At 66.7% G+C, this 57,671-nt stretch carries 47 protein-coding genes (1 of these 47 running past the window's edge); 34 read left to right on the top strand and 13 right to left on the bottom strand.

The window, feature by feature from the left end; all coding sequences use genetic code 11:
• The 18 genes from AAFN89_RS12305 to AAFN89_RS12220 form a co-directional block, all read left to right on the top strand.
• On the top strand, positions 1-52 hold the 3' portion of the coding sequence (locus AAFN89_RS12305) for a type VI secretion system tube protein Hcp (protein ID WP_347539352.1). It extends 437 nt beyond the left edge of the window; only the last 52 of its 489 coding nucleotides appear in the window; the start codon falls outside the window, past its left edge; its stop codon occupies positions 50-52.
• Between the two features lie 110 nt (positions 53-162).
• Positions 163-1,014: a type VI secretion system accessory protein TagJ gene (locus AAFN89_RS12300; RefSeq protein WP_347539351.1), complete on the top strand. Its 852-nt coding sequence runs from the start codon at positions 163-165 to the stop codon at positions 1,012-1,014.
• Positions 1,007-1,522, top strand: coding sequence for a type VI secretion system baseplate subunit TssE (gene tssE, locus AAFN89_RS12295; RefSeq protein WP_347539350.1), 516 nt, complete (start codon positions 1,007-1,009; stop codon positions 1,520-1,522). The genes AAFN89_RS12300 and tssE overlap by 8 nt, the downstream gene beginning before the upstream one ends.
• The gene (gene tssF, locus AAFN89_RS12290) at positions 1,522-3,396 is read left to right on the top strand and encodes a type VI secretion system baseplate subunit TssF (RefSeq protein ID WP_347539349.1); all 1,875 of its coding nucleotides are present in this window, start codon (positions 1,522-1,524) and stop codon (positions 3,394-3,396) included. The genes tssE and tssF overlap by 1 nt, the downstream gene beginning before the upstream one ends.
• Entirely contained in the window at positions 3,360-4,454 is a 1,095-nt protein-coding gene (gene tssG / locus AAFN89_RS12285; RefSeq protein WP_347539348.1) for a type VI secretion system baseplate subunit TssG, read from the top strand. The genes tssF and tssG overlap by 37 nt, the downstream gene beginning before the upstream one ends.
• Before the next feature lie 19 nt (positions 4,455-4,473).
• Complete coding sequence (gene tssH, locus AAFN89_RS12280) at positions 4,474-7,239, top strand: type VI secretion system ATPase TssH (RefSeq protein WP_347539347.1); 2,766 nt, start codon at positions 4,474-4,476, stop codon at positions 7,237-7,239.
• 89 nt (positions 7,240-7,328) lie between these two features.
• Entirely contained in the window at positions 7,329-8,405 is a 1,077-nt protein-coding gene (locus AAFN89_RS12275; RefSeq protein WP_347539346.1) for a hypothetical protein, read from the top strand.
• 40 nt (positions 8,406-8,445) lie between these two features.
• The gene (locus tag AAFN89_RS12270; protein WP_347539345.1) at positions 8,446-9,525 is read left to right on the top strand and encodes a hypothetical protein; all 1,080 of its coding nucleotides are present in this window, start codon (positions 8,446-8,448) and stop codon (positions 9,523-9,525) included.
• 37 nt (positions 9,526-9,562) lie between these two features.
• Positions 9,563-11,599 (top strand): type VI secretion system tip protein TssI/VgrG, encoded by a 2,037-nt coding sequence (gene tssI / locus AAFN89_RS12265; protein WP_347539344.1) that lies wholly within the window; start codon positions 9,563-9,565, stop codon positions 11,597-11,599.
• A complete protein-coding gene (locus AAFN89_RS12260; protein ID WP_347539343.1) occupies positions 11,599-12,204 on the top strand; it encodes a hypothetical protein in 606 nt (201 codons plus the stop codon). Before tssI ends, AAFN89_RS12260 begins: the two co-directional genes overlap by 1 nt.
• A 16-nt stretch (positions 12,205-12,220) precedes the next feature.
• Positions 12,221-13,765 (top strand): type VI secretion system-associated FHA domain protein TagH, encoded by a 1,545-nt coding sequence (gene tagH / locus AAFN89_RS12255; protein ID WP_347539342.1) that lies wholly within the window; start codon positions 12,221-12,223, stop codon positions 13,763-13,765.
• Positions 13,766-13,891: 126 nt separating this feature from the next.
• A complete protein-coding gene (tssJ, locus tag AAFN89_RS12250) occupies positions 13,892-14,383 on the top strand; it encodes a type VI secretion system lipoprotein TssJ (protein WP_347539341.1) in 492 nt (163 codons plus the stop codon).
• 80 nt (positions 14,384-14,463) lie between these two features.
• Positions 14,464-15,798 carry a type VI secretion system baseplate subunit TssK gene (tssK, locus tag AAFN89_RS12245; protein WP_347539340.1) on the top strand — a complete coding sequence of 445 codons (1,335 nt, stop codon included), beginning with the start codon at positions 14,464-14,466 and terminating at the stop codon, positions 15,796-15,798.
• A gap of 6 nt (positions 15,799-15,804) precedes the next feature.
• Entirely contained in the window at positions 15,805-17,133 is a 1,329-nt protein-coding gene (gene icmH, locus AAFN89_RS12240; protein WP_347539339.1) for a type IVB secretion system protein IcmH/DotU, read from the top strand.
• Between the two features lie 43 nt (positions 17,134-17,176).
• Complete coding sequence (tssM, locus tag AAFN89_RS12235) at positions 17,177-20,767, top strand: type VI secretion system membrane subunit TssM (RefSeq protein WP_347539338.1); 3,591 nt, start codon at positions 17,177-17,179, stop codon at positions 20,765-20,767.
• The gene (gene tagF, locus AAFN89_RS12230) at positions 20,764-21,495 is read left to right on the top strand and encodes a type VI secretion system-associated protein TagF (RefSeq protein ID WP_347539337.1); all 732 of its coding nucleotides are present in this window, start codon (positions 20,764-20,766) and stop codon (positions 21,493-21,495) included. Before tssM ends, tagF begins: the two co-directional genes overlap by 4 nt.
• Positions 21,492-22,253 (top strand): protein phosphatase 2C domain-containing protein, encoded by a 762-nt coding sequence (locus AAFN89_RS12225; RefSeq protein ID WP_347539336.1) that lies wholly within the window; start codon positions 21,492-21,494, stop codon positions 22,251-22,253. Before tagF ends, AAFN89_RS12225 begins: the two co-directional genes overlap by 4 nt.
• Before the next feature lie 11 nt (positions 22,254-22,264).
• Complete coding sequence (locus AAFN89_RS12220) at positions 22,265-22,555, top strand: PAAR domain-containing protein (RefSeq protein ID WP_347539335.1); 291 nt, start codon at positions 22,265-22,267, stop codon at positions 22,553-22,555.
• A 104-nt stretch (positions 22,556-22,659) separates the two neighbouring features.
• Here AAFN89_RS12220 and AAFN89_RS12215 read toward each other — a convergent pair whose 3' ends face one another.
• The 6 genes from AAFN89_RS12215 to AAFN89_RS12190 all read right to left on the bottom strand — a co-directional run bounded on the left by AAFN89_RS12215 (position 22,660) and on the right by AAFN89_RS12190 (position 31,882).
• On the bottom strand, positions 22,660-23,982 hold the full coding sequence (locus AAFN89_RS12215; protein ID WP_347539334.1) for a hypothetical protein: 1,323 nt from the start codon (positions 23,980-23,982) through the stop codon (positions 22,660-22,662).
• A gap of 22 nt (positions 23,983-24,004) precedes the next feature.
• Positions 24,005-25,723, bottom strand: coding sequence for a ShlB/FhaC/HecB family hemolysin secretion/activation protein (locus tag AAFN89_RS12210; RefSeq protein WP_347539333.1), 1,719 nt, complete (start codon positions 25,721-25,723; stop codon positions 24,005-24,007).
• A complete protein-coding gene (locus tag AAFN89_RS12205; protein ID WP_347539332.1) occupies positions 25,720-28,392 on the bottom strand; it encodes a filamentous hemagglutinin N-terminal domain-containing protein in 2,673 nt (890 codons plus the stop codon). The genes AAFN89_RS12210 and AAFN89_RS12205 overlap by 4 nt, the downstream gene beginning before the upstream one ends.
• Before the next feature lie 157 nt (positions 28,393-28,549).
• On the bottom strand, positions 28,550-29,404 hold the full coding sequence (locus AAFN89_RS12200; RefSeq protein ID WP_347539331.1) for an ABC transporter permease: 855 nt from the start codon (positions 29,402-29,404) through the stop codon (positions 28,550-28,552).
• Complete coding sequence (locus AAFN89_RS12195; RefSeq protein ID WP_347539330.1) at positions 29,401-30,354, bottom strand: ABC transporter permease; 954 nt, start codon at positions 30,352-30,354, stop codon at positions 29,401-29,403. The genes AAFN89_RS12200 and AAFN89_RS12195 overlap by 4 nt, the downstream gene beginning before the upstream one ends.
• A gap of 16 nt (positions 30,355-30,370) precedes the next feature.
• Entirely contained in the window at positions 30,371-31,882 is a 1,512-nt protein-coding gene (locus AAFN89_RS12190; RefSeq protein ID WP_347539329.1) for an ABC transporter substrate-binding protein, read from the bottom strand.
• A 266-nt stretch (positions 31,883-32,148) separates the two neighbouring features.
• Here AAFN89_RS12190 and AAFN89_RS12185 point away from each other — a divergent pair, with 266 nt between their 5' ends.
• The 11 genes from AAFN89_RS12185 (at position 32,149) to AAFN89_RS12135 (ending at position 44,352) form a co-directional block, all read left to right on the top strand.
• The gene (locus AAFN89_RS12185) at positions 32,149-33,243 is read left to right on the top strand and encodes an anhydro-N-acetylmuramic acid kinase (protein ID WP_347539328.1); all 1,095 of its coding nucleotides are present in this window, start codon (positions 32,149-32,151) and stop codon (positions 33,241-33,243) included.
• Complete coding sequence (locus AAFN89_RS12180) at positions 33,240-34,268, top strand: ABC transporter ATP-binding protein (protein WP_347539327.1); 1,029 nt, start codon at positions 33,240-33,242, stop codon at positions 34,266-34,268. Before AAFN89_RS12185 ends, AAFN89_RS12180 begins: the two co-directional genes overlap by 4 nt.
• Positions 34,265-35,236: a dipeptide ABC transporter ATP-binding protein gene (locus tag AAFN89_RS12175; protein WP_347539326.1), complete on the top strand. Its 972-nt coding sequence runs from the start codon at positions 34,265-34,267 to the stop codon at positions 35,234-35,236. Before AAFN89_RS12180 ends, AAFN89_RS12175 begins: the two co-directional genes overlap by 4 nt.
• Positions 35,206-36,117, top strand: coding sequence for a DMT family transporter (locus AAFN89_RS12170; protein ID WP_347539445.1), 912 nt, complete (start codon positions 35,206-35,208; stop codon positions 36,115-36,117). Before AAFN89_RS12175 ends, AAFN89_RS12170 begins: the two co-directional genes overlap by 31 nt.
• 109 nt (positions 36,118-36,226) lie before the next feature.
• Complete coding sequence (locus AAFN89_RS12165) at positions 36,227-36,898, top strand: GntR family transcriptional regulator (RefSeq protein WP_347539325.1); 672 nt, start codon at positions 36,227-36,229, stop codon at positions 36,896-36,898.
• Positions 36,895-37,911, top strand: coding sequence for an ABC transporter ATP-binding protein (locus AAFN89_RS12160; protein ID WP_347539324.1), 1,017 nt, complete (start codon positions 36,895-36,897; stop codon positions 37,909-37,911). The genes AAFN89_RS12165 and AAFN89_RS12160 overlap by 4 nt, the downstream gene beginning before the upstream one ends.
• A complete protein-coding gene (locus tag AAFN89_RS12155; protein ID WP_347539323.1) occupies positions 37,908-39,083 on the top strand; it encodes an oligopeptide/dipeptide ABC transporter ATP-binding protein in 1,176 nt (391 codons plus the stop codon). Before AAFN89_RS12160 ends, AAFN89_RS12155 begins: the two co-directional genes overlap by 4 nt.
• Positions 39,084-39,112: 29 nt before the next feature.
• Entirely contained in the window at positions 39,113-40,594 is a 1,482-nt protein-coding gene (locus AAFN89_RS12150; RefSeq protein ID WP_347539444.1) for an ABC transporter substrate-binding protein, read from the top strand.
• Between the two features lie 132 nt (positions 40,595-40,726).
• Positions 40,727-41,668: an ABC transporter permease gene (locus tag AAFN89_RS12145; protein WP_347539322.1), complete on the top strand. Its 942-nt coding sequence runs from the start codon at positions 40,727-40,729 to the stop codon at positions 41,666-41,668.
• Positions 41,669-41,678: 10 nt separating this feature from the next.
• Positions 41,679-42,542 (top strand): ABC transporter permease, encoded by an 864-nt coding sequence (locus AAFN89_RS12140; protein ID WP_347539321.1) that lies wholly within the window; start codon positions 41,679-41,681, stop codon positions 42,540-42,542.
• 16 nt (positions 42,543-42,558) lie between these two features.
• Positions 42,559-44,352 (top strand): gamma-glutamyltransferase family protein, encoded by a 1,794-nt coding sequence (locus AAFN89_RS12135; RefSeq protein WP_347539320.1) that lies wholly within the window; start codon positions 42,559-42,561, stop codon positions 44,350-44,352.
• A 13-nt stretch (positions 44,353-44,365) separates the two neighbouring features.
• Here the strand turns inward: AAFN89_RS12135 and AAFN89_RS12130 are convergent, their stop codons facing one another.
• The 5 genes from AAFN89_RS12130 to AAFN89_RS12110 all read right to left on the bottom strand — a co-directional run bounded on the left by AAFN89_RS12130 (position 44,366) and on the right by AAFN89_RS12110 (position 48,981).
• A complete protein-coding gene (locus AAFN89_RS12130) occupies positions 44,366-44,749 on the bottom strand; it encodes a cupin domain-containing protein (protein WP_347539319.1) in 384 nt (127 codons plus the stop codon).
• An 82-nt stretch (positions 44,750-44,831) separates the two neighbouring features.
• Positions 44,832-45,998: a Gfo/Idh/MocA family oxidoreductase gene (locus AAFN89_RS12125; protein WP_347539318.1), complete on the bottom strand. Its 1,167-nt coding sequence runs from the start codon at positions 45,996-45,998 to the stop codon at positions 44,832-44,834.
• A 6-nt stretch (positions 45,999-46,004) separates the two neighbouring features.
• Positions 46,005-46,829: an ATP-binding cassette domain-containing protein gene (locus AAFN89_RS12120; RefSeq protein WP_347539317.1), complete on the bottom strand. Its 825-nt coding sequence runs from the start codon at positions 46,827-46,829 to the stop codon at positions 46,005-46,007.
• Positions 46,826-47,944 (bottom strand): ABC transporter permease, encoded by a 1,119-nt coding sequence (locus tag AAFN89_RS12115; RefSeq protein WP_347539316.1) that lies wholly within the window; start codon positions 47,942-47,944, stop codon positions 46,826-46,828. The genes AAFN89_RS12120 and AAFN89_RS12115 overlap by 4 nt, the downstream gene beginning before the upstream one ends.
• A gap of 80 nt (positions 47,945-48,024) precedes the next feature.
• Entirely contained in the window at positions 48,025-48,981 is a 957-nt protein-coding gene (locus AAFN89_RS12110; protein WP_347539315.1) for a sugar ABC transporter substrate-binding protein, read from the bottom strand.
• Positions 48,982-49,197: 216 nt separating this feature from the next.
• Between AAFN89_RS12110 and AAFN89_RS12105 the strand changes: the two genes are divergently transcribed.
• Positions 49,198-50,049, top strand: coding sequence for a MurR/RpiR family transcriptional regulator (locus AAFN89_RS12105; protein ID WP_347539314.1), 852 nt, complete (start codon positions 49,198-49,200; stop codon positions 50,047-50,049).
• Here AAFN89_RS12105 and iolG read toward each other — a convergent pair.
• Positions 50,046-51,032, bottom strand: coding sequence for an inositol 2-dehydrogenase (gene iolG, locus AAFN89_RS12100; protein WP_347539313.1), 987 nt, complete (start codon positions 51,030-51,032; stop codon positions 50,046-50,048). The two genes, AAFN89_RS12105 and iolG, sit on opposite strands and share 4 nt — an antisense overlap.
• 137 nt (positions 51,033-51,169) lie before the next feature.
• On the opposite strand from iolG, the gene iolC reads away from it, so the two are divergent.
• The 4 genes from iolC to iolB are packed head-to-tail and all read left to right on the top strand — an operon-like array spanning position 51,170 to position 56,692.
• Positions 51,170-53,095, top strand: a complete 1,926-nt coding sequence (gene iolC, locus AAFN89_RS12095) for a 5-dehydro-2-deoxygluconokinase (protein ID WP_347539312.1) — start codon at positions 51,170-51,172, stop codon at positions 53,093-53,095.
• On the top strand, positions 53,092-54,951 hold the full coding sequence (gene iolD / locus AAFN89_RS12090; RefSeq protein ID WP_347539311.1) for a 3D-(3,5/4)-trihydroxycyclohexane-1,2-dione acylhydrolase (decyclizing): 1,860 nt from the start codon (positions 53,092-53,094) through the stop codon (positions 54,949-54,951). Before iolC ends, iolD begins: the two co-directional genes overlap by 4 nt.
• Before the next feature lie 6 nt (positions 54,952-54,957).
• Positions 54,958-55,842, top strand: coding sequence for a myo-inosose-2 dehydratase (gene iolE / locus AAFN89_RS12085; protein WP_347539310.1), 885 nt, complete (start codon positions 54,958-54,960; stop codon positions 55,840-55,842).
• 31 nt (positions 55,843-55,873) lie between these two features.
• Positions 55,874-56,692 carry a 5-deoxy-glucuronate isomerase gene (gene iolB, locus AAFN89_RS12080; RefSeq protein ID WP_347539309.1) on the top strand — a complete coding sequence of 273 codons (819 nt, stop codon included), beginning with the start codon at positions 55,874-55,876 and terminating at the stop codon, positions 56,690-56,692.
• Between the two features lie 9 nt (positions 56,693-56,701).
• Here iolB and AAFN89_RS12075 read toward each other — a convergent pair whose 3' ends face one another.
• Complete coding sequence (locus AAFN89_RS12075) at positions 56,702-57,055, bottom strand: DUF1428 family protein (protein ID WP_347539308.1); 354 nt, start codon at positions 57,053-57,055, stop codon at positions 56,702-56,704.
• Positions 57,056-57,671: the final 616 nt, after the last annotated feature.

The raw sequence follows: 57,671 nt of genomic DNA, 5'->3' as shown, positions 1-57,671 counted from the left end.
CGGCGACAAGAAGGAATACAAGTGGGATATCGCGGGCAACGCTAAACTCTGAGCTAGTTGCCTTCCGGGATGGCGGGGAGTGGACGACGACGGGACATTGGCCCGCCGTCGCCGATCCCCGCCCCCACCTTTTTCGACATTATGTGAATGCGGGGGACTGGGATGCTGGCCGAGCAGAGCCTCAAGGAAAACGACCTCGCCGGATCGCTGGCGCATCTGCAGACGCAGATCCGTAAGGATCCTTCGAACGCTTCCCACCGGGTCTTCCTGTTCCAGCTTCTGTCCGTCCTGGGGCAGTGGGATCGTGCGCTGACGCAGCTCAAGGTCCTGGCCGACATGGACGCCGAGACACTGCCGATGGTCCAGACCTACCGGGAGGCCATCCGCTGCGAGATGCTGCGGGCGGAGATCTTCGCCGGCAAGCGGTCCCCAATCATCTTCGGCAAGCCCGAACAATGGCTGGCGCTGATGGTGGAAGCCATGGGTGTCTCCGACCCCGCGCGCGGGGCGGATTTGAGGGCGGAGGCCCTCGAAGCTGCGCCGACCACCTCGGGTACGCTCAACGATCGCCGTTTCGAATGGATCGCCGACGCGGACGGCCGCCTGGGCCCGATCGTCGAAGCGGTCGTCAACGGCCGCTATTACTGGATTCCCGTCCACCGGCTGCGCGAGATCCAGATCGAGGAGCCGGCCGATCTGCGCGACATGGTGTGGACGCCCGTCCAGTTCACCTTCGCCAATGGCGGCCAGACCGTCGGCCTGATCCCGACGCGCTACGCCGGATCGGAGGCGAGCGAGGATTCGGCCATCCAGCTTGCGCGCAAGACCGAATGGATCGAGACCGCGCCCGACTGTTTCGTCGGCCAGGGCCAGCGGCTGCTGACCACCGATGCCGAGGAGGTTGCCCTGCTGGAGGCGCGGACCATCGTGCTGGAGAGCGAGGACGACGAGTCCGACGCGCCGTCGGAGGAGCCGCCGCCGCTGGACGCCGATATCTCCCTGCGCCATGGCTGACCTGACCCCACAGGAGCGATTGCAGCCTTCCCTGCTGGACCGGCTGGCGGATGACGAGCCCGGCGTGACGCAGGAATCCCGCGACCGGCGCGTGCTGTCCGTGCAGCGGCTGCGGGAGGTCGTGCTTCGGGACCTGACCTGGCTGCTGAACGCCGTCAACCTGACGGCGGTGAACGACCTGGAGGATTATCCGGAGGTCGAGCGTTCCGTGCTGAATTACGGCCTGCCCGACATGGCGGGGCACACCGTCTCCGGCGTCGACCTGATCGAGCTGGAGCAGCTTCTCCGGCGGGCGATCATCGAGTTCGAGCCGCGCATCCTGCGCGACACGCTGTCGGTCAAGCTGCTGTTCAACGAATCCGAGATGAACCACAACGCCATGACGTTCGAAATCCAGGGCGACCTGTGGGCGCAGCCGGTGCCGCTGCACATGTATCTGCGCACCGAGCTGGATCTGGAGATCGGCACCGTCAAGGTGTCTGAATTCGCCGCCGGGCGGAACGGCTGATGGACCCGCGAATCCTCCGCCACTACAACCGCGAGCTCCAGTTCATCCGGGAGATGGGAGGGGAATTTGCCGAAGAATATCCGAAGATCGCCGGAAGGCTGAGCCTCAGCGGCTTCGAATGCGCCGACCCCTATGTGGAGCGGCTGCTGGAGGGCTTCGCCTTCCTGGCCGCCCGCGTCCAGTTGAAGCTGGAATCCTCCTTCCCGCAATTCACCCAGCACCTGCTGGAGCTGGTCTATCCGCACTACCTTGCGCCGACGCCTTCCATGGCGGTGGTGCAAATGAACCCGGAGCCAACCGAAGGCGCGCTGGCCGAGGGGTTTCCCGTGGCCCGCGACACGATCCTGCGCAGTCTTCTGGGCAAGGACGACACGACGGCCTGCGAATACCGCACGGCGCACGACGTCACCCTGTGGCCGATCGAGCTGACGAAGGCAGAGTATCTTTCCTCCGTCGGCGCGGTGACGGCGATCGACGTGCCGGTCGGCAAGAAGGTCCGCGCGGCCATCCGCCTCAGGCTGCGCACCACGCTGGGCGTGAATTTCAGCAAGCTTCCGATATCGGCCCTGCCGATCTACCTGCTGGGCGGCGGCGACCTGCCCACGCGGCTTTATGAACAGATCCTGGGCAACAATGCCGGAATCATCGTCCGGCCGACCAGCCGCCCGATCCCGTGGCAGGAGCGTCTGGAGCCGCGCACCGTCCGGCGGCTGGGGTTCGAGACGAACCAGGCGCTGCTGCCGGCGACGCCGCAATCCTTCCAGGGCTACCGGCTGCTGCACGAATATTTCAGCTTCCCGGAGCGATTCCTGTTCGTCGAGTTGACGGAGCTCGACCGCGCGCTGCGCCGGTGCGAGGAGCAGGAGGTGGAGATCATCATCCTGCTGAACCGCAGCGATTCGACGCTGGACAACAGCTTCGACGCCGGCAGCTTCGCGCTGCATTGCACGCCGGCGATCAACCTGTTCCCGAAACGCGCGGATCGCATCCATCTGGACAACCGGTCATGGGAGCAGCATGTCGTCCCCGACCGCACCCGGCCGTTCGATTTCGAGGTCCACAGCGTCGGCGAGATCAAGGGCTATGGCGACAGCAACGATTCAGAGGTCGACTTCCTGCCCTTCTACGCGACCAGCGACGTCAACCGCTATGCCGAGCAAAGGGCCTACTTCACGGTCAGCCGCCAGCCGAGGCTGCTGTCCAGCCGGCAGCGCAAGCGGGGTCCGCGGTCCAGCTATGTCGGCAACGAGGTCTATGTCAGCCTGGTCGATCAGGCGGAGGCGCCCTACCGCGGAAACCTGAAGCAGCTCGGCGTGATGACGCTCTGCACCAACCGCGACCTGCCGTTGACCATGCCGGTGGGCAAGGGCAACACGGACTTCACGCTGGAAGCCGGCGCGCCCGTCGTCTCCGTCCGCTGCGTCGCCGGGCCGACCAAGCCGCGCCCGTCGAACGCCGGCGGTGAGACGGCATGGCGGCTGGTCAACCATCTGTCGCTCAACTATCTGTCGCTGGTTGATCGCGACCCGCAGGAAGGGGCGGCGGCGCTGCGCGAGCTTCTCAGGCTCTACAGCCATAACGAAGCCGCCCTGCACAAGCAGATCGACGGCATCAAGTCGATCCGGAGTACTCCCGTCGTCCGCCGCGTGTCCGACGAGGACAGGATGGCGTTCGGCCGCGGTCTCCAGATCGGCGTCACCTGCGATGAGGGGGCGTTCGAGGGGACGGGCGTCTTCCTGCTGGGCGCGGTCCTGGACGATTTCTTCGCGCGCTATGTTTCCATCAATTCATTCACGGAAACCGTGGTCAGCGCGGTCGACCGTGGGGAGGTCATGCGATGGCCGGTGAGAATCGGGCGCCGTCACCTCCTGTAGAGGAGGCGCCCGTCAGCACGCCTTCTTCCGATAATGACGCCATCGCCACGCTGGCGGCGGAGCCCTATGCGCATGATTTCTTTCAGGCGCTGAGGCGGATCGAGGGCATTCATCCCGAAAAGCCGCGGATGGGCGAATCCGTGCGGGCGGCCGACGATCCGGTGAGGCTGACGCACAACCCGTCCCTGCTGTTTCCGCCGGCCGCCGTCGCGAGGTTCGAACCGGCCGGAGGCAAATGGCGGCTGGTCCAGAACATCCTGGGCCTTCTGGGCCCGAACGGCGCGCTGCCCCTGCACCTGACGGAATACGCGGAATCCCGACGGCTGCACCACCGGGATGGCACCTTCGTCCGGTTCCTGGACATTTTCCATCACCGGATGCTGGCGCTGTTCTATCGCTCCTGGGCGGCGTCCCAGCCGACGGTCAGCTTCGACCGGCCGGAAAGCGACCGCTTCGCCTTCTATCTGGGCTCCCTCTTCGGCATCGGGCCGGAGCCGTTCCGCGATCGCGACGCGATGCCGGACTTGGCGAAGCTGTTCTTCGCCGGCCGCTTCGTGGCGCAGGCGCGCAACGCCGAGGGGCTGGAGGCGGTGCTGCGCGCCTTCTTCCGGGTGCCGGTCCGCATCAAGGAATTCGTCGGCGAATGGATGGCGCTTCCGGCGGAAAGCCACTTCCATCTGGGGGAATCTCCCGACATCGGCGTGCTGGGCCACAGCGCGACGATCGGCGCGCGGGTCTGGGGCGCACACCAGAAGTTCCGGCTGGTGCTGGGGCCGATGAGCTTCGATGACTATCAGCGCCTGCTGCCCGGCGGCGAGAGCCTGCAGCGGATGATCGCGATCGTCAGGAACTATGTCGGCGACGCGCTGACCTGGGACGTCAACATGATCCTCAGCAAGAAGGATGTCCGGCCCTGCCAGCTTGGCACGGGGACCCGACTTGGCTGGGATAGCTGGATGATCGACGGCGAGGCCGATTCCGATCGGCACGATTTGACTCTCAAGCCCATGGCCTATGCGAACCGGCCCGCCGCGGCCGGCGCCATGGCGACACCATAAGATAAACGAGGAGGCGGCGATGGCCGAAATCAGTCGGGGCGCACTATTCGGGAAGTTGAACACCGTCGGCTACAAGTCGATTGAAAGTGCTTTTACTTTTTGTAAACTTCGAGGAAATCGGAGCGTTGAACTGGTGCACTGGCTGCATCAGATTCTCCAACTTCAGGATTCCGACCTCCACCAACTAATCCGACATTTCGCGCTGGACCCATCCCGGCTAGCTAAAGATTTAACTGAGACACTGGAACGGCTGCCGAGAGGATCAACGTCCCCCGTCGATCTTTCGGACGATGTAATGAATGCTGTAGAGCGCGGCTGGGTCTACGGTACGCTAATGTTTGGGGAAAGCCAAGTACGTACCGGCTATCTAATTGTTGGCATAGTTAAAACTAAGCTATTACTGAATAGCTTGTTGAGCATATCGTCTGAATTTAAGAAAATTCCCTCAGATGACTTAGACAAGAATCTGGCCAACATTATTGCGAAATCGCCTGAGGAGGCGATGAGTGCCCACGACGGCTTCACCGTTGGCGGCGGCGCAGCGCCAGGCGAAACTAGCGGTGCCGCCGCGCCGGCCGCCATGGGCAAGGGCGAGGCGCTGAAGCAGTTCACCATCGACCTCACCGAACAGGCGCGGAAGGGTGAGATCGACCCCATCGTCGGGCGCGATGAGGAGATTCGCCAGATCGTCGATATCCTGATGCGGCGGCGGCAGAACAACCCGATCCTCACCGGCGAGGCCGGCGTCGGCAAGACCGCCGTGGTCGAAGGCTTCGCCCTGCGCATCGCGGCCGGAGACGTGCCGCCGCAGCTCAAGGAAGTCAGCCTGCGGACGCTGGATGTCGGCCTGCTCCAGGCCGGCGCCAGCATGAAGGGCGAGTTCGAGAACCGGCTGCGCCAGGTGATCGAGGAGGTCCGCTCCTCGCCCAAGCCGATCATCCTGTTCATCGACGAGGCGCACACGCTGATCGGCGCCGGCGGGGCGGCCGGCACCGGCGACGCCGCCAATCTGCTGAAGCCGGCCCTGGCGCGCGGCACGCTGCGCACCATCGCGGCCACGACCTGGGCCGAATACAAGAAATATTTCGAGAAGGACCCGGCGCTGACCCGGCGCTTCCAGACTATCCAGGTCGACGAGCCGTCGGAGGAGAAGGCGATCCTGATGATGCGGGGCGTCGCCTCCACCATGGAGCAGCACCACCGGGTGCAGCTTCTGGACGAGGCGATCGAGGCGGCGGTCCGCCTGTCCCATCGCTACATCCCGGCGCGGCAGTTGCCGGACAAATCAGTCAGCCTGATCGACACCGCCTGCGCACGCGTCGCGATCAGCCAGCACGCCGTTCCGCCGGAGGTCGATGATTGCCGCAAGCGCATCGACGCGCTGGAGACGGAGCTTCGGATCATCGGCAAGGAGAAGGCCGTCGGCATCGACACCACCGCGCGGGAAACCGATGTCGAGGCGAGGCTTGCAACCGAGCGCGAGCGCCTGACCGGGCTGGAAGCCCGCTGGCAGGAAGAAAAGCAGCTTGTCGACCGCGTGCTGGATATCCGCGCCAAATTGCGCGGCGGCAAGGAGAAGGTCGATACCGCGGAGCTTGAAGCGGCGTCCGCCGAAGCCCCCGTTGCGGCGGAAGGCGACGCCCAGCCCGCCGAACCGGCGGCGGAGGCCAATCCCGCCGAAGCGGCGGCGGAGGATCGCGACGCGCTGCTGGCGGAGTTGCGGGTGTTGCAGGCCGAGCTGGCGACGATGCAGGGAGAGACCCCGCTGATCCTGCCCAGCGTCGACGCCCAGGCCGTGGCGTCGGTGGTCGGGGACTGGACCGGCATCCCCGTCGGCCGGATGGTGAAGAACGAGATCGAGACCGTGCTGAAGCTGGCGGATTCGCTGAACAAGCGGGTGATCGGCCAGAGCCACGGGCTGGAGATGATCGCGCGTCGCATCCAGACATCCCGCGCCGCCCTGGACAACCCGAACAAGCCGATCGGCGTGTTCATGCTCTGCGGCCCGTCCGGCGTCGGCAAGACGGAGACGGCGCTGGCCCTGGCCGAGGCGCTTTACGGCGGCGAGCAGAACGTCATCACCATCAATATGAGCGAGTTCCAGGAGGCGCATACCGTCTCCACGCTCAAGGGCGCGCCTCCGGGCTATGTCGGCTATGGCGAGGGCGGTGTGCTGACCGAGGCGGTGCGGCGCAAGCCCTACTCCGTCGTCCTGCTGGACGAGGTGGAGAAGGCCCATCCCGACGTCCACGAGATCTTCTTCCAGGTCTTCGACAAGGGCGTGATGGAGGATGGCGAGGGTCGCATGATCGACTTCAAGAACACGCTGATCCTGCTGACCTCCAATGTCGGCAGCGACCTGATCATGAACATGTGCAAGGACCCCGACCTCATGCCGGAGCCGGAGGGGATCGCCAAGGCGCTGCGCGAGCCGCTGCTGAAGGTGTTCCCGGCGGCGCTGCTGGGCCGGATCGTGACGATCCCCTACTACCCGCTGTCCGACGAGATGATCGCCAGCATCATCCAGCTTCAGCTGGGCCGCATCCAGAAGCGGATCGCCGGCAACCACAAGATTCCGTTCACCTACGACGACAGCGTCGTGAAGCTGGTCGGGGACCGCTGCACGGAACTGGAGAGCGGCGGGCGCATGATCGACGCGATCCTGACCAACACCATGCTGCCCGCCATCAGCCAGGAGTTCCTCTCCCGGATGATGGAGGGCAAGCCGGTGGAGAAGGTGGAGGTGAGCGCCAAGGACGGCGAGTTCGTCTACGCGTTCGACTGAGCGGGCGTTCGACTGATCCGCGAGACGTAACCGACGCCGGGGAGGCCGGCGCCGGTGGGGGCTTTTAGAGGGGCAAGGGGGCAAGAATAATGACGATAGTGATCGGCGGGCATCGGGGCCCGGTCATCGGCAGCCCGACCAAATTCACCCACAGCGCGCATCTTCAGGCGCGAGACCTCGACGCGCTGGCGGCGATCCAGAAGCAGCGCGAAGAAAACCTGAAGATGATGTTCACCGGCACGACCATCGTCTTCAAGCCGCTGGAAGCGGCCAAGCAGGCTCGCGCCACGGCGAAGAAGCTGAAGAAGGTCGTTTCGACGGTCAAGAAGGGTCCCAAGGAAGCAAAGCCGAATATCGTCGAGGCATCGAAGACCGCCTATCTGGCCGCGAGTGAAGTCCCAGCCACACTGACGACCGACAAAGCCGCGGTCGTGGAATTCCTCAAAGCCTCATTGAACGTCAGCAGCCTGGCGGAGGTCGCCGAGGCCCTTCCCGAACTGGGCATCGTCGAGATCGCGGCCGACATCACGCCGCTCGTGGGCCAGGTCGTCAGCGGTTACAAGACCATCAGGGAACTGACGAAGACGGCGCAATCGATCCACGCCCACTACAAGACCGGGCAGCGGATCAAGGACCTTCTGCCCGGCGATCCCTTCGCCGCCGGCATAGCGCTGCGGACGATGATCCGGCGAGACATCGGCGATCATGCCAGCAAGGCCGCGATCCAGGGCACGAAGTTCGGATTGTCGACCGCGTCCCTCGCCGGCGATGGCGGCATGGCGGCCAGCGTGGCGATGACGCTGGTCAGCCTGACGCAGAAGCTGGTGATGATCGGTATGGAGTTGACGGACATGCGCGCCGGCAACCGCCGGCTGGCCAATCCGGAGACGCTGGATCTCACCATCTTCGACGATTGCCCGTTGCTGGGCTGCTACCTGATCGTCTGTTCGAACACGAGCGACATCGTCAACCTGATCACCCTTCAGATCGGCGCGCCCGGCTGGATGGGCGATGTGGAGCGGATGGTGAAGACCAGCATCTCACCGATGATCAGCGACGCGACCAGCGTCATCAAACATTCGCACCTGGAACTCCAGGGCCTGAAGCAGAACAAGATCGTTCAGAAACCGGGAATGCTTGGAAAACTTGTGAAGAAACTGCACTGACGGTTGGAAGTCCGATCGTCCTATCCAGGAGTGCCGGGCCATGATGTCCGCCAGCAAGTTCAAATCGAAGAGCAATATCTTCCTTCATCGTCGGCATAATCCGATCATCAAGGACATCGACAAGCTGCTGAAGGAGTACGGCAAGTCGAAATCCGAGAACCGGAAGATGAAGTGCCTCGTGTACATCTATATGATGTGCAAGGAGTACTTTCATACGAAGCCACAGGGCAGGCGGGGCGACGCCGTCCAGGAGTTGATGGACCAGGTCAAGCTGGCCCTCGATTCACCGGACTTCAAACAGGGGATCGTGGCCAAGGCCGGTGGCCGGCACTATTCGAACGGCAACAAGCAAGACCTGATGTCCCATACCAACAAAACGTCGACCAGCCTGTCGTCCGGGTACACCTACGAAGGACTTCTTCCGCAGAAGAACTTCATCGACAAGATGCATCTGAGCCTGGACAGCCTGTTGGGGCAGGACAAGTATTTCGGCGTCTCAGCGATGAATAACTATCTTCAGCAGGATTTTATGGTCAATCAGGGAAAGGGGATGGACGAGGCTGAGACAGGGACGATGAAAATCCTGAAGACAGCCCCCTTCTCTCAGGTGTTGGACCACCTCCACGACATGTGGCATTCGCCGCTGTCGCTGGGAACCGGCAAGTTCAACTATCTTAATATGGAAAAGCGGCTGGACTACCTGATCACATTTAAGAACGGCCAGCTTTATTACTACAAATCCGACACACCCGCGGATTCAGGCATCGTTCGCGGCGAATTGGGAAGGTTCCCCTACGCGATCGACACCAGTGAGCGGCTCTACGTCCTCAATGAAGGGGACATCGGCATCAAGTACAACCATTCCTCCATACTGTCGGGCGCGCCGGTCATCTGCGCGGGGGAGATCGCCATCGAGCAGGGGCGGCTGAAGTTCATCGACAACAATAGCGGTCACTACAAGCCGGGGACCGACAACCTTTATGACGCGGTGATGATCCTGCACTACAATGGGGTAAACACGCGAACCTTCCAGGTGAAGGACGAGAAGACGGGTACCGACTACGTCACGGGAGCCGCCTTCATCGGGAACGCGCGCGGCGGCGGACGCCTGTTGCAGTAGCGGCGGCGGGAACAAGGGGCACCGAGAGGCCAAGGCCATGGCATTATCGCAAGCAAACCGTCTGGTGGAGGTGACCACCCCCGCACTGGGCAAGGACGTCCTGCTGTTCCAGCGGATGCAAGCCCGTGAGGGCTTGAGCGAGCTTTTCGAATATCGCGTCGAGATGGTCTGCGACAGCGCGACGGTGAAGCTGGAGGATCTGCTGGGCCAGTCGATGACCGTCGCGTTCGATCTGGCCGACGGCGGCGGGAAGCGCAATCTGAACGGAATCGTCAGCGAATTCCGCTACCTGGGCGGCGACGGGAAGCTGGCGCGCTACGAAGCGACGATCAGACCCTGGCTGTGGTTCATGACGCGGTGGGCCGACTGCCGCATCTTCCAGAACCAGACGACGATCCAGATTATCCAGAAGGTGCTGAAGGATCGCGGCTTCACCGACATCAAGCTGGCGATCACCGGCAAGCCCACGACCTGGGAGTATTGCGTCCAGTATAGGGAGACGGATTTCAATTTCGTCAGCCGGCTGCTGGAGAATGACGGCTTCTATTATTTCTTCGAGCATACCGCCAGCAAGCACACGCTGGTGATCGCCGACGGCCCGTCGGCCCACAAGCCGGCATCGGGATACGAGACCATCCCCTATTACCCGCCGGACAAGGACGCGATGCGGGACAAGGAGTATATCGACCGCTGGGGCGACAGGCAGTCGGTGATTACGGGCGCCTATGCGTTGAAGGATTACGCGTTCGAGGCACCCAAGCGGGACCTGCTGGCCAAGGCGGAGAAGCCGCCGAAGCAGAAGCCGGCCAAACCGGAAATCTATGATTATCCAGGTGGCTATTATCAAGCCAATGACGGCTCTGACCTGACAGGAATCCGGCTTCAGGAAGTCCAGGCGCGGCGCCAGGTCACCGACGGCCACACGAACGCGCGCGGGGTGGGCGTCGGCGGCACTTTCACGCTGAAGGGCTTCCCCCGCGACGACCAGAACGCGGAATATCTGGTCGTTGGCGCCGATTTCGTCGTCACGTCGGACGACTACCGTTCAGCCGGCGGCGAAGGCACGATCGGGGAAGCGCCTCTCTATACGTCGGAGATCAGCTGCATACCGGCGAAGACAGTCTACCGGCCCGCCCGCGCGACACCGAAACCCACGATCAACGGACCGCAGACGGCCACAGTCGTCGGCCCCAAGGGTGAGGAGATCTGGACCGACAAGCATGGCCGGATCAAGGTTCAGTTCCCGTGGGACCGGGAAGGCAAGTCGGACGAGAACAGCTCCTGCTGGATGCGCGTGGCCCAGATCTGGGCCGGCGCAACCTGGGGCGGGATGGCGATCCCGCGGATCGGCCATGAGGTCATGGTCGAATTCCTGGAGGGCGATCCAGACAGGCCCATCGTCACCGGCCGGGTCTATAATGGCGACAACATGCCGGTATACGCGCTGCCGGCCAACAAGACCCAGTCGGGCCTCAAGAGCCGGTCGACGCCGAAGGGGACGAGCGCCAACTTCAACGAACTGCGGTTCGAGGACAAGAAGGATGCCGAGGAAGTCTTCTTCCATGCCGAGAAGGATTTCAATCGCGTCGTCAAGAACAACGACACCCTGAAAGTCGGCTTCGAAAAGAAGGACAAGGGCGACCAGACGGTCGACATCTACAACAGCCGCACGACGACGCTTGACCAGGGCGACGATACGCTGACCGTGAAGACGGGGTCGCGCATCGCCACGATCAAGACGGACGAGACCCTCACCGTCCAGACCGGCAACCAGACGACGAAGGTGGACACCGGCAATCAGACGACCACGATATCGAAAGGAAATCAGACAACCAACGTCACGGCCGGCTCCAGCACGCTCAAGGCAGGCCAGTCCGTCACCATTGAGGCGAATACGTCGATTACCTTGAAGGTCGGAGGCTCCAGCATCGAACTCACCCAGTCGGGCATCAACATCAAGGCGCCGATGGTGACGGTCGAGGGACAGTCGATGACGACCGTCAAGGGAGCGACCACCCAGGTCAACGGTTCCGGCATGCTGGTCCTCAAGGGCGGCGTCGTGAGTATCAACTGATGGCGGAAACGAACAACATCGCGCCCCTCACCCGGATCGCCGCGCCGCGCGCCGCCGATTTGTGCGAGACGCTGGATCTGTCCGAGGAAGGTCGCGCCCAGCTTACCGACGATATGCCGCCGGCGCTGTTCGTTGAGCGGCTGATCGCCGGCCAGCACTATGTCGACGCCATCATCTTCCTGTCCCATGCGCTGCCGAAGCGGCAGGCCACCTGGTGGGCCTGCCTCGCCGCCCGGCGCGACGGGCCGATGAGCAACCCCGCCCGCGTGACGCTGGAGGCCGCCGAACAATGGGTGATGAAGCCGAGCGACGAGAATGGCCGGAAGGCGATGGAGGCGGCGCTCGATTCCGGCGTCGACACGCCCGCCGGCATGGCCGCGATCGCCGCCTTCTGTTCGGGCGGCAGCCTCACGCCGGAGGGCTTCGCAACGGTGGCGCCAGACGCCAAGGCGACGGGACAGACCGTCTTCGGCGCCATCCTCAACAGCGCCTTCAGCGATCGTTCGCCGGACGCGTCGGTGCGGGCGCTGAAGGAGCTTCTGGCCCAGGGGCTGGATCTGGCGCGCGGCGGCAGCGGAAAGCTGGCGACGGAGTCCGCGGAATGATGGTGCGACCGTATAGATGAAACTTATCCTGACCATAGAGAGCCCCACGGGGCTGCCGGCAACGACGCCGCAATCCAGGACGGTCGAATCCGGGCAGATCACGATCGGCCGCGGCGCCGACAATGACTGGGTGCTGCCCGATCCGGACCGGCACCTGTCCAAGAACCATTGCGCGGTCGCCCTCTCCGCCTCTGGGGCGACCGTCACCGACACCTCCACCAACGGCGTGTTCGTAAACGATGCCGGCGCGCCCCTGGGACGGGGCGGGCAGGTATCGTTGCGCGACGGCGACAACATCGCGCTGGGCGAATACCGGATCGGGGTGAAGCTTTCGGAAGTCCAGGCGGGCGAACGGACGGCGCTGTTCGACAATGACCCCTTCGCCGCCGTCCTGGCGGAAGACTGGCGTCCCGACGCGCCGACCCCGGCGCGGAAGGAACCGCTGGCCCCCGACCTGCCCGATCTGGATAATTTCGCGCCGCCGCCCATGCAGCGCGCGCCCGAACCGCCGCCTTTCGACGACGACCTTCTGTCCGACCCCGGCCAGCCGGATCCGCTGGCCGATATCGGGCGGGGCAGCGGATCGGACTTCCCGTTTCTGGACGATCCCGGGTCCTCCCCCGGCGGGGGATCGAGCGACGACATTCTGGGCGGACCGCCTCTGGGTGGGCCGGCGGGCGGTCCGCTTCCGGATGATGGCTGGTCGTCTGCCCCCTCCGATTCCGACCATGTGCCTTCCGAACAGGGATTCTTCCGGCCGCCGAATGTGGAGCCGCCCGCCATCCCGGACGATTGGGACATAGACGAGCTTCTGGGGCCGGATCCGATCGAACCGTCGGCGGCCCAGCCCCAACCGGTCCCGCAGCCGGTTCCACAGCCTGCTCCGCCGCCGCAGCAGCCGGCCGCCGCGCCGCCACCCGCTCCCGCGGCAGCTCCGGCCCCGCCGGCGGGGCCGGCTTCGGGCGCCGGAGTGGACGGGGGCGCGGCACTGCTGGCCGCCTTCTTCCGGGGCGCGGGCATAGAGCCGCCGCAGCTTTCCGGCGAGGAAGCCTCCAAGCTGATGGAGGAGGTCGGCCAATCCTATCGGGAGATGGTCGCTGGCCTGCGCGAAATCCTCATGGCGCGGTCGTCGATCAAGAACGAGCTTCGCGTCGAGCGCACGGTGATCCGGGCGGCGGAGAACAATCCGCTGAAATTCTCCGTCAACGAGGAGGAGGCGCTGGTCTCCTTCCTGGTCAAGCGGCATCCCGGTTTCCTGCCGCCCCTGGACGCGACGCGGCAGGGCTTCGCGGACGTGAAGGCGCATGAGATGGCGGTGATGGCCGGCGTGCAGGCGGCGATCCTGGCGATGCTCAAACAGTTCGACCCCAAGGCGCTGACCGAGAAGCTGGAGAAGACATCCTTCCTCAGCGGGATGCTGCCGGGGTCGCGCAAGTCCCGCTATTGGGAAGCTTACGAGAAGCACTATCGCCAGATCGCGACCGAGGCGATGGACGACTTCCAGGGCCTGTTCGGCCGCGAGTTCGCCAAGGCGTATGAGCAGCAGACACGAAAGTTGTGACCGCCGACGGCGGAAAAGATGAAATTTCCATGCGTTGCTGGCATCATTCCAGCCAAGGCAGGGAAGGTTGTTAAGGGTCCGGGGATAAGGTTATCGCCGGAACAGGCAGTCAGGGGGATTTGGGAAATGGTGCTTGTCCGCAACGCGATCATGATGCTCGCCGCGCTGGGTGTGTTGGCGGCTTGTCAGAGCACGCCGCCGCCCCCGCCGCCGACCATCGTGCAATTGACGGTGGAAGCGGCGGCGGATGTCAATCCGGACGCCGGAGGCCGGGCTTCGCCGGTGCTGGTGCGGGTCTATGAACTGACCTCCCCCGCCGGATTCGCCGGGGCCGACTTCTTTCAGCTTTTCGAGCAGGACCAGGCCGTTCTGGGCGCGGACCTTGTCGCCCGCGACGACCTGACGCTGGAGCCGGGGGAAACACAGTCGCTGACCAAGGAAATCGACCCCCGGACGCAGTTCCTGGGCGTCATGGCCGCCTATCGCGACATAGACGGGTCGGTCTGGCGCGCCACCGTGGCGGTGCCGCCGAACCAGACCACGGCGGTCACGGCGACGATCGGCGCCACCGCCGTCAGCGTGAGCGCGATGCCGGTCGCGCCGCCTGCCGGTTCCTGACGCCGCCGCGCCGCCGGCCGGAATCGCGATGTAGCGCGGGCCGGCCGGGTTAACAGAACGCACCAACAAGCAGGGTCTTCATGTCCTGGGATAACAAGGTCGTCTGGTCGGAGGGGATGTTCCTGCGACCACAGCATTTCCAGCAGTTCGACCGCTATGTCGAAAGGCTGGTCCGCGGCCGCGTGGCCGGGACGAGGCCGCACGCCTGGGGGCTGACGGAGCTGAAGATCAACCGGGAACTGCTGTCGATCGGCAAGTTCGCGGTCGCGTCCTGCCGCGGGGTGCTGGAGGACGGGACGCCGTTCAATATCCCGGAGGATGCGGAGCATCCCGACGCGATCGACATTCCGGAAGATTGCCGCAACGCCATCGTCTACCTGACGCTACCGGTCCGCCATCCGGGCGGCGTGGAAGCCGACCATCAGGACAATGAGGAGAGCATCGCCCGCTACAGCATCCAGGAATACGAGACCGGCGACAGCACGGCCGGGTCGGAGGCGCTGGCCACGCTCACCGTCGGCAAGCTGCGGCTGAAATTCCTGCGCGAGGATGAGGAGCGGGCGGGTTTCGTCTGCCTGGGGCTGGCGCGCATCGTGGAGGTCAGGACCGACAAGCAGGTCGTGCTGGACGACCGCTACATCCCGCCCAGCCTGGTTTCCGCCGCCTCGCCGGCGCTGACCGGCTTCCTGGCGGAGCTGCGCGGCCTGATCAACCATCGCGGACAAGCCCTGGCCGGCCGCGTCTCTGAATCCGGCACCAAGGGCGCGGCGGAGATCGCGGACTTCCTGTTGCTCCAGGCGGTCAACCGCTACCAGCCGCTGATCGCGCATCTTGCGACCTCGGACGAGGTGCATCCGGAGACCTTCTATTCGCTGGCCGTCCAGGTGGCGGGCGAACTGGCGACCTTCGCGTCTAAGACGAAGCGGCCGCCGGAGTTTCCGCCCTACCAGCATGACGATCTGCAGAAGACTTTCACCCCGGTGATGAACGAGCTGCGTCAGCTTCTGAGCGCGGTGCTGGAGCAGTCGGCGATCCCGATCCCGCTGCAGCTTCGCAAGTACGGCATTAGCGTCGCGCCGATCATGGACCGGTCGCTGATCTCCACCGCTTCCTTCGTGCTGGCGGTGCGCGCGGACATCCCGACGGAGACGATCCGCCGCAACTTCCCCAACCACGTCAAGATCGGGCCGGTGGAGCAGATCAGGGAGCTGGTGAACGTCGCGCTGCCGGGCATCGCGGTCCGGCCGCTGCCGGTGGCGCCGCGCCAGATCCCCTACCATGCCGGCGTGACCTATTTCGAGCTGGACAAGACCAGCTCCTACTGGAAGCAGCTTGAGACTTCCGGCGGGTTCGCGATCCATGTCGCGGGCGACTTCCAGAAGGTCGAGATGGAATTCTGGGCGATCAAGGGATAGCCGTCGATGAGCCCGACCAACGATTCCGAACGCACCATCATCCGTCCGAATCCGGGCGGACGCCGGCCGGAGCCCACGCAGGGGCCGGCCCCGACGCGCCCGACGGACGCCCCGGCCCCGATCTCCCAGACCGTGGATGTGCCGAAGACCGGCATCAACCCGTTGGTGGCGGCGGCGACGCCGCTGCTGTCGCTGGCCGACCGGCTGCGCGGGTCGACGGCGCAGAACGACGTGGAAGGGCTGCACGCCCGCGTCGCGCGAGAGGTCCGGGAGTTCGAGAAGCAGGCACTGGCGGCTGGCTGTTCGCAGGACGCCGTGCGCGCCGGACGTTACGCGATCTGCGCGACCATCGACGATGTGGTGCTGAACACCCCCTGGGGCAGCCGCAGCGTCTGGGCGGCCAAGAGCATGGTAGGCACCTTCCACAACGAGACGTCGGGCGGTGAGAGGTTCTTCGACATCCTCGCCCACATGAACAAGAATCCCGGCACCAACGCCGACACATTGGAGCTGATGTATCTCTGCCTGTCGCTGGGGTTCGAGGGCCGCCTGCGGATCATGCAGCGCGGCGCGTCGGAGCATACCCGCGTCCGCGAGGGCATCTTCCGGTCGATCCGCAACCAGCGCGGCGACATTGAGCGCGACCTGTCGCCCCGCTGGCGCGGGCTCGAGGCGGCGCACCGGCCGCTGTCGACCTTCATCCCGCTCTGGATGATCGCCGCCGTCGCCGCCCTGCTGATGACCGGGATGTTCATGAGCTTCAGCTATGCGCTGAACCTGTCGTCCGACCGGATCTACGGGCAGTTGGGCGTCCTGGCGCAATCCGGCCCCGTCATCATCGAACGGGTGGTCGAGGCCCCGCCCCCGCCGCCCCCGCCGCCGGTCGCGCCGGAGCAGTATGAGCGGATCACCACCTTCCTGGCGCCGGAGATCGCGGAAGGGCTGGTCGAGGTCTTCCAGGACCAGAACACGATCACCGTGCGCATCCTGAACGAGGGCATGTTCCCGTCGGGCAGCAGCGACGTGGCGGAAACCTACATCCCGACGCTGCAACGCGTCGCCGCGGCCATCGAGGACGAGCCGGGGGCCGTGCTGATCGCCGGACACAGCGACAATGTCCCGATCCACACCGTCCGTTTCCCGTCCAACTGGCACCTGTCGCTCGCCAGGGCGGAGTCGGTCGCCGGAGTTGTGCAGGCGGGGCTTTCCGACCCAACGCGCGTGACGGTCGAGGGGCGGGCGGATTCCGAGCCGGTGGCGCCGAACGACACGGCCGAAGGCCGGGCGCAGAACCGGCGCATCGAACTCGTGCTGACCAAGTCCGTGGCGGGCTGACCGATGGCCAACCGACTCCTGCCGATTGAAGGGCGCTGACCCCGTGAGCAAGATCCTCTCCGTTCTCAAGTCGCGCTGGTTCATCACACTGATCGGCGCGATCATCCTGTCGCTGCTGGTCTGGTTCCTGGGCCCGCTGATCGCGGTCGCCGATTTCCGGCCGTTCGAAACAGTCGTCGCGCGCGCCGTCACCATCGCCGCCATCCTGGTGATCTGGGCTTTCGCCTGCCTGATCGGCGCGCTGCGCCGCAAGAAGGCGAACGACGCCATCGCCGAGGGCATCGCCGCCGCGCCGGCCAACGACGCCGTGGCCGCGGAATCGGCCGAAGAGGTCTCCGTCCTGAAGGAGCGGCTCCAGGAAGCGGTCGGGCTGCTGAAGCAGGCCAAGCTGGGCGGCGCGAAGGGCGGCAAGACGCTCTATCAGCTTCCCTGGTACATCCTGATCGGCCCCCCCGGCTCCGGCAAGACGACGGCGCTGGTCAATTCGGGCCTGAGCTTTCCGCTGGCCGACAAGCTGGGCCGGGATTCTATCCGCGGCGTTGGCGGCACCCGGAACTGCGACTGGTGGTTCACCGACGATGCGGTGCTGCTGGACACGGCCGGCCGCTACACCACCCAGGACAGCCATCGGGAAGTCGACAGCGCGGCCTGGACGGGCTTCCTCGGCCTGCTGAAGAAGTTCCGCCCCCGCCAGCCGATCAACGGCGCGCTGATCGCCATCAGCCTGTCCGACCTGGCGGTCCAGACGGAGACCGAACGTCAGACCCATGCACGGGAGATCCGCAAGCGCATCCGGGAACTGCATGATGAGCTGGGGGTACGCTTCCCGACCTACGTGCTGTTCACCAAGGCCGATCTGATCGCCGGATTCGTGGAGTTCTTCGACGATCTGGGCCGGGAGGAGCGCGAGCAGGTCTGGGGCATGACCCTGCCGCTGGACGACGGAACCTCTCCCGACGGCGCGGTGGCGGCGTTCGGAGTGGAGTTCGACGCGCTGATCGAACGGCTGAACGACCGGCTGGTCGAACGGGTGCATCAGGAACCCGACGTGCAGCGCCGCAGCCTGATCTTCGGCTTCCCGGCGCAGGTGGCGTCACTTAAGGAGGCCGCCCAATCTTTCCTGACCGAGATCTTCCAGCCCAGCCGGTTCGAGGAGCGGCCGCTGCTGCGCGGCATCTATCTCACCAGCGGCACCCAGGAAGGCACGCCGATCGACCGGCTGATGGGCGCAATGGCCTCCACCTTCGGCGTGCAGCGGCAGAAGCTGTCCTCCTTCAGCGGGACGGGGCGCAGCTATTTCCTGACCCGGCTGCTGAAGGATGTGATCTTCGCGGAGGCGAGCCTGGTCAGCGCCAACCGCAAGGCGGAAAGGCGCAACCGGCTGATCCATCGCGGGGCGATGGCGGCGGCGATCCTCGCGGTCGTCGGCATGGGCGCGGCCTGGACGATGAGCTACCTCAACAACCGCAATCTGATCGAGGAGGTGAACGCCTCGGTCGCGCTCTATAACGAGCAGCTTGGCGACCTGGATGTCAGCCGGGTCGCGGATTCCGACCTGACCCGCGTGCTGCCGGCGCTGAACACGCTCAGGAACGTGCCGCACGGCTACGCCGATCAGGAACAGCCTGTGCCGATCTCCCTGGAGCTGGGACTGTTCCAGGGTGACAAGCTGGGATCGCAGGCCGTCTTCGCCTACAAGCGCGGCCTCAACTCCCTGCTCTTGCCCCGGCTGCTCTACCGGCTGGAGGACCAGATCAGGGCGAACATCGACAGGCCGGAATATATCTACGAGGCGCTGAAGGTCTATCTGATGCTGGGCAACCAGGGGCCGCTCGACCCCGTGCTGGTGAACCAGTGGCTGGCGCTGGACTGGGCGACGGTCTATCCCGGCGACGCCAACGCCGCCATGCGCCAGCAGCTTTCGGATCATCTGGGCGCGCTTCTGGAAACCAGCCTGTCGACCATCCCGCTGGACGGGCCGATGATCGAGCGGGCGCAGCAGACCTTGCAGACCCTGCCGCTGGCCGAACGCGCCTATGCGCTGGTCCTGCAGAGCCCGGCGGCGCGGGACCTTCCGGAATGGCGCGCGAGCGAGAATGGCGGCCCGGCCATCGGCCGCGTCTTCACCCGTGTGTCCGGACGGCCGCTATCCGACGGCATCCCCGGCATATACACCTATAACGGCTTCCACGGCGTCTTCCTGCCGGCGCTGGGCGGCGTGGCGCGGGACGTGGCGGCGGAAAGCTGGGTGCTGGGGCCGGAATCCGACATCGCGGACATGTCGGACGAGGATGTGGAGCAGTTGAGCGACGATGTGATGTCGCTCTACCTCAACGACTATGCGACCCGGTGGGACTCCCTGCTGGCGGACATCGTGGTCCAGCCGCCGGCCAGCCTGACCAACGCGGTGGAGACGCTGAACACCCTTTCCGGCCCGACCTCCCCCTTGAGAGAGCTTCTGACCGCGATCGTGCGGGAGACGAAGCTGTCGGTTCCGCCGGCGGCCGATCCCAGCCTCACCGAAGCGGCCTCGGATGTCGTCGACACCGCCGCGACGCTGGGCAGCAGCACGGCCAGTCGGCTGGCCTCGGTGGTCGGCAGCGGGGAGGCGGCCGCCGGCGCACCCCCGGCCGAGGACCCGCCCGGTCAGTTCATCGACGACCGCTTCCGCCCGCTGCACGATTTCGTCGGCGGGCTGGACGGCGCGCCGTCGCCGATGGAGAACGTCATCCAGACGCTGAACCAGCTTTACAGCCAACTTAACCGCATGGCCGGCGCAGCCAACCAGGGCGAGGTCGCGATCTCCGAGGCGCTGGGCGGCAGCGGTGCAGCCCAGCAGCTCCAGAGCGACGCCACGCGGCTGCCGGAGCCGGTGGCCGGATGGATGTCCAGCGTCGCGACCTCCAGTTCCTCCATCACGGTGGGCGGAGCGCGGGAACGGCTGAACGGCATCTGGACGGCGGAAGTGCTGCCCTTCTGCCAGCGCGCGGTCAGCAACCGCTATCCGATCCATGCCGGCGGCAGCGCCGACGTGACGCTGGACGATTTCAGCCGGCTGTTCGCGCCCGGCGGCATGATCGACAGCTTCTTCACCACCCATCTGGCCCCCTTCGTCGACACCGCCACGCGGCCCTGGCAATGGCGGCGGGTCGACAATGTCGACCTCGGCATCTCGCCGGGCGTGCTGGTCCAGTTCCAGCGGGCGGCGGCGATCCGGGACGCCTTCTTCGTGGGCGGGGCCGCGCCGTCCGTCCGGTTCGAGATGATACCGGTTTCGCTGGACGCCGACGCCACGCAGGTTCTGGTGGAGATCGACGGGCAGGCCATCACCTACAGCCACGGCCCGCCGCGCGGCCTTCAGATGTCATGGCCGGGTCAGGGCGCGAGCCAGGCTCGCGTGTCCTTCTCCCCGACCATTCCGGGCGGCGTCTCCAGCGTCTCCCATATCGGGCCCTGGGCGTTCTTCCGCCTGCTGGACCAGTCGCAGGTATCTGGCGGTGGCCTGTCCGACCGGTTCACCGTCACCTTCAATGTCGGCGGCCGGACGGCGACCTTCGAGCTTAGGGCCAACAGCGTGATGAACCCCTTCACGCTCCCCGAACTGCGGCAGTTCCGCTGCCCCGGATCGCTGTGAGCCGGGCCACTTCCCCCATCGCCGGCGCGACCGGCCTTTACGGGAAGCTGCCCGCGCGGGGCGACTTCATCACGCGATCGCTCGCCCGGCCCTTCACGGACGGGTGGGACGCATGGCTGCAACCGGCAATCAATTGCAGCCGGGAGCAGTTGGGCGAAGGCTGGGTAGATATCTACCTGACCAGCCCGCTATGGCATTTCGTGCTTCCCGGCGGGCTGTGCGGCCCGACGGCCATGGCCGGGGTGCTGATGCCCAGCGTCGACCGCGTCGGGCGGTATTTCCCGCTGACCATCGCTGCGCCATTGAACGACGGCGCGGCCGCCGCCCGCCTGCCGTCAGCGATGTCGGCATGGTTCGATTGGGCGGAGACACTGGCGCTGGCCTGCCTGGAGGATGATTTCGATTTCGACGGGCTGGAGGAAACCCTGGCCGAAGCGCCGGCCGCCGACGCGGTCTGTCCGGGCGGCATCTCATTCTCGCCCATGGGGCTGCGGACGCCGCTTGCCGGCGACGCGCCGGAGATCGGCGTCCAGACGATCGCGGACGGGCTTCTGGCGCAGGCCTTCGGCCGATGCAGCCTTTGGTGGACGAAGGGGTCGGAACTGGTGACGCCGACCATGATCGCGACGCCGGGCCTGCCCAGGACGGCCGGCTTCGCGGCGCTTCTCGACGGCGACTGGGACCGCTGGGGCTGGTCCGCCGAACCGGCGAGGGAGTTAAGTTTGTGACGGTTCTCGATCATCGTTTCCGGTTCGTCTCCGCGGCGGCCACCCATGTCGGCAAGGTCCGGAAGCTGAACGAGGATTCGTTCCTGGACCGGGCCGATCTGGGGCTCTGGGTGGTGGCGGATGGCATGGGCGGGCACAGCGCCGGCGACTTCGCCAGCCAGACCATTGTGGGAATGCTGGATTCGATCCCCTTCCCGCTCGACGCGACGGGGTTCGAGGGCGATGTGGTCTCGCTGCTGAACGCCGCTCACCGCCGGCTGCGCGAGGAATCGGCGCGGCGGGAGTTGCGCCAGCCGATCGGAAGCACGGTGGTGGCGCTGCTGGCCCATAATGGCGATTTCCGCTGCCTGTGGGCCGGCGACAGCCGCCTCTACCGCCTGCGCGACAAGACGCTGAGCCAGGTGAGCCGCGATCACAGCCATGTGCAGGAGATGGTCGACAATGGGGTGCTGAGCGTCGAGGAAGCGGCGGCGCACCCGTCGGCCAACGTCATCACGCGCGCGGTCGGCGCCTATGACGAATTGATCCTGGACCGAACGGGCGATCGGCTGGAGCCGGACGACATCTTCCTTCTGTGCAGCGACGGGCTGAACCGCATGGTGTCCGACGCGGAGATCGAAAGCATCCTGGCACACGAATATATCGACGAAGCCGTGCCGATCATGATCGATCTGGCCGTGGAGCGCGGCGCGTCGGACAATGTGACGGTCGTGGGCGTCCAGTGCGAGCGGATGTCCGACGACGTGATCGCGATCTAGGGAGACCGGCCATGGCCGCCTGTGCCGCCCGGATGGGCGACCTTCATACCTGCCCGATGGTGGATGGCGTGAAGCCGCATGTCGGCGGACCGATCTCGATTGGATGCCCGACCGTCCTGATAATGAAGATGCCCGCCGCCCGGATGGGTGACATGTGTGTCTGTGTCGGTCCACCAGACACGATCGTGAAGGGATCGGCCACGGTCCTGATCGGGAAGAAGCCGGCTGCCCGCATGGCCGACCAGACCGCCCATGGCGGTATCATCGTGATGGGTGCGCCGACGGTGATGATCGGCGGCTGAGCGGCGCTCCGCTTCATCCCCGCTCCTTCGCCGGCCGCCGATGAAGTGGCAACCGCCTATGGATTCCGGATCAAGTCCGGAATGATGAGAAAAGGGGAAAGGCGTCAGCCCGCCGGCGCGGATTGGTCGAAGAGAGCCATGCCGTGATCGCCTTCGCGGAAAAACCGGCGCAACTCCTCCAGCCTTTCCTCGGTCATGCCGACATCGGCGGCGCGGAAGATGCGCGGATCCGGCGTGTGGATCAGGAAGGCCTGAGCTTCGTTGATCATCAGGTCTTCGTCGGCTGGATCGTAGCCCAGCATCTCCAGGAATCCGGCGATGGCGGTCCGCTCCGCCTCGCTTAGCTGATCCCGCCAGAAGGCGGCGCAATAATCGCGATAGCCGGGATTGGTGAAATATTCGCCATGGCTCAGCTCATGCTGGAAGATCGACCGGCGAAGCGCTTCGTCGATGCCTTCCCAATGGGCCGTCGCCGGATCGTCGGGCTGTTCCTGGGACAGCGAGATGACCGCCGCCGGTGCGACGGAGACGAAGCGGCCATCCTCGTTCTCGATCATCGCCAGCGCGACCAGCGTGTCGCGTAGCCACGCCTCATCCTCGTTCAGCGCCACCCCGTCCCGCCCGGCCAGCGAGAAGAAATCGGCCAGATCGGCGGCGCGGTAGTCATGGCCGTAATAGAAGGTCTCGACGCTGCTGTCCGACGAGGCGATGAATCGCGCCAGTTCCTCGTCGGTCAGCACGCGGTCCCTTGGCGCGCCCTCCTTCTCGACCAGGGCGGCGATGCGGTTCATCATCCGCCCCTGGTCCGTGAGGGTCGGGAAATCCAGGACCACGATGTCCGGGTTGGGCGCATAACGCAGGACCCGCCGATCCCCCTCCCCGGCCACGATCTCCTCATAGGAAACTTCCGGGACAGCGAGCGTGGCGTGCGGCCGGTTGAGGAACCAGAGAGCGCCCGCGCCGCCCGCCGCCACGATGGCGATCAGGAGAGCCAGAAGAACCGCGGTTCGCCCGGCCGTTCGGCGCGGCGCGGCCGGAACGGCCGCTTTCGGCGCGGCGTCGTCGCGCCCTGCCGGGTCGAGGCGGATCGCCAGCCCGCCAAACCCCACCACATCGCCGGGGCGGACTTCCGCCGAAGTGACGGTCCGGCCGTTCACCATCAGCGTCGCGCCGGCCGCGGCCGACACCCGCCACCGGTCCATGGACGGCACGAAGCGCGCCTCCCCATCCCCCTCGCCTTCTATCCTGATATCGGCGCGGCGGTCGAAGCCGACCGTGTGGATGCGGCCTTCGCGAAGCACCGGAGCGTCATCCGGTCCCCTCCCCTGAAGGCGCGCGCCGTCCAGCCCGACCAGGCGCAGGGCCGGCAGGGACAGGACCCGCCGGCGCGCATCGTCCGGGGCGGAGGAAGAATGATGACGATCCATTGCCCCGCCCGTCCCGGCCGCGTCAGAAGGTGCCGGTCAGGGTGAAGAAATAGCGCATCTCGTCATCCTGGTTCGCCGGCGCGCGGGTCAGTGGGCGGGCGGCCTCCAGGTCCAGATAGAAATAGTCGCTGAGTTGCGTACGGACGCCGAACCCGGCTGAAGCGAGCGACTGCCGGTCCTGCCCGTCCTCGCTTTCGTCCCAGACCGCACCGACATCGTAGAAGGCATAGAACTGGTAGGCTTCGATGAAGGGCGGCCGCCAGCCGGCCGGCGTAAATTGCAGTTCCACCGTCGCGCCCACGCCATGATCGCCGGTCAGTTCCGACGGATCATATCCGCGCCCGAACTGGACGCCGCCGAGGGTGAACTCCTCATCCGCCAGCAGGGGGTCGAGCGCGTATTGCGCCGAAACAGCGCCGAACAGGCTGATATCGTCGGTCAGCGACTGGAGGCGCGAGGCATCGAGTTGCACGCTGGTGAAGGTCGGATCGCCGTCAGCGCGGGAAAGGAGGTCGTCCCCATCCTCGCTGGCGCCGAAGAAGGAGAGGCCGCGCCGAAGCTCCAACTCAAGGGTGGAGAAGCCGCCAAACATATCCTGGTGCGTCGCGGAGACTCCGCCCCACAGCACCCGCAGCCTGTCCTCGCTGAAGGGCAGGCCGAACACGTCGACATCGACGTTCGCGGCGTCGAAGCCGGTCGCGATGTTGAGGTTGGTGCGGCGGGTGCGGATCAGTGGGTAATCGGCGGAGAAGCCGACGCGGGCGGCGCGGCTTTCGACCTCCAGCGGCTCCAGGCTGGCGCCGGGTTCGGCCGGGGCGACGTTGGCGAAGGCCGTCATGGTCAGCCCCTCATCGCCGAAGCGGCCTTCAACCAGCGCCTCCCCGAACAGGCTTTCATCGCTGATGCCGGTGGAGAAGACCGTCACCTGCGTGCGGTCGCCATATTCGGTGAAGGAGTTGAGGCCCACCCGGCCGATCGTCTGGACCGGACCGGCGAAATGCGAGCCGCGATTGTCGATCCGCGCCAGCCCGTCCACCACCTGCCGTTCCAGCGACACGATCAGCCGCGCCGCGCCGGGATCGCCTTCCGCCGGCTGGAGCACGCCCAGCGCCGTCACCCCCGGCACGTCATTGGCCAGCAGCAGGTAGCGTTCCATGTCCTGGAGGCGGATCGGCCGGAAATCCGTGATCTGGTTGAGGTAGCGTTCGACCAGCGTCCGGGCGGGGCCGATCTCTCCCTGGATGATGACCTCGTTGATGAAGCCCTCCACCACCGCGATGCGGAAGACACCGTCGTCGACCGTCTGGGCCGGGACGATGGCGCGGGTGAGGACATAGCCGTCCTCCCGGTAGAGGTTCTCGATATCCCGGGCGACGCCGTAAAGCTCCGCCAGGGTGATCGTCCGGCCGATCAGATCCTCATAGAAGGGGGCGAAGCGTTCCGGGTCGTAGACGGTCGCGCCCTCCACCACGATGTCCGTGACCTCGAACGACACGTTGACCGCCCCGGGCGGCAAGGGGGAGACCGGCGGCTCCTCCGGCATCACGGCGGGCGGGGGCGGGGATTCCAGCGCGGAAGGCGGCCCCACGCGATCCTCCAGCGGCCGGGGCTCGGCGGTCGAGGGCAGTTGGGGGCGCGTCTGAGCGAGTGCCGGCCCCGCCACCGACAGCACCATCATTCCGGCAAGAACCAACGCCACGCACGCCGGAACCCAGCCCCTTCCCCTGATCCTGACGGTCACCAGACTTCCTCATTGCCGGAATTGGAGAACAGTTCCTGATCATCGGAGGCGATGCGCGACGGCGCGATGATCAGTGGCTGGAAGGACAGCGTGAATTGCTGGATCGGCGGCGTCAAATTGTCATCCGTCAGGGTTTCGGGAAGGTTGCTGGCGGTGGTGGGATCTTCGGGAAAGTCGCTTGGAGGCTCGGGGCAGGATGTACCGATGGTGCAGTTATTGATCTTGTAGTCGTCAGGCGTGGAAAAGGAGCTGAAAAGCGGGTCCGGCCGCTTCGCGACCAGGGCCGCGCCGACGCTGTCCACCCCGGCAACGATGCCGTAGACATTCGCTGATTCCCCGTCGACGTACAAAGCGCCCACATCGAAGGCCTGACTCTGGTTGGAGCCGGTGGTAACGCTGCCGCCACTCAAGCTGGCCGTCATGATGACGCCGCCAGTCGCCCGGAACAGCCCGGCGACCGTGATGTCGTCGGAGGTGTTCAGGACGCTGGAAGCGAAGGAAGAGATATTGTCCGGCGTCAGCGTGGAGGGATCGAACGGGAAGCCGTCTCCACTGAGGCCGCTCCACCCAACCACCGCGCCGGCGAGCGGCGAGGACCCGCCGACCGGGCCGTTGAACGCGACCGTGCCGACCGTGTCCACGAACAGATTGTAGGGGCCGTCGATGCTGCCGTTGAAGGTCACGTCGTAGGTTTCGACGATATCGGTGACGCCGTTATAGATGTAGTTGTCGCCGCCCATGACATGGTCGACGGCGAAGACGATGTCGCCGAAGACGTCAAGATCGAATGCGGCGACCGACACGCCGGTGACGCCATTGACCGTCCCGATGGTTAGGTCCTGGTCATTGGCGAAGGAGAAATCATGACCCGGCGAGGACGTGGCGAGCGTGCCGACATTGTGGGCGCCTGGGAGGCTTATCGGTCCCGTTGAGTCCATCCCCAGGCGGGCGGCGGTGAGGGTGGTGCCGTCGAAATCTATTCCTCCGCTTCCCGCCTGCATGAACAGGGTGGCGCTCCCGACATCGATATCGCCGAAATAGAACCCACCCAAGATGCCGCCACTGGGATTGGAGAGGCCGGCACGGAGCGAGACATCGCCATTGTTGGTGCTGATGCTGATGCTACCGCTGCCATCGCCGTTCAGAAAGATGTCGTTGTAGGCTTCCATGGTCAGCCCCACGCCGGCGTTAACCATGTCGATTTCGGCATTCAGGATTATGTTGTTCGTCGCCTGAATGCGGACATTTGAGGTGGCGTTATTGATTGAGAATACAGCGATCGTCGTCTGAGGCGCTGGGCCACTATCCGGATCCAAAAAGTCATCCACGCCATCCAATGGCACGGAGGGTGTGGTCGATTCGATATACACATCCGTCGGGTCGATGAGCCATGTCCCCGTGACTCCGAGCGGGGCTATCGTGTCGACGCTGCCGCCGACGAGGGAGAGACTGTTCTTGCCCGAGGTCTCGACCAGCCCGCCATCACCGCCTTCCGCCCCGCCGCGCGCGCTGATGCGGCCGTAGAACGCGGTGGCGTCGTCCGCCCATGCGATGACCGTGCCGCCGTCGCCCGCCGTGACGGCGTCGGCGGAGATTTCCGCGTCCTGGCCGACATAGGTCCTGAGCGCGTTGGGTTGGGGACCATTCCCCTGATAGCCGCCGCCGATCAGCGCCGTGCCGCCGCCCGCATCGCCGGAGACATCGATCCGCGCCTCATCGGTCAGCGCGACGGCCCGCCCCAGCACCTCTACAGTTCCACCGGTCTCTCCCGCACCGAGGCCCGAGGCGTCGAGACGGTCGGTCACGGTTACGCGGCCGGAATCGCCGCCGGAAAGGACGATCCTGCCATTCTCCACCCCGACCGACTGCGCCCGAACGATTCCGGAGACGTCGATCGCCCGGTCGACCACCCCTTCCATGCCGTTTGCGGTCAGGCGTACCAGTCCGCCCGCGGCGTCGATGGTTCCGGACTGCACCACCAGCGCATCCGCCGAGGCAGCCTCCACGGCCATGCCGGTGTCGAAGGAGACCAGCCCGTCGCCATGGAAATCCATCGTGAAGGTGCGCGCGCCGGCCAGTTCGACCTGCCCCAGCCGCGCGGTGATCGTCCCGGAATTCTCCACACCCGGCGCCACCAGCGCGGCCAGCCCCCGATCCGCCACCGTGATCGCGCCCTGGTTGACGACCCGCGCGCCCTGGTTGGCGGAGGGCGTGCCGAACCGGTCGATCCCGGCCATGAAATCGGCGTTCCTGATATCCGCCGTGGTCGCCACCAGCCCGCCGACATCGATGCGGGAGCCGGGGCCGAACACCACGCCGTTCGGGTTGACCAGATAGATCCGGCCGTTGGCCGTCAGATCGCCGAAGATGCCGGAGGGGTCGTTTCCGACCACGCGGTTGAGCGCGACGGCGTTCGCGGAAGGCTGCCGGAAACGCGTGCCCTCGCCCGCCTCGATGTCGAAGCTGCGCCAGTCGATGATCGCCCGGTCGCTGTGCTGGTCGACATCCAGCCGGCCGGGGCCTGTCTCGCTGATGGTGGCCGATCCGGCGACCACGACACCGCCTTCGGGATTGGCCAGCGCCGGAGCGGCATGGGTGAGCGCGGTGGAGGCAAGCAACGCCAGCGTGACGCGCCATCGGCGATCACCTGGAATCCCTTGTCTCCCCATACACTTGTCCCGCGCCATGGAAGCCCCCCGATCCCGTGCACGCGATAATCCGACCGGCCGGCGCTTTGGCGCCGATTCGCCGCGTCCGGGAATCTATCAATTATTCCAGGGGATAGGAAGAGAAAGAAAGAAAAGTACGACTTTCTTCAACCTGTCGTTAACCGTCGCGCAGCCTTGGGTCCAGCGTATCGCGCAGCGCGTCGCCCAGCAGGTTGAAGCCGAAGGAGAGGAGCAGGATCGCCACGCCGGAGAAGATAGAGGTCCAGGGGGAGAGGGTGAGGTAGGCGCGGCCTTCCGACAGCATCAGCCCCAGCGACGGGGTCGGAGGCTGCGTCCCGATGCCCAGAAAGCTGAGCGAGGCCTCCACCAGGATCGCAGTCGAAAGCGATAGGCTGACCTGCACCAGTATGACGCTGGCAAGGTTGGGCAGGATGTGGCGGCGGATGATGCGGCCGTCGCCTGTGCCGACCGACCGCGCGGCGGTCACGAATTCGCTTTCCGACAGGACCAGCGCCGGGCCGCGCAGCAGCCGGGCGAAGATCGGCACATAGACGATTCCGATCGCGATGGCGGTCGTCCATTGGCCCGGCCCCAGCACGGCGATGATGCCGATCGCCAGCAGCACGATCGGGAAGGCGAACAAGATGTCCATCAGCCGCATGAGGATGCGGTCGGTCCAGCCCCGATAGTAGGCTGCGACAACACCCAGCGTCCCGCCGACAAGGCAGGCGATGCCGACGGAGCTGGCGGCGACCGCCAGCGACGCGCCATAGCCGTGGAGGATGCGCGAGAGGATATCCCGGCCGAACTGGTCCGTACCCAGCAGGAAGTCCGGCCCCGGCCCCTGGAGCCTGGCCATGATGTGCTGTTCCAGCGGACCGTAGGGCGCGATCCAGGGCGCGGCCAAGGCGCAGAAGATCTGCAGCGCGACCAGCGCCAGGCCGATGATCAGCAGGGGATGCCGGGGCAGACGCCAGCGCCGGGGCCGGCTTTCCTGGGCGGCGATCGTCATCGCGCCGACACCCGAGGGTCGATCGCCAGATAGACGAGGTCGATCAGGAAGTTGATGAGGACGAAACCGCCCGTCACCAGCAGGATCGCCCCCTGGATCAGCGGATAGTTGCGCTCCGCTATGGCGCCGACGATCAACCGGCCGAGGCCCGGCAGGGCGAACACCTGCTCCACCACGATCGCGCCGCCGAACAGGTAGCCGGCCATGATGCCGACCGTCGTCACCGCCGGGATCATCGCGTTGCGCAGCGCGTGCTTGAAGACGACCATCGTCTCGCTGACGCCCTTGGCGCGAGCGGTGCGGACGTAATCCTGCCCCAGCGCGTCCAGCATCGCGGATCGGACGATGCGCGCCAGTGTCGCCAGCACCGGGAGGGAGAGCGCGATGGTGGGCAGGATCATGCGCTGAAGGTTGCCGACTGGGTCTTCGGAAAAGGGGACATAGCCCAGCGTCGGGAAGCCGGGAGCCAGCCGGTACATCCCATAGAGCATCAGCGCACCCAGCCAGAAGCTGGGCACGGTGACGCCGATGATGGTCAGCACCCGGACCACATAGTCGCCGGCGGAGCTTCGGACATAGGCCATCAGGCAGCCGGCGGGAAAGGCCAGGACGATCGCCAGCGCGAGCGACAGGAGGGTCAGTTCCAGCGTGATCCCGATGCGGGACATGATCTCGTCGATCACCGGCGCGCCGGTCCACAGGCTTTCACCAAGATCGCCGCGCAGCACGCCGCCGATCCAGGAGAGGTACTGTTCCAGCACCGGCCGGTCGAGCCCGACGCGTTCGCGCAAGGCGGCCATCCGTTCCGGCGTGATCTCCGAATTCGCGCCCAGCATGATCTGGACGGCGTCCCCGGGGATCAGCCGGATCATCAGGAAGGTGATGATCGACACGCCCAGCAGCACCAGCAACAGGTCCGCGAGGCGGTTGGCGACAAGGCGGCCGATCATCGGTGCAACGAATTCCCTACTGGCTCAGCGTCGTGGCCCTGAGCGACCGCAGCGACCGGTTGGCGATCAGCTCGAACCCTTCCACGCCCGGGCCGGCGGCGGCGGTGAGCTGCCCGAAGACCAGATGCGCGACGGGCCCGTGGCACGCCAGCGCCGTCTGGACCTGATTATAGAGGCCGCGCCGGACTTCCGGGTTGGAGACGGTGCGCGCCTCGTTCAGCATCGCGTCGACTTCCGCATCGGAATAGCCGTAGACGTTGGTCGACCCGTCGGTCAGGAAGGTCCGGTAGAAATAGCCGTCCGGATCAACGCTGCCGCCATTGAGGGAGAGGAAGGCCTGGAAGTTGGAGTTGCTCCAGTCCTGGATGAACTGCCCCTGCTCCTGGACGTTCAGCGTGACGTCGAACCCGCTTTCGTTCAATACCGCCTGGATCACTTGTGCTGAATCGACCAGAAGCTGGATCGATCCAAGCACGTTCAGCGTCAGGGGCACGGGGAGTTGCAGGCCCGCCTCCGTCAGCAGGGTCTTGGCCTGCTCCGGATCATGCGAGTAGCAGGGGAAGTCGGCCGCCGGCAGCGCCCAGTCGACCAGCGCCGGCGACAGCGGCCCCGCCGGCACGCCCATGCCGAAATAGGCGGCCTGGATGATCGCGTCGCGGTCCAGCGCGTAGTTGAGCGCCTCCCGCACCTTCGGATCGTCGAAGGGCGGCTGCGTCACGTTCAGCCCGATCAGCGAATAGGCGAGGTCGAGGGTCTGGGAGGTGGTGATGCGCGGGTCGGAGGACAGCATCACAGCCGTCGCCGGATCGACGTTCGGCAGCAGGTGGTAGGTTCCGGTCGATAGGCCGATCTGGCGGGTGGATGCTTCCGGCACGATGTTGAACTTGATTTCGTCCAGCGCCGGGACGCCTTCCTCCCAATAATCAGGATTCGCCTCCAGCCGTATGAAGGTGTCCGGCGCCCATTCGGCGAAGCTGAACGGTCCGGTGCCCATGGCGGCGCGCTGGAGGTCGTTGCCCGCCTCCACATAATCCTTCGGCACGATATAGAGTTGGGCGATCTGCGACAGGAAGGGCGCGAAGGGCGCGGAGAGACGGATGACGATCTCCGTCGGCGACGGGGCCTCCACCTCCTCGATTAGGTTGAAGCGGCTGGCGATGGGGGAGCCCGTGGCCTCGTCCAGCACCCGTTCGATGGAGAATTTCACGTCTTCGGAATCGAACGGCTCACCATTATGGAAGGTGACGCCCTCGCGGAGCGTGAAGGTGTAGACCAGCCCGTCTTCCGACAGGGTCCAGCTTTCGGCCAGGCCGGGAATGACGCGGAGGTCGGCGTCGATCGCCGTCAGCCCTTCATAGATGTTGTCGCGGTTGATGAGGGCGGTGGAGAAGGCCGTGGCGATATGGGGATCGAGGCCGACCGGCGACTGATCGGTCGCCACCTCCAGCGTCTGAGCCAGCGCGGCCGGCGAGGCAAACGCCAGCAGAGCGGCCGCGGTCGTCGCCATACGCGTCCAGGAACGTCCCATTCCAACCTCCCTCATTTGGTCTTGGGTGACGCCGCCATGAGGCGGGCATTCAGCAAAACCATTAAGATACCATTGCGGAAAATCCGTCAACGGCTCACTTTACCATTCAGGACTATGACGAATGAATTCCTTTGTTAGGACGGACTTCATTACGTAGCAACAATAGCATCGGCGGCAGGTAGGCCGGCAGCCTGCGGAGCCGGCAGCCTCTTGTTCCAACTGGACTTGATGTGGTTCTATCCGGCAAGCATATCGGAGACGGTGAGATGGGCGATTTCAGGACGGCGCTGGGCCTCATCAGCGGCACCTCTATGGACGGCATCGACCTCGCCGTGATCGAGACGGATGGCGAGCTAGTCCGCGCCTTCGGCCCGGCGGCGACGGCGCCCTACCCCGCCGACCTCCGCGCCGCGCTGGGCGCGGCGGTGGCGGCCGGCGGCGGCACGGCGGAAGACCACCGCGCCCTGGAGCCCCGGATCACCGACGCCCATGCCGACGCGGTCGGACAATTCCTCTCCGACCACCGCATCGATGCATCCTCCGTCGATATCGTCGGCTTCCACGGGCAGACGGTGCTGCACCGGCCGGAGCGGCAGTTGACGATCCAGCTTGGCGACGGAGCGGCGCTGGCGGCGCGGCTGGGGCTGCCGGTGGTCAACGATTTCCGGTCGGCCGACGTGGCCGCCGGCGGCCAGGGCGCGCCGCTGGCCCCGCTCTACCACGCCGCCCTTTCCCGGGATCTGGACCAGCCGGTCTGCGTCCTCAACCTCGGCGGCGTCGGTAACCTGACCTATATCGACGGCGACACCGTGCTGGCCTTCGACACCGGCCCCGCAAACGCAATGATCGACGATTGGGTCGCCCGGACGCGAGGCGTCGCCTATGACGAGGGCGGCCGAATCGCCGCCGCCGGAGCCGTCGATAAGGCGGCGCTGGGCCGGCTGCTGGACCATCCCTACTTCACCGCACCCTTCCCCAAATCGCTGGACCGGAACGATTTCCCGCCAACGCCGGTCGAAGGGCTTGGCGCGGAGGACGGGGCGGCGACACTGGCCGCCTTCACGGCCCGGACGGTCGCCCTCGCCGTCGATCTCCTGCCCACCCGGCCCAGGCGGTGGCTGGTGACCGGCGGCGGCAGGCACAACCCGACCATCATGGACCTCCTGCGCCGGGAACTGAGGATCACGGTCGATCCGGTGGAGGCGGTCGGCTGGAACGGCGACGCGCTGGAGGCGCAGGCCTTCGGCTTCTTCGCCGTGCGGTCGCTGGAGGGTCTGCCCCTCTCCCTGCCGACGACGACGGGTGTTCCCGCCCCGCTGACCGGCGGCAGGCTCCATCAACCGGGAGCGCGCGCGGCATGATGGCTGCGACGGCCGCGGTCGCTCATGGGACCGATGCCGCCCGCCCGCTCCTGACCGTTCGCGACCTGACGGTCACGCTGGCGCAACGGGGCGGTCGCGCGCCGGTGGTTGAGGGATTCGACCTGGATGTGGCGCGCGGCGAGGCGGTCGGGCTGGTCGGAGAAAGCGGGTGCGGCAAGAGCCTGACGGCCCTGTCGCTGATGCGCCTGATTCCGGAGCCGCCGGCCCGCATCGACGGCGGACGAATCGAGCTGGACGGCGAGGATCTGCTGGCGCTGGACCGGCGGGCGTTGCGGCGGGTACGCGGCAAGCGCATGGCGATGATCTTTCAGGAGCCGATGACCAGCCTGAACCCCGTCTTCACGGTCGGCAACCAGATCGGCGAGGTGCTGGCGATCCATCGCGGCTTGAGAGGATCGGCGGCGACCGCCGAGGCCGTGAAGGTGCTGGACATGGTCGGCATCCCGGCCGCGCGCCGCCGCCTGAGCCAGTACCCGCACCAGCTTTCGGGCGGACAGCGCCAGCGGGTGATGATCGCGATGGCGCTGGCGGGGGAGCCGGACCTGCTGATCGCCGACGAGCCGACGACGGCGCTGGACGTCACCATCCAGGCGCAGATCCTGGAGCTGCTGGACGCGCTGCGCCGCGATCTCGGCATGGGGCTGCTGCTGATCACCCACGACCTCGGCGTCGTCGCGGAATATTGCGACCGTGTAGCGGTCATGTATGCCGGCCGGATCGTGGAGACGGGGCCGGCGGCGACCCTGTTCGAAGCGCCGCACCATCCCTATACCGCCGGGCTCCTGGCGTCCATTCCGCAGATCGACCGGCGGCGGGACACGCTGTCGACCATTCCCGGCGCGGTGCCGCCGGTCGGGGCGCGAGGGCACGGCTGCGCCTTCGCCCCGCGCTGCGGCCGCGCCCTGCCCCGCTGCACGACGGATCGCCCCCTGCTGACGCCTGACGGCGCAGACCACCGCGCCGCCTGCTGGAATCCGGTCCCCGCCGGGGAGCCGATCCGATGACCGAACCCCTGCTGTCCGTCCGGGATATCGCAAAGCATTATCCGGCCGGGCGCGGCGCGACCGTCCGCGCGCTCGACGGCGTCAGCTTCGACCTCCGCGCCGGTGAGACGCTGGGGATCGTGGGGGAGAGCGGCTGCGGAAAGTCAACGCTGGGTCGCGCCATCCTGCGCCTGACGGATCCGACGCGCGGCGCCGTGCGGTTCGAGGGATCGGACCTGACCGAGCTGGACCGCCGCGCCCTGCGCCGCCGCCGGCGCGACATGCAGATGGTTTTCCAGGACCCGTTCGGATCGCTGAACCCGCGCCACAAGGTGGCGGAGATCCTGGCCGAGCCGCTGGAGGTCCATAAGGCCGGCGACCGGGCCGAACGCCGCCGACGGATCGCGGAGCTTCTGGATCTCGTCGGGCTCGACCCCTCCGCCGCCGACCGTTATCCGCACGAATTCTCCGGCGGCCAGCGGCAGCGCATCTCCATTGCCCGCGCCATCGCCCTCTCGCCGAAGCTGGTGATCGCGGACGAGCCGGTGTCGGCGCTCGACGTCTCGATCCAGAGCCAGATCCTGAACCTGCTGGTGGAGCTGCGCCGGCGGCTCGGCCTCGCGCTCATCATCATCTCCCACGACCTCGCGGTCATCCGCCATATCAGCGACCGGGTGATGGTGATGTATCTGGGGGAGGCGGTGGAGATGGCGGCGGTCGACGATCTGTTCGACCATCCGGCCCATCCCTACACGCAGGCCCTGCTGTCGGCGATCCCCCGGCCCGACCGGGGCGGACGGCGCGACCGGGTGGTGCTGGCGGGCGACCTGCCGGACCCGGCGACGCCGATCGCCGGCTGCCCGTTCCACACGCGCTGTCCCAAGGTGATGGAGCGGTGCCGGCACGACAAGCCGGCGTTGACGCTGCGTCAGGCGGAGGACGGGATAAGGTTCCATAGCTGCCATCTGAACGAGCCGGCGGAGGCCTGAACCTGTCGGCGAACCTGCGGGGCATCGCCCTCTACACGACCGGCATCTTCCTCGGCTCGCTGATGGACGTGCTGATCAAGTGGCTGTCGGGCGACTACCCGATCCTGGAGATCGTATTCTTCCGCGGACTGTTCGCCCTGATCCCGGCGGTCTGGCTGATCGGACGGGAGGGCGGGATCGCCGTTCTCCGCACGAACCGGCCGGGCCGGCATCTGGCGCGGGGGATCATCGCCTTCGCGGGCATGGCGCTGTTCTTCCACGCCTTCAGCGTCATGCCGCTGGCCGACGCCTACGCCATCGGCTTTTCCGCGCCGCTGATGATGACGGCGCTCAGCCTGCCGCTCCTGGGGGAAGTTGTGGGACCGCGTCGTTGGGCGGCGGTCCTGGTCGGCTTCGGCGGCGTACTGGTGGTGCTGTGGCCCGACCTGGGGTCTGGCTCGTCGCCGGCCGACGCGGGCTGGGTCGCGGCGCTTGCCGGCACCGCCTGCTACGCCGTCGCCGCGCTGATGATCCGTGACCTCAGCCGCACCGACGGCAACGCCGCGATCGTCTTCTACGGCACCCTCCTGACCGTTGCCTTCAGCGCCGCCGCCCTGCCCTTCGGCTTCGTCATGCCGACACCGACCGACGCGCTGCTGCTGCTGGCGGTCGGGCTGCTGGGCGGGCTGACGACCATCGTCGTCACCATGGCATTCCGGACGGCGGAGGCCGTGACCGTGGCGCCCTTCGAATACACCTCCATGATCTGGGCGGTCCTGTTCGGTGCATTGATCTGGGGCGACGCGCCCTCAGTCTATGTGCTTGCCGGATCGGGGATCATCATCGTGACGGCCCTCTACATCCTCCGCCGGGAAAAGCTGGCCGTCGCGGCGGAAACGTAACTTTTTATCTTTCTGCGAGAGAAATCAGCTTCTCAATTTCGCGGTTGACTCGGTTTTGGAAATTCTGGTCTCTTCCTAATTATCGATATCAATATCGATAGAGATGCCAATGCCCTCCGCCGCCTCTCGCAAGGCCGCCCAGATCTATCGCGCGCTGCGCAAGGATATCGTCTTCGCCCGGCTGAAGCCGGGGGAGGCGATGCCTGAGATCGCGCTGGCGCGGCAGTACGCCGCCAGCCAGGGCACGATCCGGGAGGCGCTGATGCGGCTTCAGGAAGATGGGCTGGTTCGCCGCGACGGCTATCGGGGGACGGCGGTGTCGCGTATCTCCGCCGACGAGGCGCGGGAGCTTCTGGATCTGCGCCTGAAGCTGGAACTGGCGGGCTGCCGCAACTCCGCGCCGAAGGCGGACACGGACCTGCCGGCGGTTCTCAGCACCATCACGACGGAGATGGAGGCCGCGGCGATCGCGGACGAGCACTACGAGGTGATCGAGCTGGATCACGACTTCCACCTCGCCCTCTTTCGCGCCGCCGACCTGCCGGTGCTGGAGCCGGTGCTGTCCCGTTGCATCCTGCACATGCACCGGCTGGCCTTCATCTCCGGCCCCCGCTCCCGCCCGCTGATCGTTTCCGCCCGCCGGCACTGGGAGATCGTGGAGGCGCTGAAGACAGGCGACGCGGAGATCCTGCGAACCGCCGTCCGCCGCCATATCGAGACGGTGTGGGAGGGCGAGCTGGAATCCCGGCTGGCCCGGGCCGCATCGGTAGCCGCGCGATGAACGCAGTCGCCGACCGTCCCGTCCTCTCGATCGAGGGGTTGAGCCTGGGCTTCCGGTCGGAGGGCAGGACGATCGGCATCCTGGACGATGTCTCCCTCAGCGTCGGCGGCGGGCGGTGCCTCTGCCTGGTCGGCGAATCCGGGTCCGGGAAATCGGTGACGGCGTTGGCCGTCATGGGGCTGCTGGATGATACCGCCGCGATCGTCGACCAGGGGGCGATCCGGCTGGACGGGGACGATCTGCGCGGCCTGCCGAGGGAGGCGCTGCGCCGGCTTCGCGGCGGCGCGGTCTCCATGATCTTCCAGGAACCGATGACCTCCCTCAACCCGGTCTTCACGGTCGGGGAACAGCTTGTGGAGGGGATCCGCGCGCATCAGAGCGTCTCCAGGGCCGAGGCGCGAGGGCGAGCGGTCGCGATGCTGGAGAAGGTGCGCATCCCCTCCCCCGAACAGCGGATGGACGAATATCCCCACCAGCTTTCCGGCGGGATGCGCCAGCGCGTGATGATCGCCATGGCGCTGGCCAACGATCCGAAGCTGCTGATCGCCGACGAGCCGACGACGGCGCTGGATGTCACCATCCAGGCGCAGATCCTGGAGCTGGTCCGCCAGCTTCAGGAGGAGACGGGGACCGCCGTCCTCATGATCACCCACGATCTGGGCGTGGTGGCCGAGGTCGCCGACGATGTGGCGGTGATGTATGCGGGCCAGGTGGTCGAACGGGCATCGGTCGCCGATCTGTTCGACGATCCCCAGCATCCCTACACGATCGGGCTGATGAGCGCGATGCCGACGCTGGGCGACGAGGACCGGGCGCTGACCGGCATCCCCGGCGCGGTGCCGGCGGCGGACGAGATGCCGGCCGGCTGCCGTTTCTCCACCCGCTGCCCCTTCGCCGACGATCATTGCCGCCAGGCGCCGCCGCCTCTGGCCTTCATCGGCGACGGCGACCACGCCGCGGCCTGCTGGAAGGCGCCGATCGACGATCCCCGCATCGCGGGGGAGCCGGCATGACCGACCCCATCCTACGCCTGGACGGGATCGTGAAGCACTATCCGGTCGGCCGCGCCCTGCTGCCCTTCCAGCGCCGGCGGCTGCGGGCGGTGGACGGGGTCGGGCTTTCCGTCATGCCGGGCGAGACGTTGGCTGTGGTCGGGGAAAGCGGCTGCGGGAAATCGACCCTGGCCCGGCTGATGCTGCGCCTGATCGATCCCAGCGACGGGCGCATCTTCTTCGAGGGCGAAGAGATCACGGCGCTGACGGGCCGGCCACTGCAGCGGCTGCGCGCCCGGATGCAACTTATCTTCCAGGACCCCTACGCCTCACTGAACCCGCGCCTCACGGTCGGCCAGATATTGGAGGAACCGCTGGCGATCCACCGGATCGGCGCGCGACGGCAGCGCCGCGACAAGGTGGCGGAGATGATGCGGGTGGTCGGGCTGCCGGTCGACCACGCCCGCCGCTTCCCGCACGAATTCTCCGGCGGTCAGCGCCAGCGGATCGCCATCGCGCGGGCGCTGGTGACGGGGCCCAGCTTCGTCATCGGGGACGAGCCGGTGTCGGCCCTGGACGTGTCGATCCAGGCGCAGATCATCGAGCTGCTGGAGGATTTGAAGCGCCGGATGGGCCTGACGATGGTCTTCATCTCCCACGATCTGGCCGTGGTCAGCCGGATCGCCGACCGCGTGGCGGTCATGTATCTGGGGCAGGTGATCGAATCCGGCCCTACGGCCAGCGTCTTCGCCAGTCCGCTGCATCCCTACACCAGGGCGCTGCTGGCGGCGGCCCCGAAGCCGGATCCGGCGGGACGGGGGCAGAGAGCGCTGCTGGAAGGCGACGTGCCGAGCGCGATCGATCCGCCGCCAGGCTGCCGGTTCCATACCCGGTGTCCCCACGCCACCGACATCTGCCGGGTGGAAATCCCCATGGCCGAACCTGGGCCCGACGGCCATGAGATCGCCTGCCACCATTGGCGGGAGATCGCCGCCGCCACGACGGCCCCGCCCGTCACAGCCACTGCCCATCCGCGCCGCCAGAAGCGGATCGCGATCTTCGAACGACAACTCGCCCGCAACCAGGAAAGGGACGCGGACATCGACCGACCGGGGGAGAGGGACAGCCGGACCACCCCTTCCGCCGCGCGGCATCCTTCATCCGAAAAATCAACAATGGGAGGAAGACAATGACCTTGAAGGGATGTTTGACAACGGTGCTGATGGCCACCGCGCTGGGCTTCAGCGCGACCGCCGGCGCCCAGACGCTGAGGATCGGCCTGCAGGACGACCCGGACCTGCTGGATCCCGATCGGGCGCGGACCTTCGTCGGCCGCATCGTCTTCGCCAGCCTGTGCGACAAGCTGGTCGACCTTTCTCCCGAGGTGACGTTCGTACCGCAGCTTGCGACGGAATGGAGCTGGAGCGACGACAGCACCGTCCTGACCATGAAGCTTCGGGAGGACGTGGTCTTCCATGACGGCACGCCCTTCAACGCCGAGGCGGCGGTCTACAATCTTGACCGGTCCCTGAACCTGCCGGGATCGACCCGCCGCAGCGAGATTTCCGCCATCACCGGCCTTGAGGCCGTGGACGAATACACGATCGAGATCACGTTGGCGGAGCCGTTCGCGCCGCTTCTGGCCGCCCTCTCGGACCGGGCGGGCATGATGATCTCCCCCACCGCGGCGGAGGCGGCGGGCGAGGACTTCCCGCTCAATCCCGTCTGCTCCGGCCCGTTCAAGTTCGTCGAGCGGGTGTCCCAGGACCGCATCGTGCTGGAGCGGTTCGAGGATTACTGGAACGCCGACGCGATCCATTTCGACCGCGTCGTCTATATGCCGATCCCCGACACGACCGTCCGGCTGGCCAACCTGCAGGCGGGCGACCTGGACATCATCGAACGGGTGGCGGCGACCGACATCCCGACGGTCGAAAGCGACCCGAACCTGACGCTGGAGCGCGCCACCAGCCTTGGCTATCAGGGCATCACCGTCAATGTCGGCAACGGTCCGCGCTCGGAGAATCCGCTGGGTCAGGATCCCAGGGTCCGGGAGGCGCTGGAACTGGCGATCGACCGGAACATCATCAACCAGGTGGCCTTCGATGGAGCGCTGATCGCCGGCAACCAGCCGGTGCCGCCCAACAGCCCCTTCTACATCGACAGCCTGCCGCCCGCCGGCCGTGACGTGGAGCGCGCCAGAGCGCTTCTGGAAGAGGCCGGCGCGACGGACCTGACGATCGACCTGATGATCGCCAACAATCCCGAGCAGATGCGCGTGGCGGAGATCATCCAGGCGCTTGCGGCCGAAGCCGGCATCGCGATCACCATCGACGCGACGGAGTTCGCGACCGCGCTGGACCGGCAATCGAACGGCGACTTCCAGGCTTTCCTGATCGGCTGGTCGGGACGGGCCGACCCGGACGGCAACATCCACACCTTCACCGCCTGCAATGGCGGGCTGAACGATGGCGGCTACTGCAACGAGGAGGTCGACCGCTATCTGGCGGAGGCGCGGCAGACAACCGACGACGAAGCCCGCTACGCGGCCTATGAGAAGGCGGCGGAGATCTACATGGCCGAACGTCCGCGCATCTTCCTCTATCACCGCGTCTGGTTCACCGGCGTGAGCAACAAGGTAGAGGGCTTCCAGGCCTATCCCGACGGCATGATCCGGCTGGAGAATGTCCGGTTTGCTGAATAAGCGCCTAATGGGAGCAACCCCCACCCCGACCCTCCCCCGCATGCGGGGGAGGGAGCCATATAGCCCCCTCTCCTGCTTGCGGGAGAGGGGGTTGGGGGTGAGGGTGGTTTCAGCCGCACGTCGAGACGCGCCATGCTGACCTATCTCGCCCGGCGGATCCTGATCCTGCTGCCGACGCTGCTGCTGATCAGCCTGATCGTCTTCTCCCTCCAGCTCCTGCTGCCGGGCGATCCGGCGCTGGCGCTGGCCGGCGAAGAACGGGACCCGGAGGTGATCGAGTTCATCCGGGAGAAGTACAATCTGAACGAGCCGATCATCGTGCAATACGGCTATTGGCTGGCGGCCCTGGTTCAGGGCGACATGGGCATATCGCTGCGCACGCAAATGCCGGTGACGCAGATCATCCTGACCAAGCTGCCGGTGACGCTGGAACTGGCGGCGCTGGCGATGACGATCGCGCTGATGATCGGCATCCCGGCGGGCATTATCTCCGCCGTCAGGCGCGGCACCGCCTGGGACGCCGGGGCCAACATCATCGCGCTTTCCGGCATCTCACTTCCGAATTTCTGGATGGGGATCATGCTGATCCTGCTGGTCTCGGTGCGGTGGGGCCTGCTGCCGGCGTCCGGCTATGTCAGCCCGCTGGTCGACCCGGGGCGAAATCTGGCCGCGATGATCATGCCGGCCTTCGTTCTGGGCAGCGGGATCGCCGGAATCATGATGCGCCACACCCGGTCGGCGATGCTGTCGGAACTGACCGCCGACTATGTCCGCACCGCCCGCGCCAAGGGGCTGAAGGAGCGGGTGGTGATCCTGCGCCACGCGCTGCGTAACGCGCTGATCCCCGTGGTGACGCTGACGGCCCTCCAGCTCGGCGAGTTGCTGTCCGGCGCGGTGCTGACGGAGCAGGTCTTCACCATCCCGGGCTTCGGCAAGCTGATCGTCGACGCCGTCTTCAACCGCGACTACGCCGTCGTGCAGGGGGTGGTGCTGTTCACCGCGACGGCCTTCATCGTGATGAACCTGGTCGCCGACATGCTCTATTTCGTGCTCAATCCCCGGCTGCGGACATGAGGAGGCGCCGATGACCGTTCTCGCCCTCCCGACGCCGCCGGCGCGAACGTCGCGCCTGTGGAAACGCCTTCGCCGGTCGCCGACGACGATCATGGGCGGCAGCGTGGTTCTGGTGTTCGTGGCGGTGGCGCTGCTGGCGCCCTGGATCGCCCCCTACGATCCGATCGCGCCGACCTGGACCGCGATCCGGCAGGCGCCCTCGGCCGCCCATTGGCTGGGGACGGACGATGTGGGCCGCGACATCCTCTCCCGCCTCATCCACGGCGCCCAGGCCTCGCTGGCCGCCGGCGTCGTCTCCGTCGGCATCGCGGTCACGATCGGCGTGCCGCTGGGGCTGGTCGCGGGCTATTTCGGCCGGTGGTCGGACGCGATCATCAGCCGGGTGACGGAGGCGCTGCTGGCCTGCCCGTTCCTGATCCTGGCGATCGCGCTGGCGGCTTTCCTGGGCCCCAGCCTGACCAACGCGATGATCGCCATCGGCCTTTCCGCCTCCCCCATCTTCGTGCGCCTGGCGCGCGCCCAGACCCTGGCGGTCAAGACCGCGGACTATGTGGAAGGCGCCCGCGCGGTGGGGGCTGGGCACCTGCGGATCATCCTCCGCTACATCCTGCTGAACGCCTTCCCGCCGCTGCTGGTCCAGGCGACGCTGACCATCGCGGCGGCGATCATCGCGGAGGCCAGCCTGTCCTTCCTCGGCCTCGGCCAGCAGCCGCCGGCGCCAAGCTGGGGCAGCATGCTGAACACCGCGAAGAACTTCATCACCCAGGCCCCCTGGATGGCGGTGTCGCCGGGGCTGGCGATCTTCGTCACCGTCCTTGCCTTCAACATACTCGGCGACGGGTTGCGGGACATCCTCGACCCCAAGAGCCGCTGACCGTCAGGAACCCTCCATGAGCCAGATCTTCACGACCCGTCCGGAAATCCGCGGCACGTTCGGCGTCGTCGCCTCCACCCACTGGATCGCCAGCGCCGTCGCCATGTCTATGCTGGAACGCGGCGGCAACGCATTCGACGCGGCGGTCGCCGGGGGGCTGACGCTTCAGATCGTGGAGCCGCACCTGAACGGTCCGTCAGGGGAGGTCCCGATCCTATTGCTTCCGACGGGGGCGGAGCGGCCGACCGTGCTGTGTGGGCAGGGGGTGACGCCAGCGGGCGCGACCATTGCTCACTATCGCTCCGAAGGCCTGACCCATATCCCGGGCACCGGCCTTCTTGCTGCCGTCATCCCCGGCGCGTTCGACGCCTGGATGACGCTGCTGCGCGACCATGGAAGGCTGGAGGCGGCCGACGTGATGGCGCCGGCCATCCACTATGCCCGCCACGGCCATCCATTGCTGGCGCGCGTCGCCCAGTCGATCCGGGATATCAGCCCGATGTTCCGGGAGCATTGGAAAAGCTCCGCCGACATATTCATGCCCGGCGGCGACGTTCCCGAAACCGGGAAGCTGTTCGCCAACCCGACGCTTGCCGATACCTATCAGCGGATCGTCGACGAGGCGAAGACGGGCGGCAGCCGCGAGGCGCGGATCGACCGCGCGCGGGACGCCTTCTATCGCGGCTTCGTGGCCGAGGCGATCGAGCGGTTCGCGACCCGCACGGCGGTGATGGACGCCAGCGGCGCGCCCCACAAGGGGGTCATCACGGCCGCCGACATGGCCGGCTGGCGGTCGAGTTACGAAACGCCGCTCAGCTACGACTATCACGGCCATACGGTCTTCAAGACCGGGCCGTGGGGACAGGGGCCGGTGCTGCTTCAGCAACTGGCGCTGCTGAAGGGATTCGACATCGCGGCCATGGACCCGACGGGGCCGGATTTCGTCCATGTCGTGACCGAATGCATGAAGCTGGCCTTCGCCGACCGCGAAGCCTATTACGGCGACCCCGCCTTCGGCGACGTGCCGATGGAGACGCTGCTGTCGGATGCCTACAACGACTCGAGGCGGGCACTGGTCGGGGAAGAAGCTTCCAAGGAGCTTCGTCCCGGCACCGCGGGCGAGCGCACGCCGACGGGCGAGGATCTGCTGCGCCTCAGCGAGATGGATTTGACGGCCGCCGGGGCCGGCGGCGGGGAGCCGACCATGGCCCATCTGGGCGACCGGCGCGGTGACACCTGCCATATCGACGTTATCGACAGGGACGGCAACATGGTGTCCGCCACCCCCTCCGGCGGCTGGCTGCAAAGTTCTCCCGTCGTGCCGGGGCTGGGCTTCCCGCTGAACAGCCGCGGACAGATGTTCTGGCTGAAAGAGGGGCTGCCGGCCAGCCTTGCCCCCGGAAAGCGGCCGCGCACGACGCTGACCCCGTCCATCGCCTTCAGGGACGGGAAACCCTACATGGCGTTCGGCACCCCCGGCGGCGACCAGCAGGACCAGTGGCAGACGATTTTCCTCCTGCGGCATATCCATCACGGGCACGACCTCCAGCGCGCCATCGACGGACCGCTGTTCCATACCGAACACATGCCGAGCTCCTTCTACCCCCGGCAGGCGAAGCTCGGCTGCCTGACGGTGGAGGAGAATTTCGGCCCGGCGACGATCGAGGCGCTGAAGGCGCGAGGCCATGAGGTGACGGTCGCGGAGCCCTGGTCTGTCGGGCGCATGTGCGCCGCGGCGCGGGAGGAGGACGGTGTCCTGAAGGCCGCGGCGACGCCGAGGCTGATGCAGGCCTATGCCATGGGAAGGTAGGGGGAGAGGCGCGTCAGATCCAGACGTCGTTCTGGGCGGTCCTGTCGCCGCCGACATTGCCGGTGTTGAGGACGCCGCGCGGCTCGATCAGCATCAGCCTGACCTCCTTCTCCGCATAAGGCTTGTGCTCGACGCCCTTGGGCACGACGAACATCTCGCCCGCTTTCAGAAGGACATGGCCGTCCCGGAAGTCGATGCGCAATTCCCCGCCCAGCACGATGAACGTCTCGTCCGTGTCGGGGTGGTCGTGCCAGACGAAATCGCCCTCAAGCCGGGCGATCTTGAACTGGTAGTCGTTCATCTCCGCAATGACCTTCGGAGTCCATTGTTCGGAGAAGAGGTCGAACTTCTTCTCGAGATTGATCGCGGAGTAGGTCTTCGGGTCGTCGAGCGGCATGGAAGGCTCCTTCAAAGCGGAAGGGCCCACCATGCGGCGTTCGGATGCCGAAGTCTTGGACGATCGTGATGGGCGTGACGCTTCAGCCGAGAACGTCGATCCAGGCCCCCGCCGTCGCTGCGCGGTCGATGGCGTGGAGGGTGTGTTCGATCTCCAGGGCCTGACGGAAATCCGGCCAGGCCGGCGCGCCGCTGCCGATGGCGGCCAGGAGAGCGCCTGCCTCCGCCACCTTCAGATCGTTGAAGCCCAGCCCGTGGCCCGGTGCGGGCAGGAAGGCACCGTAGGGCGGATGGTCGGGGCCGAGAAGGATCTTCCGGAAGCCGTTCCGGTCACTCCCGGCGGCCGATGGCTGGAAAAGGAGAAGCTCGTTCATCCGCTCCTGGTCGAAGAGGATGCTGCCCTCCGTCCCGTAAAGCTCGAACGCGAGGCGGTTCTTCCGGCCCCAGGCGACGCGGCTGGTGGCGATCGTCCCGATGATCCCACCGTCGAAGCGCAGCATGGCGTGGACGATGTCCTCATTCTCCACCGGCGCGCGGGGCGCGTCGGCGTCGGCGGCGAGCGGACCGAACTGCTTCGCCGATCCGGTCACCGGCCGGTCGGCGATGATGGTGCTGCGATCCGCGGAGACCGAGCGGATCGGCCCCATCAGGTAGCACGCGAAGCTGAGGATATGCGATCCGATGTCGCCCAGCGCTCCCGTCCCCGCCAGATCGCGCCGGCAGCGCCATGAGAAGGGGACATCGGGAGAGGCCATGTAGTCCTCATCCGACAGGCCGCGAAAATAGGTCGGACGGCCGATCGCGCTTTCCTCCACCAGCTTCCGGGTGAAGGTGACGGCGGGGCTGCGGAGGTAGTTGTAGCCGACCAGCGTGACGGTTCCGGCCTCGTCGGCCGCGTCGGCCATGGCGATCGCATCCTCCAGCGCCACCGCCATCGGCTTTTCGCAATAGACGTGCTTGCCCGCGGCCAGCGCCGCCAGCGTCATCTCCCGATGCAGGGCGTTGGGCGCGGTGACGGCGACGATATCGACCGCCGGATCGGCGACCAGCGCCCGCCAATCATCGGTCGCGCGGGCGAAACCGAAGCGGGAGGCGAGACCCCGCGCCGCGTCGGAATCCAGATCCGCCACCATCTCCAGCCGCGCGTCGGGACCGTCCGGGAACAGGGCGGGCGCGGCGCGGAACGCCATGGCGTGGCACACGCCCATGAAGCCCGTGCCGATCAGGCCGATCCCCAGCGTGCGGCGCATTCTCGGCTATCCGGCCCTGGCCGCGCCGTTGCTATCGCCGTTGCCGCGAGAGAGTTCAGCCAGCTCGGCCGTCAACGTCTCAAGCTCCTGGCCGCCGGCCATCATCTCCAGCACCTCCTCCCGGCTGACCTTGTCCTTGGCGAAAGTGCCCATGGACCGCCCCCGATTCAGGAGCGTGAAAGTGTCGGCCACCGGATAAGCGTGATGGACGTTGTGGGTGATGAAGATGACGCCCAGATTGCGCGCCCTTGCCTGGGCGACGTAGCGCAGCACCATGGAGGCCTGCTTGACGCCGAGCGCGGAGGTCGGCTCGTCCAGGATCAGCACCTTGGCGCCGAAATAGACCGCGCGCGCGATGGCGACGCACTGCCGCTCCCCGCCCGAAAGGGTGCCGACCGCCTGGGACGGATCGCGCACGTCGATGCCGATGCGGGCCATCTCCTCCTTCGCGACGCGGCCGGCGAAGGCGGCGTCGAACCGCTTCAGCGGGCCTTTGCCCTTCGTCGGCTCCCGCCCCATGAAGAAGTTCCGCGTGATGCTCATCAGCGGGACCATGGCGAGGTCCTGGTAGACCGTGGCGATGCCGAGATCGAGCGCGTCGCGCGGGGAGCCGAACCGGACCTCCCGCCCCTCCACGAAAAGCGAGCCCTCGCTGGGCTCATGGACGCCCGACAGCGTCTTGATGAGCGTCGACTTGCCCGCGCCATTGTCGCCCAGGAGCGCCAGAACCTCGCCCGGACGAACCGACATGGTGATGTCCTTGAGCGCGACGACGGAGCCGAAATATTTCGACACGCCGCGCAGTTCAACAAGAGGAGCCGCCTCCATCATGACCGTCCCCCCGTCACCTTGCGCCGGATGAAATTGTTGAAGATGACGGCGATCAGCAGCATCACGCCGAGGAACACCCGGAACCAGTCCGTGCTAACGCCGGTGTAGAAGATGCCCATCTGCACCACGCCGAAGATCAGGGCGCCAAAGCAGGCGCCGACGACTGAGCCGTAGCCGCCGGTCAGCAGCGTCCCACCGATGACGGCGGCGATGATCGCTTCGAACTCCTTCAAGAGGCCCCGATCGGCGGAGGCGGAGCCGAATTCGAAGACCTGGCAGGCGGCGTAGACTGTGGCGCAGAAGGCGGTGAACATGAACAGCACGATCTTCACCCGCGCCACCGGGACGCCCACATTGCGCGCGGCGACCGGATCGCCGCCCGATGCGAAGATCCAGTTGCCGAACCGGGTGCGCAACAGGACCCAACTCGCCAGCGCCGCCAGCACCACCCACCAGACGATGATCATCGGAATGCCGTCTACATAGGGCACGCCGTCGTCATAGCGGCCGATAAGCCCCCAATCGGCCAGGAGGTTGAAGAGCGGCAGGCCGATCTTGCCGCCGAACAGCGGGGCCAGCCAGTCGCCCTCCGCCCCGTCGCGCACGCCGCCGACGATCGTCCGGTTGGTGAACATGATGGAGAGCGCGATGGTCAGGCCGCGCAAAATGAACAGGAAGGCGAGCGAGACGATGAAGGAAGGCAGCCCCGTCCGGATGACGAGAAAGCCGATCAGCGCCCCAATCCCCATGGCGCCGGCGAAGGCGAACAGGATCGCGACCCAGGCCGGCCAGCCAAAGAAGACCACCGGTATGGCGATCATCATACCGGCGAAGCCGATCATGGAGCCGATGGAAAGGTCGAATTCTCCCGCGATCATCAGAAGGCTGGCGCCGACCGCCAGCACGCCGAGCTGTGCTGAGACGATGGTCCAGTTCATGATCCCATCGCCGGAGAACATGCCCGACCCGCCTGCGACGAGAGCGAAGAAGACGAAGACCAGGATGGTCCCCGACATAGCGCCCAGCTCCGGCCGCGTCATCAGCCGCGACAGGATGGAGACGTCCCGGACCCGTTCGTCGGGAGGGGGCGAGGATGTTTCGGTGGAGATGGTCATGGACCGGTCCGAGAGGCGACGGGAAGCTATCCGAAAGAAGTGAGGCCGGGCGCTGGGGAGCCACCCGGCCTCCTTCCGGCTCAGCGATATTCGCCGGCCAGTTCCTCGACCAGGGCGATATTCTCCTCCGTCACGAAGCCGGGGCCGGAGTTGATGTCGCTGCTGGGGATGACGCCGTAGCGCGCGTAGTTGGTCAGCAGAACCACCGGCAGATAACCCTGGAGGAAGGGCTGCTGATCGATCGCGAAATTGATCGTGCCGGCCTTGATCGCCTCGGCGATCCCTGCGCTGAGGTCGAAGGTGCCGAAGAAGATCTCGCCGGCCATGCGGTTGTCCTCAAGCACCTGGATCGTCGGCTCCGCCGAATTCGGGCCCAGCGCCAGGATGCCGTTCGTCTCCGGATGGGTGCGCAGATAGGCTTCGACCTTGGTCGTGACCTCCGTCGGGTCGATGCCGGAATCGATCATCTGGTCGCCCAGTTCGACCCCCAGCGCGTCGGCGAAGCCCTGGCAGCGTTCGACCGAGGCCGGGTTGGTGATGTAGTGGTTGACGCAGAGGAAGTTGGTCACGCCCGCTTCCTTGGCGCGCAGCCCCGCGCCGTAGCCGGCGTCATATTCGGGCTGACCGATATGCAGGAGAGCGCCCAGTTCATCGCTCTGCTCCTGCGTGCCGGAATTGATGGTGATGACCGGGATGCCCTTGCGGACGGCGTCGGTGATCGGTCCTTGCAGGACATTGAAATCCGCGATCGTCACGATGATGCCGTCGGGATTGGAGGACGCCGCCTGCTCGACCAGCCGGGCCATGTCGGCCAGATCGCCGGTCGGCGGGTTCAGATAATCGACCGAAACCTCCATCTGCTCGGCGGCGAGCGCGAGGGCGTTCTTGATGGTGTTCCACCAGGTATCGGAATCCGGCCCGTGGCTGATCATCACGAAATGCTCGCCTTCAGCCTGAGCCGTCGCCGGCAGCGCCGCAACGGAAACGGCCAGGGCCGCGCCGGCCACCGCGCCCTGCATCAATCGCTTCAAAGCCATCTTGATATCCTCCCTTCGGGTTGTCGGACCGCCGCCGCCACAAAGGCAACCTGGCGGCCGGGTCTTCGGCGCCTGCCCGGTTCCGTCCGGACAATATCGAACGAAGATTTCGATTTTTATTTTTCGTAGAATGCATATTCTAATTTTGGCCGTAAAGGCTTTTCTCGATCCTTTCCGCTACGAAGCCGGAGGATGAGGCGGCCGGGAAAGGGGACCATGGACATCGAAGACAGCGAGCGCGGCGAACCGTCCAATTTCGACCGGCTGCGGGCGGAGATCTCCAGCCGCCACGGCAGCATGAGCCGGCGGTTGCAGCAGATTGCCGAATATGCGCTGGCGAACCCGAACGACATGGCGCTGGAGACGGTCGCCACCGTGGCGGCGCGGGCCGGCGTCCAGCCCTCCTCCCTCATCCGCTTCGCCAAGACGCTGGGCTATGGCGGGTTCAGCGACATGCAGCGCGTGTTCCGCACGCGGCTGGTCGACCGGATGCCCAGCTACGATGAAAGGCTGCGGGCGCTGGCCGACGATCGCGGCGGGGCGCTGGACGATACGGCCGGCGTGCTGGACCATTTCGCCACCGCCGGAATCCATGCGCTTGAGCATCTGCGCCAGGAAGTTCCGAGGGAGGATCTGGACAAGGCCGTCGCCCTGCTGGCGGATGCCGACCAGGTCTACGTGCTGGGCCAGCGCCGGGCGTTCCCCGTCGCCTCCTATTTCGCCTACACGCTCAGCCATCTGGGCCGTCGGGCGCACCTGATAGACGGCGTCGGCGGCATGACGATGCAGCAGGCCCGCGGCATGACGGACCGCGACGCGCTGATTGCCATATCCTTCAAGCCCTACGCGCCGGAGACGGTGGAGGTGTGCCGGACGGCGGCGATGCAGGGCGTGCCGATCCTCGCCATCACCGACACGGCCCTGTCGCCGCTGATCCCGCTGACCAGCGTCTCGCTGGAGGTAGAGGACGCGCAGGTGAAGGGCTTCCGCTCCCTGTCCGCCACCATGTGCCTTGCCGTAACGCTGGTCGTCGCGCTGGGGCGCTGGCTGGAGCGCCCCCGCCGCTAGAGATCCACCGGCGCGCCGGATTTGAGGGACTCCAGCGCCGCATCGGCCAATCTCAGCGCCATCCGTCCGTCCTCGCCGCCCGGATCGGGCGCCCTGCCCTCCGCGACGGCGCCGATAAAGGCGTCCAGTTCGATGCGGTAGGCTTCGGCGTAGCGTTCCAGGAAGAAATGCATCGGCTTGTCGGTCGAAACGGCGTCGGCCGTGGCCGCCAGGATTGCGGTTTCGGTCCGGTTTCCAACCTGGAGCATCCCGCGCGACCCCAGCACCTCCACCCGCTGGTCGTAGCCGTAGGCGGCGCGGCGGCTGTTGGTGATGACCGCCTGGGTTCCGCGCTTCGTGGTCAGCACCACCGTCGCGGTGTCGATGTCGCCGGCCGCGCCAATCGCAGGATCGACGAGGCAGGCGCCGGTCGCGAAGATCCGCGCCGGTTCCTCCCCCAACAACCATCGGGCGATATCCAGATCGTGGATCATCATGTCGCGGAAGAGGCCGCCGGAAACCTTGATGTAATCGATCGGCGGCGGGCCGGGATCGCGGCTGGTGATGACCACCTGCTCGACCTCCCCGACCTCGCCCGCCCGGAGCCGCTTGCGGAGCGCGGCAAAGGTCGGGTCGAAGCGGCGGTTGAAGCCCAGCATCAGCGGCACGCCGGTACTGGCGACCACGGCGAGGCAGGTTTCGACGCGGACGCTGTCCAGGTCGATCGGCTTTTCACAGAAGATCGCCTTGCCGGCCCTGGCGGACGATTCGATCAGATCGGCGTGGGTGTCGGTGGAGCTGGCGACCATCACCGCCGTCACCTCCGGGTCGACCAGAGCGGCCTCAACGTCCGCAACCTCAGCGCCGCGCTGTGCAGCGAGCGTAGCGGCGGCGTCCGCGTTCACGTCCACCACATATTTCAGCCGGGCCGATGGGTGGGCGGCGATGTTGCCGGCATGGATGCGACCGATGCGGCCGGCTCCGAACTGGGCGAAGGTGAGCATCTGGAAACTCTCCGAAAGCAGGAACGCCGGCCGCGCCGGCGGGCAATTTCAGAATTCCTATTCTTCTGTTGCCCGTCAAATGGAATTCTTGTTTCATACGCCAACCCCGCAGCCGATATCGAGGATAGACCGAACCGATGACTGCCGCCGACCGACTGCTGGACGTCATATGCGTCGGCCGATCCTCGGTCGACCTTTATGGCGAGCAGATCGGCGGGCGGCTGGAGGACATGGCGAGCTTCGCCAAATATATCGGCGGATGCCCCGCCAACATCTCCGTCGGCGCGGCCAGGCTGGGCCTGCGCTCCGCCCTCGTCACGCGGGTCGGGGACGAGCATATGGGCCGGTTCATCCGGGAGGAGCTGGAGCGTGAGGGCGTGGACGTGCGCGGCGTCGCGACCGATCCCGAGCGGCTGACGGCGCTGGTCATCCTGGGCGTGCGCGACCGGGAGCGGTTCCCGCTGATCTTCTATCGCGAAGACTGCGCCGACGCGGCGCTGGAGGAAGGCGACATCGACCCCGCTTTGATCGCGGAAGCGAAGGCGGTCGTGGTCACCGGCACCCATTTCTCCCGTCCCAACCTGGACGCCGCCAGCCGGAAGGCGATGGATCTCGCCCGCCGCGCCGGCGCGAAGGTGATCCTGGACATCGACTACCGGCCGGTCCTGTGGGGCGCGACCGGCCATGGCGGCGGGGAATCCCGCTTCGTCGCGGACCGGGGGGTGACGGAGCATCTGGCATCAATCCTCGGCGGATGCGACGTGATCGTCGGGACGGAGGAGGAATTCCACATCGCCGGCGGCGCGACCGACACGATCGCGGCTTTGCGGGCGGTGCGGGAGGTAGCGCCGGAGGCCCTGCTGGTCTGCAAGCGTGGCCCGATGGGCTGTTCCGCCTTCCCCGGCGCGGTCCCGGACGATCTGGATCAGGGCGTAACCGGACCCGGATTTCCGGTCGAGGTCTATAACGTGCTGGGCGCGGGCGACGCCTTCATGAGCGGCTTCCTGCGCGGCTTCCTGCGCGGCGCGGCGCTGGAGGAATGCTGCCGGCTCGCCAACGCCTGCGGGGCCTTCGCCGTGTCACGTCATGGCTGCGCGCCCGCGGCACCGAGCTGGATGGAACTTCAGCACTTCTTGGCGGAGGGCAGCCCGCACCGGCAGTTGCGGCGCGACGAGGCGCTGAACCGGCTGCACTGGTCCACAACCCGCCATGGCGACTGGCCCGAGGTCCTGGCTTTCGCCTTCGACCATCGCAGCCAGTTGGAGGAGATCGCGGACCGCCACGGCGCGCCCCACCACCGGATCGGCGAGTTCAAGCTGCTGGCGCTGAAGGCGACCCGGGAAGCCGGAGCCGGCGCATCGGCCGGAGTCATCATCGACGGACGGCATGGGCAGGACGCGCTGGACGCCGCCTCTGGCGGCGATCTCTGGATCGGAAGGGCGATCGAGGAGCCGGGATCGATCCCGCTGCGCTTCGATGGCGGGCTGGATGCCGGCAGCATCCTGCGCGAATGGCCGGCCGAGCATGTGGTGAAATGCCTGGCCTTTTACCATCCGGACGATCCGCCGGCCCTAAGGGACGAGCAGGAGCGCACGCTGCTGGCCTTGCAGGAGGCGGCGCGGTCAACGCGCCATGAGCTGCTGGTCGAGATCATCGCCGGCCGGTCCGAACCGCCGGTCGACGACGCAACGATCCCGCGCGCCGTGGAACGGCTCTACCGTGCGGGGCTCCATCCAGACTGGTGGAAGCTGCCCCCGCCTGAGACACAGGAAGCCTGGGACAGGATCGCGGCATCCATCGACGACCATGACCCGCACTGCCGGGGCGTGCTGCTGCTGGGGCTGGAGCGGCCGGAGGAGGAGCTTAAGGCGGCCTTCGCCCTGGCCGCGCGGCAGCCCGTATGCAAGGGTTTCGCGGTCGGCCGCACCATCTTCGCCGAAGCCGCCGATGGCTGGTTCGGCGGCGTGCTGGACGACGAGGGCGCGGTCGCGCTGATGGCCCGGAACTATCGCCGCCTGATCGGCCACTGGCGGGCGGCGCGGAAGGAGGAGGCGACCCCATGAACGCGACCGGAGGCACTGTCCGGCTGACCATGGCGCAGGCGCTGGTGCGCTACCTCGCCGCCCAGACGACGGTCATCGACGGCGAGGAGACGCCGCTGTTCGGCGGCGTATGGGCGATCTTCGGCCATGGCAACGTGGCCGGCATGGGCGAAGCCCTGTGGCATGCGCGCGACCGGCTGCCGACATATCGGGCGCATAACGAGCAGGCGATGGCCCATGCCGCCATCGCCTACGCCAAGGCGTCCCGCCGGCGGCGGATGATGGCCTGCACCAGCTCCATCGGCCCCGGCGCGACCAACATGGTCACCGCCGCCGCGCTGGCCCATGTCAACCGGCTGCCGGTGCTGCTGCTGCCCGGCGACGTGTTCGCCAGCCGGCGGCCCGACCCGGTGTTGCAGCAGGTGGAGGATTTCGGGGACGGCACGGTCTCCGCCAATGACTGCTTCCGTCCCGTCTCCGCCTATTTCGACCGCATTACGCGGCCGGAGCAGATCCTGACCGCCCTGCCCCGCGCCCTTTCGGTGCTGACCGATCCCGCCGCCTGCGGGCCGGTGACGCTGGCGCTGTGCCAGGACGTGCAGGCGGAGGCGTTCGATTATCCCGAACGGTTCTTCGAGCCCCGGGAATGGACGCCCCGCCGCCCATCCCCCGACATGCGGGAACTGGACCTTGCCGCCGGCCTTCTCACCGACGCGAAGACGCCGCTGATCGTGGCGGGCGGCGGCGTTCATTACGCGGAGGCGACCGCCACGCTGCGCGCCTTCGCGGAGCGGCATGGTGTACCCGTGGCGGAGACGCAGGCCGGCAAGAGCGCCCTGCCCCACGACCATCCGCTCAATCTCGGCTCCGTCGGCGTCACCGGCTCCAGCGCCGCCAATGCGATGGCGGAGAAGGCGGACCTTGTACTGGCGGTCGGCACGCGTCTTCAGGATTTCACCACCGGCTCCTGGAGCCTGTTCGGCCACCCCGATCGCCGGATCGTGGCGCTGAACGTCCAGCCCTTCGATGCCGGGAAGCGGCACGCCCAGCCGCTGGTCGCCGACGCCGGAGTCGGGCTGGAGATGCTGTCCGCCGTGCTGGCCGACTGGCGCGCCCCCGCCGCATGGACGGAGAAGGCCGCGAGCGAGATCAAGGGCTGGACCCGCGCCGTCACGGCGGCGACCGCCGCCACCAACGCCGCCCTGCCCTCCGACGCCCAGGTGATCGGCGCGGTCCAGCGCGCTTCGCTTCCCGACGATGTGGTGGTCTGCGCGGCCGGCGGGTTGCCCGGCGAGCTTCACAAGCTGTGGCGGGCGGAGCGGCCGGGCGGCTATCATCTGGAATATGGCTATTCCTGCATGGGCTATGAGATCGCGGGCGGGCTGGGCGTCAAGATGGCGGACCCGTCGCGGGAAGTGATCGTCATGGTCGGCGACGGCAGCTATCTGATGATGAACAGCGAGATCGCGACCTCGATCCTGCTGGACCGGAAGCTGATCATCGTCCTGCTGGACAATCGCGGCTTCGGCTGCATCAACCGGCTGCAACGCGCAACCGGCGGCGAGAGCTTCAACAATCTGCTGGAGCACACGCTGCATGAGGCGCTGCCGGAGGTGGATTTCCGCGCCCATGCCGAAAGCCTGGGCGCGCGGGCGGAGAAGGTTTCGAGCCTCGCCGACCTGGAGGCCTCCATCGGCCGCGCGCGGGACGCCGAGAAAACGAGCGTCATCGTCATCGATACCGACCCCATGCCCACGACGGAAGCCGGCGGCCATTGGTGGGACGTGGCGGTGCCGGAGGTTTCCGACCGGGCGGAGGTCCGCGCCGCGCGGAAAGATTACGATCAAGCACTCACCCGCCAACGCCTTGGAGACTGAACGGAAATGAGCGTCCGCATCGGCGCCAACCCCATCGGCTGGTCGAACGACGACATGCCTGAACTGGGCGGCGAGACGCCGCTGGAGACCTGCCTTGCCGAAGCGGCCGCCGCCGGCTTCGAGGGGATGGAGCTTGGCAACAAGTTCCCGAGGGAGCCCGAGGCGCTGCGCGCGATCCTGTCGAAGCACGGGATGTCGCTCGTGTCCGGCTGGTATTCGGCCAACCTGCTGGACCGGGACGACAAGGCGGAGATGGAGGTTCTGCGTCCTCACCTGGATTTGCTGAAGGCGCTGGGATCCGACGTGCTGGTGTTCGCCGAGACGACGGGCTGCGTCCATGGCGACCGCGCGACGCCACTGTCGAACCGTCCGAAGCTGGATGCCGGCCAGTGGCGGGAGTTCGGCGCCCGGATGACCCGGCTGGCCGACGCCACGGCGGCGGAGGGCGTCAGGCTCGCCTACCATCACCATATGGGGACGGTCGTCGAAAGCGAGGTCGATATCGACGCGCTGATGGCGGCGACGGGGCCGTCCGTGGGGCTGCTGCTGGATTCGGGGCACGCGACCTTCGCCGGCATCGACCCCGCCGCGCTGGCCCGCCGCTATCGCGACCGCATCGCCCATGTCCACACCAAGGACATCCGGCCGGCGGTCATGGCGCGGGCGAAGGCGGAGGGGTGGAGCTTCCTGGACGCCGTGATCGAGGGCGTGTTCACGGTGCCCGGCGATGGCGGGATCGACTTCCCGGCGATGTTCGCCGAGCTTCGCGGCTATGAGGGCTGGGTGGTGGTGGAGGCCGAGCAGGATCCCGCCAAGGCCCATCCCGCCACCTATGCCAGGCTGGGGTTCGACAATCTGAACCGCTATCTGACGGAAGCGGGCCTGCGCTGAACGCCCGCGCGAAGCACGAGGAACCGAAAGCATGACCGATCTTCTGGTGAAGCCCACCGCGCCCGACGCCGACGGCAGCGTGCTGAAGGTGACGCCCGAAAGCGCCGGCTGGGACTATGTCGGGTTCGAGGTGCTGAAGCCCGAGGCCGGCGGCCGGATAGAGCGCGCAATGCCGGGCCGGGAGGTCTGCATCGTGCCCGTCACCGGCACGATCGACGTGACTGTGGACGACGGATCGTCCGGCGGCGACAGGCTGTTCGGCAAGGTCGGCGGCCGGACATCGCCCTTCGACGGCAAGCCGCAAGCCGTCTATGTGCCGGCCGGGGCGGCCTTCGCGATCGAGGCCGTGACGGCGGCGGAGATCGCGATCTGTTCCGCCCCCGGCAAGGGCGGCCATGCCGCCCGGCTGATCGGCCCCGACGATGTCGGGTTCGAGGAGCGCGGGACGGGGACCAACCGGCGGCTGATCCACAACATCCTGCCGGAGACGGCGCCGGCGGAAAGCCTGCTGGTGGTGGAGGTCGTCACGCCCGGCGGCAACTGGTCCTCCTACCCGCCGCACAAGCACGACCGGGACGCGCCGCCGGAGGAGACGAAGCTGGAGGAGACCTACTACCACCGCCTGTCGCCTCCCCAGGGCTTCGCCTTCCAGCGCGTCTATACCGACGACCGCTCGCTGGACGAGACGATGGCCGTCGGCGACGGGGACTGCGTTCTGGTGCCGCGCGGCTACCATCCCGTTGGCGCGCCGCACGGCTACGATCTTTATTATCTCAATGTGATGGCCGGCCCCCGGCGGCAGTGGAAGTTCTGGAACGATCCCGACCATCGCTGGCTGCTGGAGCGGTAGGCCGCCGCCTCACATCTCCACGATCGGCCTGAACCCGCCGAAGATCATCCGCTTGCCGTCGAAGGGCATGTTCGCCATGTCGCCCTTCAGCCGCTCGTCGGCCATGACCTTCGCGTTGATCTCGTCCCGCCGCTCCCGCGATTCATAGACGATCCAGGCGAAGACGACGGTTTCGTCCTCCTTCACCTGCACGGCGCGAGGGAAGGATGTCAGTTCGCCATAGGGGACATCGTCGGCGACGCATTCCACCACGGCGATCGCCCCGTGCTCCTTCCAGACCTCGCCGGCCTTGCGGGCTATCTCCCTGTAGGCCTCGACCTTGTCTTTCGGCACGGGGACCAGGAAACCGTCGACATAGGACATGATGGGAACTCCCTTTCGGTTCGTGTGCGGATATTGGTAGTACGAATTTCGCCGACGCCTGTTGTGTTGTGTAGGGGATATTTCGCGTGAGGCGGGTTAAGCCCCTCACCCAACCCTCTCCCCGAAGGGGCGAGGGCTACCACTGTCCCGCTTTTTTCTCATGTGGGCTTTTGTAGGCTTTTGTCGGCTTTTTCGTTCCCCATCACCGTCATGCCGGACCCTGATCCGGCATCCATGGGACGTCGATGGCGGGCAGGGCCGGATCCGGGTCTTCGTCGCCGGCGCGGCGTCTCCGGCCTATGGATTCTGGCCTTCGCCAGAATGACCAATTGGGGGTGGGGTTCGCTTTCCCAGCGTCATCATTCGTCATCATTTCGGGCGCGGGGGAGAGGGAGCGAGGCGTTCATACAGGAATAATATCCCAACACGGCCGCCCTGTCACGCGATCTTCGCGGCCGGTCGCGGCTGTGCGTCCAACCAACTACCCCCCTCATGAGCAACCGGAAAGAGGGGTGACAAGTTAGCCCGGAGACATGGGTTACAGGTTTTGTGGTTTGTTCTGTAGCGCATGGGGTCTGGGCGGCCGTCCCGACCCCCTGCGCCTGAATCCTTGCCT

The sequence above is a fragment of the Inquilinus sp. CAU 1745 genome, from assembly GCF_039839375.1.
In the GTDB taxonomy this organism is placed as follows: Bacteria; Pseudomonadota; Alphaproteobacteria; order DSM-16000; family Inquilinaceae; genus JBDOQU01.
This window is presented reverse-complemented; position numbering and strand designations above follow the sequence as displayed.

Coding starts and splice junctions, on each gene's coding strand:
- AAFN89_RS12300 (WP_347539351.1), top strand. CDS start 163: ATGCTGGCCGAGCAGAGCCTCAAGGAAAACGACCTCGCCGGATCGCTG.
- tssE (WP_347539350.1), top strand. CDS start 1,007: ATGGCTGACCTGACCCCACAGGAGCGATTGCAGCCTTCCCTGCTGGAC.
- tssF (WP_347539349.1), top strand. CDS start 1,522: ATGGACCCGCGAATCCTCCGCCACTACAACCGCGAGCTCCAGTTCATC.
- tssG (WP_347539348.1), top strand. CDS start 3,360: ATGGCCGGTGAGAATCGGGCGCCGTCACCTCCTGTAGAGGAGGCGCCC.
- tssH (WP_347539347.1), top strand. CDS start 4,474: ATGGCCGAAATCAGTCGGGGCGCACTATTCGGGAAGTTGAACACCGTC.
- AAFN89_RS12275 (WP_347539346.1), top strand. CDS start 7,329: ATGACGATAGTGATCGGCGGGCATCGGGGCCCGGTCATCGGCAGCCCG.
- AAFN89_RS12270 (WP_347539345.1), top strand. CDS start 8,446: ATGATGTCCGCCAGCAAGTTCAAATCGAAGAGCAATATCTTCCTTCAT.
- tssI (WP_347539344.1), top strand. CDS start 9,563: ATGGCATTATCGCAAGCAAACCGTCTGGTGGAGGTGACCACCCCCGCA.
- AAFN89_RS12260 (WP_347539343.1), top strand. CDS start 11,599: ATGGCGGAAACGAACAACATCGCGCCCCTCACCCGGATCGCCGCGCCG.
- tagH (WP_347539342.1), top strand. CDS start 12,221: ATGAAACTTATCCTGACCATAGAGAGCCCCACGGGGCTGCCGGCAACG.
- tssJ (WP_347539341.1), top strand. CDS start 13,892: ATGGTGCTTGTCCGCAACGCGATCATGATGCTCGCCGCGCTGGGTGTG.
- tssK (WP_347539340.1), top strand. CDS start 14,464: ATGTCCTGGGATAACAAGGTCGTCTGGTCGGAGGGGATGTTCCTGCGA.
- icmH (WP_347539339.1), top strand. CDS start 15,805: ATGAGCCCGACCAACGATTCCGAACGCACCATCATCCGTCCGAATCCG.
- AAFN89_RS12220 (WP_347539335.1), top strand. CDS start 22,265: ATGGCCGCCTGTGCCGCCCGGATGGGCGACCTTCATACCTGCCCGATG.
- AAFN89_RS12215 (WP_347539334.1), bottom strand. CDS start 23,982: ATGGATCGTCATCATTCTTCCTCCGCCCCGGACGATGCGCGCCGGCGG.
- AAFN89_RS12205 (WP_347539332.1), bottom strand. CDS start 28,392: ATGGGGAGACAAGGGATTCCAGGTGATCGCCGATGGCGCGTCACGCTG.
- AAFN89_RS12200 (WP_347539331.1), bottom strand. CDS start 29,404: ATGACGATCGCCGCCCAGGAAAGCCGGCCCCGGCGCTGGCGTCTGCCC.
- AAFN89_RS12195 (WP_347539330.1), bottom strand. CDS start 30,354: ATGATCGGCCGCCTTGTCGCCAACCGCCTCGCGGACCTGTTGCTGGTG.
- AAFN89_RS12190 (WP_347539329.1), bottom strand. CDS start 31,882: ATGGGACGTTCCTGGACGCGTATGGCGACGACCGCGGCCGCTCTGCTG.
- AAFN89_RS12185 (WP_347539328.1), top strand. CDS start 32,149: ATGGGCGATTTCAGGACGGCGCTGGGCCTCATCAGCGGCACCTCTATG.
- AAFN89_RS12180 (WP_347539327.1), top strand. CDS start 33,240: ATGATGGCTGCGACGGCCGCGGTCGCTCATGGGACCGATGCCGCCCGC.
- AAFN89_RS12175 (WP_347539326.1), top strand. CDS start 34,265: ATGACCGAACCCCTGCTGTCCGTCCGGGATATCGCAAAGCATTATCCG.
- AAFN89_RS12165 (WP_347539325.1), top strand. CDS start 36,227: ATGCCCTCCGCCGCCTCTCGCAAGGCCGCCCAGATCTATCGCGCGCTG.
- AAFN89_RS12160 (WP_347539324.1), top strand. CDS start 36,895: ATGAACGCAGTCGCCGACCGTCCCGTCCTCTCGATCGAGGGGTTGAGC.
- AAFN89_RS12155 (WP_347539323.1), top strand. CDS start 37,908: ATGACCGACCCCATCCTACGCCTGGACGGGATCGTGAAGCACTATCCG.
- AAFN89_RS12150 (WP_347539444.1), top strand. CDS start 39,113: ATGGCCACCGCGCTGGGCTTCAGCGCGACCGCCGGCGCCCAGACGCTG.
- AAFN89_RS12145 (WP_347539322.1), top strand. CDS start 40,727: ATGCTGACCTATCTCGCCCGGCGGATCCTGATCCTGCTGCCGACGCTG.
- AAFN89_RS12140 (WP_347539321.1), top strand. CDS start 41,679: ATGACCGTTCTCGCCCTCCCGACGCCGCCGGCGCGAACGTCGCGCCTG.
- AAFN89_RS12135 (WP_347539320.1), top strand. CDS start 42,559: ATGAGCCAGATCTTCACGACCCGTCCGGAAATCCGCGGCACGTTCGGC.
- AAFN89_RS12130 (WP_347539319.1), bottom strand. CDS start 44,749: ATGCCGCTCGACGACCCGAAGACCTACTCCGCGATCAATCTCGAGAAG.
- AAFN89_RS12125 (WP_347539318.1), bottom strand. CDS start 45,998: ATGCGCCGCACGCTGGGGATCGGCCTGATCGGCACGGGCTTCATGGGC.
- AAFN89_RS12120 (WP_347539317.1), bottom strand. CDS start 46,829: ATGATGGAGGCGGCTCCTCTTGTTGAACTGCGCGGCGTGTCGAAATAT.
- AAFN89_RS12115 (WP_347539316.1), bottom strand. CDS start 47,944: ATGACCATCTCCACCGAAACATCCTCGCCCCCTCCCGACGAACGGGTC.
- AAFN89_RS12110 (WP_347539315.1), bottom strand. CDS start 48,981: ATGGCTTTGAAGCGATTGATGCAGGGCGCGGTGGCCGGCGCGGCCCTG.
- AAFN89_RS12105 (WP_347539314.1), top strand. CDS start 49,198: ATGGACATCGAAGACAGCGAGCGCGGCGAACCGTCCAATTTCGACCGG.
- iolG (WP_347539313.1), bottom strand. CDS start 51,032: ATGCTCACCTTCGCCCAGTTCGGAGCCGGCCGCATCGGTCGCATCCAT.
- iolC (WP_347539312.1), top strand. CDS start 51,170: ATGACTGCCGCCGACCGACTGCTGGACGTCATATGCGTCGGCCGATCC.
- iolD (WP_347539311.1), top strand. CDS start 53,092: ATGAACGCGACCGGAGGCACTGTCCGGCTGACCATGGCGCAGGCGCTG.
- iolE (WP_347539310.1), top strand. CDS start 54,958: ATGAGCGTCCGCATCGGCGCCAACCCCATCGGCTGGTCGAACGACGAC.
- iolB (WP_347539309.1), top strand. CDS start 55,874: ATGACCGATCTTCTGGTGAAGCCCACCGCGCCCGACGCCGACGGCAGC.
- AAFN89_RS12075 (WP_347539308.1), bottom strand. CDS start 57,055: ATGTCCTATGTCGACGGTTTCCTGGTCCCCGTGCCGAAAGACAAGGTC.